Annotated in this window: 49 protein-coding genes and 1 pseudogene (1 of these 50 cut by a window edge); 29 read left to right on the top strand and 21 right to left on the bottom strand. The window is 74.0% G+C overall.

All coding sequences use genetic code 11. From position 1 onward, the window contains the following. Window positions 1-17 precede the first annotated feature (17 nt). Genes ACZ6NC_RS11815 through ACZ6NC_RS11825 form a run of 3 tightly spaced genes read left to right on the top strand, consistent with a single transcriptional unit; the run spans window position 18 to window position 2,962 of the window. Window positions 18-1,070 carry an ABC transporter substrate-binding protein gene (locus ACZ6NC_RS11815; RefSeq protein WP_465731740.1) on the top strand — a complete coding sequence of 351 codons (1,053 nt, stop codon included), beginning with the start codon at window positions 18-20 and terminating at the stop codon, window positions 1,068-1,070. A gap of 3 nt (window positions 1,071-1,073) precedes the next feature. Then, complete coding sequence (locus ACZ6NC_RS11820; RefSeq protein ID WP_465731502.1) at window positions 1,074-2,156, top strand: FecCD family ABC transporter permease; 1,083 nt, start codon at window positions 1,074-1,076, stop codon at window positions 2,154-2,156. Next, window positions 2,153-2,962 carry an ABC transporter ATP-binding protein gene (locus ACZ6NC_RS11825; RefSeq protein WP_465731504.1) on the top strand — a complete coding sequence of 270 codons (810 nt, stop codon included), beginning with the start codon at window positions 2,153-2,155 and terminating at the stop codon, window positions 2,960-2,962. Before ACZ6NC_RS11820 ends, ACZ6NC_RS11825 begins: the two co-directional genes overlap by 4 nt. Here ACZ6NC_RS11825 and ACZ6NC_RS11830 read toward each other — a convergent pair. The 3 genes from ACZ6NC_RS11830 to ACZ6NC_RS11840 all read right to left on the bottom strand — a co-directional run bounded on the left by ACZ6NC_RS11830 (window position 2,947) and on the right by ACZ6NC_RS11840 (window position 6,931). Continuing rightward, on the bottom strand, window positions 2,947-4,062 hold the full coding sequence (locus ACZ6NC_RS11830) for an L-tyrosine/L-tryptophan isonitrile synthase family protein (protein ID WP_465731506.1): 1,116 nt from the start codon (window positions 4,060-4,062) through the stop codon (window positions 2,947-2,949). The genes ACZ6NC_RS11825 and ACZ6NC_RS11830 overlap by 16 nt on opposite strands. Before the next feature lie 104 nt (window positions 4,063-4,166). After that, on the bottom strand, window positions 4,167-5,504 hold the full coding sequence (locus ACZ6NC_RS11835; protein WP_465731508.1) for a cytochrome P450 family protein: 1,338 nt from the start codon (window positions 5,502-5,504) through the stop codon (window positions 4,167-4,169). Window positions 5,505-5,548: 44 nt separating this feature from the next. Further along, on the bottom strand, window positions 5,549-6,931 hold the full coding sequence (locus tag ACZ6NC_RS11840) for an MFS transporter (protein ID WP_465731510.1): 1,383 nt from the start codon (window positions 6,929-6,931) through the stop codon (window positions 5,549-5,551). A gap of 287 nt (window positions 6,932-7,218) precedes the next feature. Between ACZ6NC_RS11840 and ACZ6NC_RS11845 the strand changes: the two are divergent. Then, a pseudogene (locus ACZ6NC_RS11845) lies at window positions 7,219-7,893 on the top strand (NADPH-dependent F420 reductase); the annotation flags it as partial. Window positions 7,894-8,070: 177 nt separating this feature from the next. Here ACZ6NC_RS11845 and ACZ6NC_RS11850 read toward each other — a convergent pair. Next, on the bottom strand, window positions 8,071-8,661 hold the full coding sequence (locus ACZ6NC_RS11850; protein WP_465731512.1) for a sigma-70 family RNA polymerase sigma factor: 591 nt from the start codon (window positions 8,659-8,661) through the stop codon (window positions 8,071-8,073). A gap of 142 nt (window positions 8,662-8,803) precedes the next feature. Here ACZ6NC_RS11850 and ACZ6NC_RS11855 point away from each other — a divergent pair, with 142 nt between their 5' ends. Next, window positions 8,804-9,085 (top strand): zf-HC2 domain-containing protein, encoded by a 282-nt coding sequence (locus ACZ6NC_RS11855; RefSeq protein ID WP_465731514.1) that lies wholly within the window; start codon window positions 8,804-8,806, stop codon window positions 9,083-9,085. A 289-nt stretch (window positions 9,086-9,374) separates the two neighbouring features. Here ACZ6NC_RS11855 and ACZ6NC_RS11860 read toward each other — a convergent pair whose 3' ends face one another. Continuing rightward, window positions 9,375-10,280, bottom strand: a complete 906-nt coding sequence (locus ACZ6NC_RS11860; RefSeq protein WP_465731516.1) for a hypothetical protein — start codon at window positions 10,278-10,280, stop codon at window positions 9,375-9,377. A gap of 370 nt (window positions 10,281-10,650) precedes the next feature. Between ACZ6NC_RS11860 and ACZ6NC_RS11865 the strand changes: the two genes are divergently transcribed. Further along, window positions 10,651-11,931 (top strand): ATP-binding protein, encoded by a 1,281-nt coding sequence (locus ACZ6NC_RS11865; RefSeq protein WP_465731518.1) that lies wholly within the window; start codon window positions 10,651-10,653, stop codon window positions 11,929-11,931. Between the two features lie 190 nt (window positions 11,932-12,121). After that, on the top strand, window positions 12,122-13,384 hold the full coding sequence (locus ACZ6NC_RS11870) for a cytochrome P450 (protein ID WP_465731520.1): 1,263 nt from the start codon (window positions 12,122-12,124) through the stop codon (window positions 13,382-13,384). Window positions 13,385-13,399: 15 nt separating this feature from the next. On the opposite strand, the gene ACZ6NC_RS11875 is transcribed toward ACZ6NC_RS11870, so the two are convergent. Beyond that, window positions 13,400-14,143 (bottom strand): N-acyl homoserine lactonase family protein, encoded by a 744-nt coding sequence (locus ACZ6NC_RS11875; RefSeq protein ID WP_465731522.1) that lies wholly within the window; start codon window positions 14,141-14,143, stop codon window positions 13,400-13,402. Window positions 14,144-14,199: 56 nt separating this feature from the next. After that, window positions 14,200-14,658, bottom strand: coding sequence for an Lrp/AsnC family transcriptional regulator (locus tag ACZ6NC_RS11880; protein ID WP_465731524.1), 459 nt, complete (start codon window positions 14,656-14,658; stop codon window positions 14,200-14,202). Between the two features lie 118 nt (window positions 14,659-14,776). Between ACZ6NC_RS11880 and ACZ6NC_RS11885 the strand changes: the two genes are divergently transcribed. The 3 genes from ACZ6NC_RS11885 (at window position 14,777) to ACZ6NC_RS11895 (ending at window position 17,574) form a co-directional block, all read left to right on the top strand. Next, window positions 14,777-15,403, top strand: coding sequence for a LysE family translocator (locus ACZ6NC_RS11885; protein ID WP_465731526.1), 627 nt, complete (start codon window positions 14,777-14,779; stop codon window positions 15,401-15,403). 21 nt (window positions 15,404-15,424) lie between these two features. Beyond that, on the top strand, window positions 15,425-16,852 hold the full coding sequence (locus tag ACZ6NC_RS11890; RefSeq protein WP_465731528.1) for a CoA transferase: 1,428 nt from the start codon (window positions 15,425-15,427) through the stop codon (window positions 16,850-16,852). Window positions 16,853-16,938: 86 nt separating this feature from the next. Continuing rightward, window positions 16,939-17,574, top strand: a complete 636-nt coding sequence (locus tag ACZ6NC_RS11895) for a DUF6461 domain-containing protein (protein ID WP_465731530.1) — start codon at window positions 16,939-16,941, stop codon at window positions 17,572-17,574. Between the two features lie 67 nt (window positions 17,575-17,641). Here ACZ6NC_RS11895 and ACZ6NC_RS11900 read toward each other — a convergent pair whose 3' ends face one another. Next, the gene (locus ACZ6NC_RS11900) at window positions 17,642-18,241 is read right to left on the bottom strand and encodes an HdeD family acid-resistance protein (protein ID WP_465731532.1); all 600 of its coding nucleotides are present in this window, start codon (window positions 18,239-18,241) and stop codon (window positions 17,642-17,644) included. A gap of 264 nt (window positions 18,242-18,505) precedes the next feature. On the opposite strand from ACZ6NC_RS11900, the gene ACZ6NC_RS11905 reads away from it, so the two are divergent. Continuing rightward, complete coding sequence (locus ACZ6NC_RS11905; protein ID WP_465731534.1) at window positions 18,506-20,398, top strand: NAD-binding protein; 1,893 nt, start codon at window positions 18,506-18,508, stop codon at window positions 20,396-20,398. A gap of 150 nt (window positions 20,399-20,548) precedes the next feature. On the opposite strand, the gene ACZ6NC_RS11910 is transcribed toward ACZ6NC_RS11905, so the two are convergent. The 7 genes from ACZ6NC_RS11910 to ACZ6NC_RS11940 form a co-directional block, all read right to left on the bottom strand. Continuing rightward, entirely contained in the window at window positions 20,549-21,337 is a 789-nt protein-coding gene (locus ACZ6NC_RS11910) for an enoyl-CoA hydratase (RefSeq protein ID WP_465731536.1), read from the bottom strand. Between the two features lie 163 nt (window positions 21,338-21,500). Beyond that, window positions 21,501-22,550 (bottom strand): enoyl-CoA hydratase/isomerase family protein, encoded by a 1,050-nt coding sequence (locus ACZ6NC_RS11915; protein ID WP_465731538.1) that lies wholly within the window; start codon window positions 22,548-22,550, stop codon window positions 21,501-21,503. Between the two features lie 128 nt (window positions 22,551-22,678). Continuing rightward, window positions 22,679-23,899 (bottom strand): fumarylacetoacetase, encoded by a 1,221-nt coding sequence (fahA, locus tag ACZ6NC_RS11920; RefSeq protein WP_465731540.1) that lies wholly within the window; start codon window positions 23,897-23,899, stop codon window positions 22,679-22,681. After that, window positions 23,896-24,780, bottom strand: a complete 885-nt coding sequence (locus tag ACZ6NC_RS11925) for a hypothetical protein (protein ID WP_465731542.1) — start codon at window positions 24,778-24,780, stop codon at window positions 23,896-23,898. The genes fahA and ACZ6NC_RS11925 overlap by 4 nt, the downstream gene beginning before the upstream one ends. Next, window positions 24,777-25,976 carry a cupin domain-containing protein gene (locus ACZ6NC_RS11930; RefSeq protein ID WP_465731544.1) on the bottom strand — a complete coding sequence of 400 codons (1,200 nt, stop codon included), beginning with the start codon at window positions 25,974-25,976 and terminating at the stop codon, window positions 24,777-24,779. Before ACZ6NC_RS11930 ends, ACZ6NC_RS11925 begins: the two co-directional genes overlap by 4 nt. Window positions 25,977-26,056: 80 nt before the next feature. Then, window positions 26,057-27,271 carry a 4-hydroxyphenylpyruvate dioxygenase gene (hppD, locus tag ACZ6NC_RS11935; RefSeq protein ID WP_465544536.1) on the bottom strand — a complete coding sequence of 405 codons (1,215 nt, stop codon included), beginning with the start codon at window positions 27,269-27,271 and terminating at the stop codon, window positions 26,057-26,059. Window positions 27,272-27,565: 294 nt separating this feature from the next. Beyond that, window positions 27,566-28,894 (bottom strand): alpha/beta family hydrolase, encoded by a 1,329-nt coding sequence (locus ACZ6NC_RS11940; RefSeq protein WP_465731546.1) that lies wholly within the window; start codon window positions 28,892-28,894, stop codon window positions 27,566-27,568. Window positions 28,895-29,264: 370 nt separating this feature from the next. Between ACZ6NC_RS11940 and ACZ6NC_RS11945 the strand changes: the two genes are divergently transcribed. The 9 genes from ACZ6NC_RS11945 to ACZ6NC_RS11985 all read left to right on the top strand — a co-directional run bounded on the left by ACZ6NC_RS11945 (window position 29,265) and on the right by ACZ6NC_RS11985 (window position 36,448). Next, the gene (locus tag ACZ6NC_RS11945; protein ID WP_465731548.1) at window positions 29,265-30,569 is read left to right on the top strand and encodes a sedoheptulose 7-phosphate cyclase; all 1,305 of its coding nucleotides are present in this window, start codon (window positions 29,265-29,267) and stop codon (window positions 30,567-30,569) included. Beyond that, window positions 30,562-31,269, top strand: coding sequence for a cupin domain-containing protein (locus tag ACZ6NC_RS11950; protein ID WP_465731551.1), 708 nt, complete (start codon window positions 30,562-30,564; stop codon window positions 31,267-31,269). The genes ACZ6NC_RS11945 and ACZ6NC_RS11950 overlap by 8 nt, the downstream gene beginning before the upstream one ends. Continuing rightward, window positions 31,266-31,676 (top strand): hypothetical protein, encoded by a 411-nt coding sequence (locus ACZ6NC_RS11955; RefSeq protein ID WP_465731553.1) that lies wholly within the window; start codon window positions 31,266-31,268, stop codon window positions 31,674-31,676. Before ACZ6NC_RS11950 ends, ACZ6NC_RS11955 begins: the two co-directional genes overlap by 4 nt. Window positions 31,677-31,881: 205 nt before the next feature. Then, a complete protein-coding gene (locus ACZ6NC_RS11960; RefSeq protein ID WP_465731555.1) occupies window positions 31,882-32,985 on the top strand; it encodes a 3-dehydroquinate synthase family protein in 1,104 nt (367 codons plus the stop codon). Between the two features lie 135 nt (window positions 32,986-33,120). Beyond that, the gene (locus ACZ6NC_RS11965) at window positions 33,121-33,675 is read left to right on the top strand and encodes a hypothetical protein (RefSeq protein ID WP_465731557.1); all 555 of its coding nucleotides are present in this window, start codon (window positions 33,121-33,123) and stop codon (window positions 33,673-33,675) included. Beyond that, window positions 33,672-34,082 (top strand): hypothetical protein, encoded by a 411-nt coding sequence (locus ACZ6NC_RS11970; protein WP_465731559.1) that lies wholly within the window; start codon window positions 33,672-33,674, stop codon window positions 34,080-34,082. Before ACZ6NC_RS11965 ends, ACZ6NC_RS11970 begins: the two co-directional genes overlap by 4 nt. 118 nt (window positions 34,083-34,200) lie before the next feature. Then, entirely contained in the window at window positions 34,201-34,953 is a 753-nt protein-coding gene (locus ACZ6NC_RS11975) for a cupin domain-containing protein (protein WP_465731561.1), read from the top strand. Further along, complete coding sequence (locus ACZ6NC_RS11980; protein ID WP_465731563.1) at window positions 34,950-35,843, top strand: SDR family oxidoreductase; 894 nt, start codon at window positions 34,950-34,952, stop codon at window positions 35,841-35,843. The genes ACZ6NC_RS11975 and ACZ6NC_RS11980 overlap by 4 nt, the downstream gene beginning before the upstream one ends. After that, window positions 35,840-36,448 carry a VOC family protein gene (locus tag ACZ6NC_RS11985; RefSeq protein WP_465731565.1) on the top strand — a complete coding sequence of 203 codons (609 nt, stop codon included), beginning with the start codon at window positions 35,840-35,842 and terminating at the stop codon, window positions 36,446-36,448. The genes ACZ6NC_RS11980 and ACZ6NC_RS11985 overlap by 4 nt, the downstream gene beginning before the upstream one ends. 513 nt (window positions 36,449-36,961) lie before the next feature. Here ACZ6NC_RS11985 and ACZ6NC_RS11990 read toward each other — a convergent pair. Beyond that, a complete protein-coding gene (locus tag ACZ6NC_RS11990; RefSeq protein ID WP_465731567.1) occupies window positions 36,962-39,187 on the bottom strand; it encodes a sensor histidine kinase in 2,226 nt (741 codons plus the stop codon). Between the two features lie 426 nt (window positions 39,188-39,613). Between ACZ6NC_RS11990 and ACZ6NC_RS11995 the strand changes: the two genes are divergently transcribed. The 3 genes from ACZ6NC_RS11995 to ACZ6NC_RS12005 all read left to right on the top strand — a co-directional run bounded on the left by ACZ6NC_RS11995 (window position 39,614) and on the right by ACZ6NC_RS12005 (window position 44,318). After that, window positions 39,614-40,246: a response regulator gene (locus tag ACZ6NC_RS11995; protein ID WP_465731742.1), complete on the top strand. Its 633-nt coding sequence runs from the start codon at window positions 39,614-39,616 to the stop codon at window positions 40,244-40,246. Window positions 40,247-40,438: 192 nt separating this feature from the next. Beyond that, window positions 40,439-42,688 carry a sensor histidine kinase gene (locus ACZ6NC_RS12000; RefSeq protein ID WP_465731569.1) on the top strand — a complete coding sequence of 750 codons (2,250 nt, stop codon included), beginning with the start codon at window positions 40,439-40,441 and terminating at the stop codon, window positions 42,686-42,688. Window positions 42,689-43,031: 343 nt separating this feature from the next. Next, window positions 43,032-44,318 (top strand): M28 family metallopeptidase, encoded by a 1,287-nt coding sequence (locus tag ACZ6NC_RS12005; RefSeq protein WP_465731744.1) that lies wholly within the window; start codon window positions 43,032-43,034, stop codon window positions 44,316-44,318. A 171-nt stretch (window positions 44,319-44,489) separates the two neighbouring features. On the opposite strand, the gene ACZ6NC_RS12010 is transcribed toward ACZ6NC_RS12005, so the two are convergent. Both ACZ6NC_RS12010 and ACZ6NC_RS12015 read right to left on the bottom strand, forming a co-directional pair. After that, window positions 44,490-46,190 carry an acyl-CoA dehydrogenase family protein gene (locus ACZ6NC_RS12010; protein WP_465731571.1) on the bottom strand — a complete coding sequence of 567 codons (1,701 nt, stop codon included), beginning with the start codon at window positions 46,188-46,190 and terminating at the stop codon, window positions 44,490-44,492. An 89-nt stretch (window positions 46,191-46,279) separates the two neighbouring features. Continuing rightward, the gene (locus tag ACZ6NC_RS12015; RefSeq protein WP_465731573.1) at window positions 46,280-46,888 is read right to left on the bottom strand and encodes a PadR family transcriptional regulator; all 609 of its coding nucleotides are present in this window, start codon (window positions 46,886-46,888) and stop codon (window positions 46,280-46,282) included. Between the two features lie 194 nt (window positions 46,889-47,082). Here ACZ6NC_RS12015 and ACZ6NC_RS12020 point away from each other — a divergent pair, with 194 nt between their 5' ends. Next, window positions 47,083-47,553, top strand: coding sequence for an SPW repeat protein (locus ACZ6NC_RS12020; RefSeq protein WP_465731575.1), 471 nt, complete (start codon window positions 47,083-47,085; stop codon window positions 47,551-47,553). A gap of 130 nt (window positions 47,554-47,683) precedes the next feature. On the opposite strand, the gene ACZ6NC_RS12025 is transcribed toward ACZ6NC_RS12020, so the two are convergent. Beyond that, entirely contained in the window at window positions 47,684-49,078 is a 1,395-nt protein-coding gene (locus tag ACZ6NC_RS12025) for a class II fumarate hydratase (RefSeq protein ID WP_465731577.1), read from the bottom strand. Window positions 49,079-49,496: 418 nt separating this feature from the next. Between ACZ6NC_RS12025 and ACZ6NC_RS12030 the strand changes: the two genes are divergently transcribed. Further along, window positions 49,497-51,455 carry a cholesterol oxidase substrate-binding domain-containing protein gene (locus ACZ6NC_RS12030; RefSeq protein ID WP_465731579.1) on the top strand — a complete coding sequence of 653 codons (1,959 nt, stop codon included), beginning with the start codon at window positions 49,497-49,499 and terminating at the stop codon, window positions 51,453-51,455. A 24-nt stretch (window positions 51,456-51,479) separates the two neighbouring features. On the opposite strand, the gene ACZ6NC_RS12035 is transcribed toward ACZ6NC_RS12030, so the two are convergent. After that, on the bottom strand, window positions 51,480-52,133 hold the full coding sequence (locus tag ACZ6NC_RS12035) for a helix-turn-helix domain-containing protein (RefSeq protein ID WP_465731581.1): 654 nt from the start codon (window positions 52,131-52,133) through the stop codon (window positions 51,480-51,482). A 69-nt stretch (window positions 52,134-52,202) separates the two neighbouring features. Between ACZ6NC_RS12035 and ACZ6NC_RS12040 the strand changes: the two genes are divergently transcribed. Both ACZ6NC_RS12040 and ACZ6NC_RS12045 read left to right on the top strand, forming a co-directional pair. Further along, a complete protein-coding gene (locus ACZ6NC_RS12040; RefSeq protein WP_465731583.1) occupies window positions 52,203-52,934 on the top strand; it encodes an AzlC family ABC transporter permease in 732 nt (243 codons plus the stop codon). Then, entirely contained in the window at window positions 52,934-53,242 is a 309-nt protein-coding gene (locus tag ACZ6NC_RS12045) for an AzlD domain-containing protein (protein WP_465731585.1), read from the top strand. Before ACZ6NC_RS12040 ends, ACZ6NC_RS12045 begins: the two co-directional genes overlap by 1 nt. A gap of 141 nt (window positions 53,243-53,383) precedes the next feature. Here the strand turns inward: ACZ6NC_RS12045 and ACZ6NC_RS12050 are convergent, their stop codons facing one another. Then, window positions 53,384-53,707, bottom strand: coding sequence for a hypothetical protein (locus ACZ6NC_RS12050; protein ID WP_465731587.1), 324 nt, complete (start codon window positions 53,705-53,707; stop codon window positions 53,384-53,386). A 385-nt stretch (window positions 53,708-54,092) separates the two neighbouring features. On the opposite strand from ACZ6NC_RS12050, the gene ACZ6NC_RS12055 reads away from it, so the two are divergent. Both ACZ6NC_RS12055 and ACZ6NC_RS12060 read left to right on the top strand, forming a co-directional pair. Then, window positions 54,093-55,283 (top strand): acyl-CoA dehydrogenase family protein, encoded by a 1,191-nt coding sequence (locus tag ACZ6NC_RS12055; RefSeq protein WP_465731589.1) that lies wholly within the window; start codon window positions 54,093-54,095, stop codon window positions 55,281-55,283. Window positions 55,284-55,671: 388 nt separating this feature from the next. Continuing rightward, window positions 55,672-56,043: the beginning of an alkaline phosphatase family protein gene (locus tag ACZ6NC_RS12060; RefSeq protein ID WP_465731591.1), read on the top strand. It continues 507 nt past the right edge of the window; 372 of the gene's 879 nt are visible here — the first part of the coding sequence; the start codon lies at window positions 55,672-55,674; the stop codon falls past the right edge of the window.

A 56,043-nucleotide genomic window follows, 5' to 3' on the forward strand; every position in this document is an offset into this window, starting at 1 on the left:
TCGCGCCCCTTGTTGCCTTGTCCACCACGCCTTGCGGACGTGGCGGGGGGGAAACCCTCACAACCGAAAGCGGTGACGGCGTCGGCCCCCCCCCCCCCCCCGCCGGTGCGTTCCCGGTGAAGGTGGCCGACTGCGCCGGCAAGGAGACCACCGTCAAGCAGGCACCGAAGAAGATCGTCACCAGCAACGCCGCCGGCCTGGAGATGATGCTCCAGCTCGGCGCCGGCGACCGGGTGATCGGCACCGGCTTCCCGCCCGGCAAGGGCAGCCTGCCGGCGCCGATCGCCGAACAGGGCGCCAAGGTGCCGGTGCTGGGCGAGATGGGCATCGCCAAGGAGAAGCTGCTCGGCTCCGGCGCCGACCTCTATGTCGACGCGTTCGGGTCGATGCCGATGATGGGCGGTGCGGGCGCGGGGCCGAGCGAGGAGGAGTTCGCCGCGGCGGGCATCCAGCACGTCTTCCTCCTCTCCACCGCCTGTTCCGGCACCCCCAAGGCCGCCAAGGGGCCGCGCACCGACCTCGCCGAGGTGGAGAACGACATCCGCCGGCTCGGCGCGGTCACCGGTACGGGAGCCAAGGCCGAGGAACTCGTCGCCGGGATGGAGAAGAAGGTCGGCGAGGTGCGCACCGCGACCGCCGCCGTCCCCGCGGACCAGCGGCCGGGCTACTTCTTCTTCGACTTCGACGCCGGCACCAAGCAGCCGGTCGCCGCCTGCGGCCGTCAGGTCGCCAACGCGGTGATCACCCTGGCCGGCGCGCGCAACGTGTTCGGCGACTGCGACGCCGACTTCAAGCCGGTCTCCTGGGAGGACGTGGTCGCCAAGAACCCGGACTGGATCCAGCTCGCCGTCCGCACCCGCGGCACCGAGGAGGAGAACCGCAAGGCCTTCGACGAGGCCGAGGCGTTCCTGAAGAGCTTCCCCGCCACCCAGGGCCTGAAGGCCGTCAAGGACGGGAAGTTCCTGCGGATCGGCTCCGAGGTCACCACCATCGCCGGGGTCCGCAACGCCGACACCGTCCGGCAGATCGCCGCCACCGTCCACCCGGACCTCGTCAAGAACGGCCAGTAGACCGTGGCATCGGCCACCACCGCCGCCGCCGGGCGGACCCGCACGCGCACCCTGCGCGCCGGGCCGCTCGCGGCCGTGCTCACCCTCGCCCTGGTCGCCGCGCTGACCGCCGCCGTCTCGCTCGGATCGGTGGACATCCCGCCCGGCGAAGTCTGGTCGGTGGTCGCCCGCCGGCTCACCGGCAGCGCACCCGAGCCCGGCACCCGGGACCTCATCGTCTGGCAACTACGCGTCCCGCGCGCCCTGCTGGCGGCGATGGTCGGGGCCGGGCTCGGCCTCGTCGGCACCGCCGTCCAGGCACTCGTCCGCAACCCGCTCGCCGACCCCTACCTGCTCGGGATCTCCTCCGGCGCCTCGCTCGGCGCCGTCGCCGTGATCGTCCTCGGCAGCGGGCTCGGCCTCGAAATGGCCTTCGGCAGCGCCGTCGGGCTGACCATCTCGCTCGCCGCCTTCCTCGGCGCGCTCGCCGCCTTCTCCCTGGTCTGGCTGCTGGCCCGGCGCGGCGGCGGCTTCTCCCCGCTGCGCCTGGTACTCGCCGGCATCGGCATCGGCCAGTTCCTCACAGGCTTCACCAGCTACCTCGTCCTGCAGACCAGCGACGAACAGCAGACCAGGGGCGTGCTGTTCTGGCTGATGGGCAGCCTCAGCGGCGCCGTCTGGGGCCAACTCGCCGTCCCCGCCGTTGCCGTGGCCCTCGGGCTGGGCCTGCTCCAGGCCCGCGCCCGGGGGCTCAACGCGCTCCTGATGGGCGACGAGACGGCGGCCGGGCTCGGCGTCGACGTCACCCGGCTGCGCCGCGAGATCTTCGTCGTCACCAGTGTGCTGACCGGCGTCCTGGTCGCCGTCTCCGGCGCGATCGGCTTCGTCGGCCTCATGGTGCCGCACGTCTGCCGGCTGCTGGTCGGCGGCGACCACCGCCGGCTGCTGCCGCTCTCCGCCCTGACCGGGGCGGTGCTGCTGGTGGTGGTCGACACCATCGCCCGCACCGCGCTGGACACCCAGGAACTGCCGATCGGCGTGGTCACCGCCCTGCTCGGCGCGCCCACCCTGCTCTACCTGCTGGACCGACGACTGGAGCGGAATTGAGGATCGCGGTCGAGGATCTGAGTGTCACCCTGTCCGGGCGGACCGTGGTGGCCGGCGTCCACCTGGTCGCCAAGGAGGGTGAGATCGCCGGGCTGGTCGGGCCGAACGGCAGTGGCAAGTCCAGCCTGCTGCGCACCGTCTACCGGCACCTGAAGCCGAGTGCCGGACGGGTCCTGCTGGCCGGCCGGGAGCTGGCGGAGCTGAGCCCGGCGCAGTCCGCCCGGCACATCGCGGCACTGCCCCAGGAGCGCGGCGGGGACTTCGAGCTGACCGTCCGCGAGGTGGTGGCGATGGGCCGCACCCCGTACAAGCGGGCGTTCGCGGCGGACGACGCCGAGGACGACCGGATCGTCGCCGGGGCGCTGGAGCGGGTCGGCATGACGGACGCGGGCGAGCGGCGGTTCGCCCAGCTCTCCGGCGGCGAGCGCCAACGCGTCCTGCTGGCCAGGGCGTTGGCCCAGGAACCGGACGTCCTGGTGTTGGACGAACCGACCAACCACCTGGACGTCCGGCACCAGGTCGAACTCCTGGCGCTGCTCCGGGAGCAGCGCCGCACCACGCTGGTCGCGCTGCACGACCTCAACGCGGCGGCTTCGGTCTGCGACCGGCTGCACGTGCTGCACCGCGGCGCCCTGGTGGCGTCCGGGGCGCCGCGGGACGTACTGACCGCCGAGCTGCTCGCCGAGGTGTTCGGCGTGCGGGCGGCGGTGGTCGAACATCCGCTCACCGGTGACCCGTTGATCGCGTTCGACCACCGCACACCCGCATCCTCGGCCGGAGTGATGCAGCGTCAGGAGATCTCGTAGTGGCTGGGGCGGCCGTTGCGCTCGACCAGGCGGCCGACCTTCGCGGCCTCCTCGCTGCGCATCAGCTCCCAGCGGCCGTCGGCCCGGTGGAGCACCGAGGAGTGCCACGGCGTCATCCAAGCGTCGGCGGCCTCCAGCAGCCGGATGCCGAACTTCAGCACGCCCGCCTTCTGCGGGTGGATGGAGAGCCGGAAGGAGCGCGGGTGCTGCTCGGCGATCAGGTCGCCCCAGGCGCGGCTGCGCTGGATGACGCCGTAGGCGCGCCGGCGGCATTCGCGCTGGAGGGCGGACTTGGTGCCCTCGAAGCCGAAGGTGTCCTCGGTGAGGAAGCGGGTGATGCCGCGGTAGAGCTTCAGCGTCTCCTCGTCGGTCATCACCTGCTCGCGCAGCTCCTCCTTGGTGGGCGCGTATCGGGCGTGCACCCGGGCGCGCTTCTCGTCGAAGGGCAGGTCGCCGAGGACGGCGCGCAGGTCGAAGGTGGCGAGGTGGCTCAGGCCCTCGCGTTCGATCATGGCGGTCAGCTCGTCGGAGTACTGGTCGATGTGGTCGTCGGGGACGTGGATCAGGTCGCCGAAGATGTGGCCGTCGGAGCAGATCAGGATCTGCGCGCCGGGCTCGTAGAGCTTGCCGATCTCCTCGCAGAGACCGTTGAGGAAGGTGAGCGAGAGGCGCTCGCCCTCGTCGGGCAGGTGGCCGAGCACCTTGGCGAGGTTGGGCGACTTGCAGGGGAAGCCGGGCAGGGTGAACAGGATCGGGTCGCCGGTGGAGAGGAAGTCCGCCAACTGCTCCAGCTGGAGCGGGAAGTCGGCGGGCGTGGCGTGCACGCCGGGGTCGGAGGCCCGGCGGTGCGGCAGCAGCAGGTCGAGGATCCCGGCGGATATCCGGGCGACCTCCTGCGGGTCCGTGACGGCGCCGGGCGCAGTGGCGGCGGCCGGCGTGACGACGGCGGACGGGGACGGGGACGGGGACGCGGACTGGCTGGTGGTGGTCGGGCCGGACGCGGTCCGGCCGTTGGCGCTCCGGTCGGCCGCGCTCTGGTCGGCCGTGGCCTGGTCGGCCGTGGTCTGGGAATCGGTGGCAACGGTGCCGGCGGGCGGCATGGTGGTCCTCCACGGAACGGTGTACGGGCTTCAGGGCAGGCGTAGCCACGCCCCGGCATCGGCCGCCGGGACGCTGAGGGGGTGCCGGGGAGTCGTGGGGCCGGTCAGACCCGCTTGTCGTAGGCGACCGGCAGCCTGTTCACCCCCCGGGCGAGGACGGCGGGCACCCAGGTGAGCGAGTCGATCTCCTCGCCGGGCCCGGCGGAGGGCCGCAGCCCGGGCAGCCGGGTGAGCAGGGTGGCGAGGGCGACCTGGAGTTCGACCCGGGCCAGGGCGGCGCCGGGGCAGTAGTGGATGCCGTGGCCGAACGCCAGGTGGGCGTTGGGGGCGCGGTCGAAGTCGAGGACGTCGGCGTCCGGGAACTGCTCGTCGTCGCGGTTGGCCGCGCAGAGCGAGACGATCACGGAGTCGCCGGCTGGAACGGCCGTCCCGTGCAGGTCGCTGTCCTCGGCGAAGAAGCGCCAGGTGGTGAGCTCGAACGCGGCGTCGTGGCGCAGCAGTTCCTCCACCGCGCGGGTGAGCAGGCCCGGGTCGGCCGCGATGCCGTCGCGCAGCCGGGCGAGCTGGTCGGGGCGGCGCAGCAGGGTGATCAGCATGGTGGTGATCTGGTTGGTCACCGGCTCCTGGCCGGCCACCAGCAGCTGGAACACCATCGAGTCGAGCTCCTCGGGGCTCAACTCGCCCGCGTCGCAGGCGGCGACGAGCCGGCCGAGCAGGTCGACGTCGGGCCCGGCCGGGTCGTAGTGGGCGCGCTTGTGCGCCACCACGTCGGCGATGTAGGTCTGCAGGCCGCGCAGCCGGCCCTCGTAGGCCGGTCGGCCCGGGTCCAGCGGGCCGACCGGCTGGACGACCTTGCCCCAATCCCGATCAAAGCGGACGGCCAACTCCTGTGGCAGGCCGATCGCTTCGGAGAGCACCCGGAACGGGAAGTGGGCCGCGAAACCGGCCACCAGGTCCGCGCCGCCGGTCTCCGGCAGCTCGTCGACCAGGGCGTCGGCCAGCTCCTTGAGGCGCGGGCGCAGGGCCTCCGCCCGGCGCGGGGTGAAGGCGTCCAGCACCAGCCGGCGCATCCGGGTGTGCTTCGGCGGGTCCTGGTGCAGCAGGTGGACCTGGAGCTGCGAGTGCTGCGGCTCCGGCATGATCGAGGCGAGCTTGCGCCAACCCTCGTTGCCCAGCTTGTGGTTCTTGCCGAGCCGGGGGTCGTTGAGGGTCTCGTGCGCGGCCTTGTAGCCGGTCACCAGCCAGGCGGCGATGCCGCTCGGGAACTTCACCCGGTGGACCGGGCCGGCCTCGCGCATCCGCCGGTAGAGCGGATAGGGGTCGCTCTTGTACTCCGGCCCGTACAGCGGTACCGGGTCGGGGAGTTCGTCGTATCCGAACGGGCAGCGCGGCGTGTCGTCGGCCGGCCTTCCCGCGCTCGGATCGTGGACGGTGTCGGTCATGCGTGTGTTCCTCCGGTCGGGGCGTGGTGCGCGCGGGCGGGTCGTCAGGTGCCCGCGCGGTTGGTGCCGTGGTGCAGGGAGAGGAGGGCCACGGCCTGGACGGCGGCCAGCGTGGCGAGGACGAGCCCGGCCCGGATGCCCGCGGTGGCGGAGTCGCCGAACAGCGTGGCGGCGGTGGCGAGGGCGGGTCCGAGGGCGAAGCCGAGGCTGCGGGCCAGCTGGACGGCCGAGCCGGCGGTGGCCAGCTGCTGCGGCTTCGCGGCGGTCATCACCAGGGCCTGGACCGGGCCGCCGTTGAGGCCCATGCCGGTCCCGGCGAGCGCGAGCCGCCACCCGATGTCGAACGGCGACCAGTCGGTGTCCAGCGGGACGAGCAGCAGCATGCCGAGCGCGGTGACGGTCGCACCCGTCAGCGCGGTCGGCCGGGCGCCCCAGCGGTCGGCGAGCCGTCCGCCGAAGCGGCCGGCCAGCACCATGCCGAGCGGGAAGGCCAGCATGGTCAGGGCGGTGGTGGTGGCGCTGATCCCGTCGTCCCGGCGCAGGTGCTGGGCGAGCAGGTAGTGGGTGGCGGCGAACCCGGCGGCCAGCGAGAGCACCGAGCCGTTGACGGCGGCGGTGCCGGACTCCCGCAGCACGGCGGCGACCGGCCGGCCGCCGGGGCGGCGCAGCCAGAGGACGACCAGCGGCGCGGCGGGCAGCGCGAGCAGCAGCCAGACCGGAGCGTCGGGCGCGAGGGTGAGCCCGAGCAGCACGGCGGCCACCGCGGAGCCGATCAGCGCGGCGTCGCCGAGCGAGCCCCGGTCGGGCAGCCGCAGCGTGCCGCCGCGCGGCGCGTTGCGGTGCGCGATCACCAGGGCGGCCAGGCAGATCGGCAGCTTGACCAGGAAGATGGCCCGCCAGCCGACGTGGTCGAGCAGCAGGCCGCCGACCACCGGTCCGGTGACGGCGCCGAGCGGGCCGAGGGTGGCGGGCACGCTCATCGCCCGCCCGCGCAGCTCCGGCCGGACGGCCGTGGCGGCCAGCACCGGCATCAGCACGAACAGCACCGCGCCGAACGCGCCCTGCGCCAGCCGTGCGGCCACCAGCCAACTCGCCCACGGCGCAACGGCGGCGAGCACACTGCAGAGCGCGAAGCAGCTGACCGCCAGCAGCAGGGCGGAGCGGGTGCCGACCTGGTCGAGCCAGCGCCCGGCGGGCAGCAGCAAGGCCACCAGCGGGAGCTGGTAGCCGAGCACGGCCCACTGCGCGGTGGTCGAGGAGACGTGCAGGCCGTCCGCGATGTCGGTGAGGGCCAGGTTGACCACGTTCATGTCGAGCATCGCCACGAACGAGAGCAGTCCCGCGGCCACGACCAGGATCCACCGGTCCTCCGGCTGGGCCTGGTCCCTGGTCAGCCCACCGGTGGCCAGTGGCTGTTGCGCGGACATGGCGCTCCTCCGATTCCCCGTGCCGTTCCGGACACCGCCTCGGCGGCGGCGTCCGGTACAGCAGTCGGAGGCAGGAGGGGTCCAGTTCCGAACACTTGAAGGAATTTTCCCGGTTGGCCGGAATGCCGCGGTCATGGCCGATCCCGACCGGGCGGGGTCGACCCGGCCGCCGGGAACGAAGGAGTGCTCCGCTCCGGACACGGCCGTGGTCCGGAAATAGCCGCGCCCGGCCCGGGGTTGCAGCGAGGCACGACACGGCGTGACGCAGGCCCGACCCCCGGCAGGGGCCCGAAAGGACAGGCATGAAGATCGGCATCATCGGCGCGGGCAACATCGGCGGCAACCTCACCCGGCGCCTCACCGCACTCGGCCACGAGGTCTCGGTGGCCAACTCGCGCGGCCCGCAGACCCTCACCGCACTCGCCGAGGAGACCGGCGCCACCCCGGTCACGGTCGCCGAGGCGGCCCGCGGCGCGCTGGTCGTGGTGGTCACCGTGCCGCTGAAGAACGTGCCGGACCTCCCGTCCGGGCTGTTCGACGAGGCCGCGGAGGGCTTCGCCGTGATCGACACCGGCAACTACTACCCGAAGCGCGACGGCCGGATCGGGGGCATCGAGGACGACGGCCTGACCGAGAGCCGCTGGACGGAGCAGCACCTCGGCCACCCGGTCGTGAAGGCCTTCAACGGCACCTACGCCCAGGACCTCCTGGACAAGCCCCGCCCCGCGGGCGACCCGGAGCGGATCGCCCTGCCGGTCGCCGCGGACGACGAGGCGGCCAAGCGGGTCGTCCGTGCCCTGATCGACGAGCTGGGCTTCGACACCGTCGACACCGGCGGCATCGACGAGTCCTGGCGCCAGCAGCCGGAGACCCCTGTCTACGGCCTGCGGGCCGGGGTGGAGGAGGTGGCCAAGGCTCTGGCCGCGGCCTCGCCGGAGCGGCCGGAGTCCTTCCGGGCGTAGCCGCACGCGGGCACACCGGTCGTGCCGGCCCGGGCGGCGTGCCCGCAGGGGTGACGCCAGCCTGGGCGACGGCAGGGGCTGGGACGGCAGCGGCCTGGGTGACGGCGGCAGGGGTTGCGGCGGCCGGGGCGGCGGTGCGGTGGCACCACCACCCCGGCGCGGTTGCGCGTGACGCCGTCAGCAGGCCGCTGCCAGCTCGGCGGCCGGCCCCGGAGGGGGAGCCTCGCCGCGCTCGGCGGCGCGGAGCCGGGCTATCAGCTCCTCGCGGGCCCGGGCGACCCGGGAGCGGACGGTGCCGACCGGGCAACCGGCCACCTCGGCGGCCTCGGCGTAGCTCAGCCCGACCACCTGGGTGAGCACGAACGCCTCCCGGCGCTGCGCCGGCACCCGGTCGAGGAGGTCCCCGAGCGCGACCCCGTCCTCGAACCCGGCGGCGGGCGGCGTGCCCTGCCGCTCGGCGGCTTCCTGCCAGTCCGGCAGGGCGGCGCAGCGTGGCCGGGCGGCGGCTGTGCGGTAGCGGTCGATGACGGTCCGTCGGGCGATGGACAGCAGCCACGTCCGGGCCGAGGAGCGGCCGGCGAACCCGGGCAGGCTGCGCAGGGCGCGCAGGAAGGTCTCCTGGGCGAGGTCGTCGGCCGACTGCACGTCGGTGAGGTGGGCGACGAACCGCCACACGTCCCGCTGGGTGGCCCGGACGAAGGCCTCGACATCGGCGGCCCGGCCCTCCCGGGCGGCCAGGGCCAGCGCGGTCAGCTGCTCGTCATCCACGGCGGCCTCCCGTGGGGCGTTCCGTGTGGCCTCCCGTGGGGGCGTTCCCGCCGGTACCTGGGATGCCGCTGGCGCCTGGGGCGCCTGGGGCGCGACCCACCCGGCCGGTCCGGTGTGCCGGGTGATGCGGGACGATGGTCAGATGAGATGCGTCCAGTTCCGTACCGCTCTTTCCGCCCGCCTCGACGGTGAGCCGGCCGGTCTGCCGGACCGGCGGCTGGACAAGCACGTCGCCCGCTGCGAGGCCTGCCGGGAGTGGCTGGAGCGGGCGGAGCGCCTGCGGGGCGCGGCGCCGGGGGCCGGGGCCGAGGGCCCGTCGGCGGACTGGTCGGCGAAGCTCCTCGCGAGCCTCGGCGAGGCGGGCAGCGGCGGCAGGAACGGCGTCGGTACGGACGGGCCCGGTCCGGCCGACCGTCCCCGGTAGGGCGACGGCGGGCCGATCAAGGAGGACGGTGGCGCCGGACGAGGCCGGTGCGCCGTCGTAGTCAGGCATGGAAGGTCCTGAGGGGAGGGCTGGGAGCGGCCGCCGCGGGCGGCACGCTCGGCGTCGGTGGGGCCGGCCGGTACGCCGCGGCACCCCGGGTGGGGTGGCGGCGGCAGACGCGGGCCCGGGCCCTGGCGGCGTGGCCGGTCGGCCACGGCACGGCGCAGGGCGACCTGCCCACCGCGCAGCGGACGCCGGGAGCGGCGTCGGGTGTCGGACGGTGGGCGCGTCAGCAGGCGGGGGCGGCGCACGGCGGACCGCGCCGGACCAGGGCGTGCGAGAGCAGCACCAGCCGCGGTGGGCGGACCCGGTGGGCGGCGGGTCCGGGCGCGGCCGGCGGCTGGAAGCCGCGCGGCCGGCACCACAGGGCGAGCAGCGGGGCGAGCAGCACACCCGCCAGTACCGCGCCCAGCGCGCCGAGCAGCTCGAACAGCCGGGCCAGCGCCGTCTCGCCGCGCCAGAGCAGCAGCGCGCAGGCGAGCGCGGCGAGCACATGGGCGGCGATCATCCCGACCGACATGCCGTGCGCCGCCATGTCGTGCCCGGACATCCCCGAGCCGCCGGACGCCCCCGACATCCCTGACATCCCTGACATGCCTGACATGCCCGAGCTGCCGGACATCCCCGGCATGCCGGCCATCCCCGCCATGCTCTGGTCGGCCGCCCCGGCGGACGCGGACCCGCCGTGTGCGCCCAGGTGGTGAGCCCCGCCCGGCGGCAGGAGGTCCCCGGAGGGCGGGACGTCGGGGTCGATCCCGGCCATCCGGGCCAGGTCGGCCGGCGAGAGCCCGGCGGGCGCCCGCTCCGGGTTGCAGAGCAGCAGGGCCGCCCAGTCCGTCGAGCCGAGCCGCGCCAGCCCGCTGCCGGAGGCGAGTGCCCCGGCCTGTTCGAAGGTCAGGTGCAGCGCGGTCTGCGCCGCCACCATCCAGGCGCTGATCAGCCCCAGCCCGCGGCGGCCGCCGGCGAGCAGCCAGGTGAACCCGAGGGTGACCGCGAACGCGCCCGCGAGCACCGGCGCGGAGACCCCGGAGCCGGCCATGGCGACGTGCGCCGTGGCGGCCAGCGCCACGCAGAGCGCAGCGAAGACCACGGCGCGCAGCGAGCGGATCCGGTCGGTCATCACGATGACACTCATCGTCGCACCCGCCTCGCCCGGCCCGTACCGCCCCCTCGGGTATTGGCCGGTTCCGCCCCGTGAGAGCATGCCCGGCCGCGCCCGCCCCGGGCAGCCGTCCCGCCGGGCCGCGTCGGCCGCAGCTCCGGGGCAGCCGCCGCCGTACCGGTCCGGAACCCGCCTCGGGCCCCGCGCCGCGCCCGCCCAGGGCCGGTGCCGCTCCGCGCCCCGTGCGGTAGAGGCGGTTCGTACGGTTGCCGGGGCGCGGCTTGTCCGTTCCGGCGCGGGACCGCCGTCCGCGCCCGCCCGTACCGTTCGGGCACCGCGCGGCGCAGCGCCGGCGGTCGGACGACCGGCCCGGGGCCGGTGAGGACGGAGAGGCGGGCCGGCCGTGCACTGGCTGATTCATGACTATCGCGAGGACGACCTCGCGGCGGTGGTCCACTTGATCGACACCACGGCCGGGCTCGGCCAGGAGTCGGTGTTCTCCCTCGCGGAGTGCATCGGCGCGCTGACCTCCCGCCAGCCCGCCGTGGTCGCCGTCCACCAGGGCGAGCCGATCGGCGCCGCGCTCGCCACCGTGGCGGGGGAGCGCGCCTGGGTGATGCGGATCGCGATCGCCCCGGCCTGGCGAGGCCGCGGGCTGGCCAGTGCGCTGCTGCGCGAGCTGGAGCGGCGGCTGGTGGCCTGCCGGGTGCGCCGCATCGCGTACGTGCTGCCGGAGGAGGAGCTGCTCGGCGAGGGCCTGCACAACGCCGGCTACACCCGCCGCCCGGCGGCCGCCTACTTCGAGAAGGACGAGCCGCCGGCCGGTGCGGCCAGCGGGCTGCTGGACGAACTGGGCGGCCGGCTGCTGCCCGGCGACCTCTGGGCCAAGGTGGCCGGCATGGAGACGGAGAAGAACCTGATCGAGCGCCGGGTGGTGCTGCCGCTCGCCGAACCGGAGCGGGCGGCCCGGCACGGCGTGCGCCCGCCGCGGGCGATCGCCCTGTTCGGGCCGCCCGGCACCGGCAAGACCACCTTCGCCCGGGCGATCGCCTCCCGGCTCGGCTGGCCGTTCGTCGAGCTGCTGCCGTCCCGGCTGGCCGACGAGGGCAACCTGGCGGCCGCGCTGCGCGACGCCTTCGCCCGGATCGGCCGGCTGGAGCGGGCGCTGGTCTTCATCGACGAGGTGGAGGAGATCGCCCCGGTCCGCACCGAGGGCGCGCAGGGCGGCATGCACGGCGTCACCAACGAGCTGCTCAAGCTCATCCCCGGCTTCCGCGAGGGCGAGGAGCGGCTGCTGGTCTGTGCCACCAACTCGATCCGCTCGCTGGACCCGGCCTTCCTGCGCCCCGGCCGCTTCGACTACCTGATCCCGATCGGCACCCCCGACGCGGCCGCCCGTGCCGCGATCTGGTCCCGGTACGCGGCGGGTCGGGCGGACGTGGACCTGGACGCGCTGGTCGGCGCGAGCGAGCTGTTCACCCCGGCCGACATCGAGCACGCCGCCCGGGTGGCCGCCCAGGCCGCCTTCGAGCGGGACCTCACCACGCCGGACGGCGTTGCCGCCGGCGTCGAGGGTGCGAGCACCGCCGACTACCTGGCGGCCATCGCCCAGGCCCGGCCGACCGTCACCCCGCCGATGATCGAGGAGTTCGGCGCGGACATCACGTCCCACGCCCGGGTGTGACAGCCGTTCCCGAACCCGGCCACTCCCGAGACCCGGCCGTTCCCGAACCCGGCCACCCCTGAAAAGCCGGTAATCATACGGTAATTACGGTTTGACACCATCCCTGTCGGTGCTGACTAAATGTGGGCTTCAACGGCACGTGGACGTCCGGAGCCTTCCCGGTGGGCACCGACAGGACAGGAGGCCCGGCATGGGCACAGCGACCGCACCCGAAACCCCCACGGCCGACCTCGCCGACCCCCGCTTCTGGCAGCTGTCCGCCCCCGACCGCGCCGCCGCCTTCGCCGAACTGCGCCGCCTGCCCGGCCCGGTCTACTTCGGCGAGCGGGCGGCCGGCCGGTCCGGCGGCCGGGGCTTCCACGCCCTCGTCCGGCACGCCGACGTCGTCGAGGCCAGCCGCACCCCCGCCGTCTTCCTCAGCGGCCCCGGCGTCACCACCCCCGAACCCGCCCGCTGGGTCCGGCTGCTCTTCGGCGACTCGATGGTCAACCTGGACGACCCCCGCCACGCCCAGCTGCGCCGGATCGTCGCCCGCGCCTTCACCCCGCGCCTGATCGCCCGGGTCGAGGACGACATCCGCGAGGTGGCCGCCCGCCTGGTCGACCGGGTGGAGCGCGACCGGCCCGAGGACTTCGTCACCTCGGTCGCCGCCGAACTCCCCTTCCAGGTGATCTGCAACATGATGGGCATCCCCGAGGAGCCCCGCCGCGCCATCCTCGACCAGGTCAACCACGCCTCCGAGCACACCGGCGTGGCCCGCCCGCTGCGCAGCCGGCTCCGGATGCCCGGGCGCGGACTGCGCGCGCTCGCCCGGATGCAGGGCATGGTCGCCGACCTCGGCCGCGAACGCCGCCGCCGCCCCACCGACGACCTCGTCTCCGCCCTGGTCACCGCCGATGTCGACGGCCGCCGGCTGACCGGGCGCGAGCTCGGTGCCTTCTTCTCCCTGCTGCTGGTGGCCGGCGTCGAGACCACCCGCAACGCGCTCGCCCACGGCCTGCACCTGCTCACCGCCCACCCCGGGCAGCGCACCCTGCTGCTCGGCGACCCCGACCGCCACCTCGGCGGCGCGGTGGACGAGATCGTCCGCCACGCCACCCCGATCATCCAGTTCCGCCGCACCCTGGCCGTCGACCACCGCCTCGGCGGCCCCGACGGCACCCTGCTGCGCGCGGGGGAGAAGGCGGTGCTCTTCTTCGGCTCCGCCAACCGCGACGAGGCCGTCTTCGCCGACCCGGACGCCTTCGACATCACCCGCTCCCCCAACCCCCACCTCGGCTTCGGTGGCGGCGGCCCGCACTACTGCCTGGGTGCGTACCTCGCCCGGCAGGAGATGAAGGTGCTCTTCCGCGAGCTGTTCACCCGCCTGCCCGAGGTCCGCTCGGTCGGCGAGCCGGAGCTGATCCCGTCCAACTTCGACAACCGGGTGCGCGCACTGCGGTTCGCGTTCTAGGGGCGCGCCCCACGGCTACCCGGCCGGCTCCCAGACCGCGTTGTCGTGCGCGAACAGCACCCGGCTCGGCGCGAACTGCGCCAGCCGGTCCACCCAGGCCCGGTAGCCGGGCAGCGGCGGCGCGACGCCCTCGCCGACGGCCCGCCGGGCCAGCACCGCCGAGCCGTACTCGGAGGCGAAGTCGTACGCCTGGCCGGCCAGGACCACCGGGCCGCCGTCCGGCCGCTCCACCACCAGCGACTGGTGCCCGGCGGTGTGCCCGGGTGTCGGCACCACCCGCACACCCGGCCAGACCTCCGCCTCGCCGTCCAGCTCGCGGTAGGCCACGCCCGGGAAGTCCACCAGCGCGTCGAAGGTGTAGTCGCCGTGCCGGGCCGTTGCCAGCTCTACCGCCTGTACCAGCACCGGGGTGCCCGCCAGCAGCGGGTTGCCGCCGCAGTGGTCGAAGTGGAGGTGGCAGTTGACGACGAGGTCGATGTCGGCGAGCGCGACCCCGGCCGCCGCCAGCGCCGCCGGCAGCGGCCGCCGGACCGGGCGGTAGTGGGCCTCCGTCTCCGGGTCGGCGGTCGCCGGATCGCCGCCGCCCATCCCGGTGTCGAAGAGCAGCAGCCCCTCCGGCCGACGCACCAGGTAGGCGAACACCGGCTCGACGCGTGGTTCGGGGCCGCCCGCGGTGGGCCCGCCCGCGTTCGGGCCGCCCGTCTCGGACGCGGGACGGACGAAGTAGCCGAGGTCGAGACGGCGGATCGTGCTCTGCATGGCGTGGCCTCCCCTGGCCGGTCCGGGGGCTGCGGCCGGCCCCCGCCGTTCGCACCCTATCCGCCGGTCGGGATGCCCCGGTCGGCCTTTACCTGCTTCATCGTCAGATGCGAGTTCACCTGCGCGATCCCGGGCAGCCCCGAGAGCACGTCCGTGATGAACCGCTCGTACGCCGTGATGTCCGCCACCGCGATCCGCAGCAGGTAGTCCGGCTCGCCGAACAGCCGGTGCGCCTCCACGACCTCCGGCAGCTCCGCCACCAGGCGCTCGAACTCCGCCACCGTCGCCCGGTCCTCGTGCCGCATCGTGATCGTCACGAAGGGCTGGAAGCCACGCCCCACCGCCGCGCCGTCCAGCAGCGCCCGGTAGCCGCGGATCACGCCGTCCTGCTCCAGCTGCCGCACCCGGCGCAGGCACGGGGAGGGGGTGAGGTCCACCCGGGCGGCCAGCTCCGCGTTGGTGAGCCGGCCGTCCTGCTGGAGCTCGTGGAGGATTCTGCGGTCGATGCGGTCCATGGCGCAATATTCTGCCAAAGAGCGGCCCTGACCAGCGCGAAGTGGCCATCGTGTGCCAGCCCGTTCCGGCTACCTTCAGTGATCGGAAACCCCGCGACGAACACGACAGGTCACCGCCATGGACACCCACGCCCTCCTCCTCTTCCTGGGGGTCGACCTGCTGCTGGTCTGCACGCCCGGCCCCGACTGGCTCTACATCGCCGCCCGCGGCCTCGGCCAGGGCCGCCGCGCCGCGTTCACCGCCGTCACCGGCGTCTGCGCCGGCTACGCCGTGCACACCCTGCTCTCCAGCGCCGGCCTCGCCGCCGCCCTGCGCGCCGTCCCCGCCGCCCTGCCCGTCCTGCGCCTCACCGGCGCCGCCTACCTGATCTTCCTCGCCGTCACCATGCTGCTTGCGCTGCGCCGGGGCGGCTCGGCCGTCCTCGCCGAGTCCCGCCCGCAGCCCACCGCCACCGTGCTGCGCCAGAGCATGCTCACCGCCCTGCTCAACCCCAAGGGCCTGCTGCTCTACCTCTCCCTGGTGCCGCAGTTCGTCGACCCCGTCGCCGCCCTGCCGGTCGGCGGCCAGGTGCTCGCCCTCGGCTCGCTCAACGTGCTGGCCTGCGCCGTCGTGTACAGCCTGGTCGCGCACGCCAGCGGACGCCTGGGCGGCCGGTTCGGCTCCACCCCGCAGGCCGCCCGCCGGATGACCGTCGTCTCCGCGGTGCTGCTGGTGCTGGTGGCGGGCGTCACGGCGAGCGCCTGAGAACGGGAGCAGAATGCGGGCATGACAGAGCGTCCGATGCCCCCGGTTGACCAGCCCGCTCCGTACGACGCGCCGACCGCGCACGCCTGGGCCGCCCTCGGCGGTCCGCCCGGGCTGCCGGAGCGGGTCTCCTTCCACGGCCCCGACCGGGTCCTGCCCGCCCGGCTCCCCGTCCGCCAGCTGGCCCGGGCCACCGTCGCCGCCTGCTCGCTGGCCGCCGCGGAGCTGTCCGCGCTGCGGGGCGGTGGCGCCGTCCAGGAGGTGAGGATCGACCAGGGGGCCGTCGCGACCGCCTTCGTCAGCGAGCGCCATCTCCAGATCGACGGCCGTACCCCGGTCAGCTTCGCGCCGCTCTCCGGTTTCTGGCAGGCCGCCGACGGCTGGGTCCGCACCCACGCCAACTACCCGCACCACCGCGACCGGCTGCTCACCGCCCTCGGACTGCCCGCCGACACCGGGCCCGAGCAGCTCGCCAAGACGCTGCACGACCACCCGGCCGCCTGGATCCAGGACCGCGCCTACGTGGCGGGGGCGCTCGCTGTCGCCGTCGCGCCGCCCGGTGACACCACGCACCCCCTGGTCGAGATCCGGGTGGCCGACGGGGCCGCCGCCCGCCCGCTGGCTGCCGCGCCGCTGCCCGCCGCCGGCGTCCGCGTCCTCGACCTCACCCGGGTGATCGCCGGCCCCGTCGCCACCCGCACCCTCGCCCTCCTCGGCGCCGACGTCCTGCGCGTCGACTCGCCCCGGCTACCCGAGGCCGAGGACGCCCACGCCGACACCGGCTTCGGCAAGCGCTCCACCCGCCTCGACCTCGCCGACCCGGTCGACCGTGCCGCCTTCGAAGAGCTGCTCGCCACCGCCGACGCCGTCGTCACCGGCTACCGCCCCGGCGCCCTGGACGCCTACGGCCTCGGCCCCGACGCCCTGCTCGAACGCCGGCCCGGCCTGATCGTCGCCCAGCTCAACGCCTGGGGCTGGACCGGCCCCTGGGCCGGGCGCCGCGGCTTCGACAGCCTGGTCCAGGCCGGCGTCGGCATCGCGGCCGTGGAGGCGGGGGACGGTGCCGGCGCCGGGGCTGGTGCAGGTACCGGGGTGACCGGTGCCGGCGGGCGCCCCGGCGTGCTGCCCGCGCAGGCCCTCGACCACGGCACCGGCTACCTGATCGCCGCCGGCGTCCTGCGTGCCCTCACCGACCAGCGCACCGGCCGGCCCGGCGGCCGCCACCTGCGCTACTCGCTGGCCGGCACCGCCTCCTGGCTCCAGCACGGCATCACGCCCGCCCCGCCGCTGAACGACCTGCCCTACGAGCCCGAGCGATGGCTCGCCGAGACCGACTCGCCCTACGGCCGGCTGCGCCACGCCCTCCCGCCGGTCTCCTACCCGGGCGCACCCACCGACTGGACCCGCCCGCCGGGGCGCTGGGGGACGGACGCGGCGGCCTGGCGCTGACGGGCCGGCCCGACGCCGACGGCCGGAGTGGTGCTGAAGCTGTCCCAGGTGTCCGGGTGTCGGAGGAATCTGGGAGCATCCCTGGCATGCCTGCACACGCAACCGATTTCACCTGGTTCGAAGACCGCTACCCCGACCTCGCCGAGGCCTACTGCCTGACGCAGGTCCAGGGGATCTCCGCCGACGAACTGCTGCGCCGGTTCGACGCCGCCCCGGGCCGTCGGGTCACCGGCCTGGCGGCGGTCGTGGGGGCCTGGGAGGAGTTCGACGACGGCGAGGACGAGCACGCCCCGGACGACGACGAGGAGCTGATGCTCGTCGCCGTCACCGAACTCGACGGCTGGGCCGTCGCGGTCGAGGTCAACGGCTACCTGGGCTCGCTGTGGGACCAGCTGCCGAGGTTCGCCGAGGGCACCCGCCTGGTCTCGCACTTCCGCAACTGCAACGCGGTGGACAGCTTCCACTGGCAGGAGGGGGCGGTGAACCGGCTGCATTTCGAGCCGCTCTTCCCCACCCAGCGCGACGGCGAGGACGCCGAGGCCCCGGGGGTGGCGGAGCTGCTCGCGCACTGCGGCTTCGACCTCACCGACGCCGAACACGTCGGGCCCAGGCTGCACACCGAGGCGGCGTTCGCACTCGCCGAGCGGCTGACGGACGTCCGCCTCACCCCGGAGCGCCTGGACACGGCGGGCTTCCTGCTCGGCTACGCCCCGCGGCCGTAAGCGGGCGTAGGCGGGCCTAAGCGGCCGGATGAGATGTGGGCGGCCGGGGCGCTCGCCGGCTCCGGGGTCAGACGCCGGACGGGATCTGCTTGGCCCGGGAGCGGACTTGGAAGGCCGTCACGATCTCGATCAGGCCCAGGATCAGCAGCCAGCACCCGGCCAGGACGGTCAGCGCGGTGATCGACCCGACCGGCCAGACCATCAGTAGCACGCCCGCCAGCGTGTTGGCCACGCCGGCGAAGGCCTGCCAGCCGCGGGCGGGCATGGCGTCGTCCGAGATCGCGGCGGCCAGCTGGGTGATGCCCCGGAACAGCCAGCCGATGCCGATCCAGATCGCCAGCAGCAGCACCGACTGCGCCGCGCTGCGGAAGCAGAGCAGGCCGAGCAGGACGCAGATCGCGCCGCTGATGAACGCCAGCACCCGCATCGCGGTACTGGCGTGCGTGCCGAAGGCGGCGACCAGCTGCACGATCCCGATGATCAGCAGGTAGAGGCCGAACAGCACGCCCACCACCAGGAGGGTCTGCTCAGGCCAGGCGAAGACGACGATCCCGAGGGCGAGCGAGGCGAGCCCGGCGATCAGCAGCACCTGCCAGGCGGCCTTGGCGAGCAGCGCGAGCGGGCCCTGGATCGGGGAACCATTGGGGGTGATGATCGGGGAGACCACGGTGGCGTACTCCTGACGGCTGGTGACGGGTGTGGGCCGGTGTGGGCCTGCACGGGCCTCTGTGGGCCCGCGTGGGCCTGTGACGGGCGGGCGCTCCTCATGATCGTCACGGGACGGGCGGGCCGCCCGCCGGATGCGCCCGTTCGAGTGATGGGCCGGGCCCGGGGGAGAGCCTGCGGAGAGCCGGCCCGGGCGGTAACTGATCTCCCCTCGGCCACCCCGGGGACACCTTCCGCTCACGCGCAGTCGATATCATCCGTCGGTATGACTTCTTTAGGGTGGGGGACCCTTCCGGTCGAGCCGGTCAGCCAGCACTACATCGTCTGCGGCGGCAACGCGCTCGCCCACCGCCTGATCGTCGAACTCGTCGAACACTACGAGGTCCCGGTGGTGGTGCTGGTCCCGGACCGCACGCGCGAGCACGCGCCGCAGATCGAGCAGCTGCCCGGGGTCGCCGCCGTGGTCGAGTACAGCAGCGTCACCGAGGAGGCGCTGCGCGCCGTCCGGGTCGAGACCGCGCGGGGGATCGCCCTGGTCGACGGCACCGACCAGGAGAACATCCACACCGCGCTGAGCGCCCAGGAGTACAACCCCGGCATCCGCATCGTGCTGCGGATGTTCAACCAGCGGCTCGGCGAGAACATCGAACGGCTGCTGAAGAACGGCGCCGCGCTCTCCGGCTCCGCCACCGCCGCGCCCGCCTTCGCGGCAGCTGCCCTCGCCCGCCCCAACTCCGTCCAGGTCGGCGACCGCTTCCTGCACATCGCCTACGACGACGACATCGACTCCGGCCGGATCTGCATCGTCGCCGACCAGATCGACCGGCAGGACCTCACCCGGATCCGGCTGCTGCCCGAGCAGGAGGGCGACTCGGCTCCCTTCGTCCGGCTGGCCGCCGAGTTCGGCGACGACGGACCGGTCCGGCGAGGCAGCCCCAGGGGCAGCCTCGGCGGAGGCGGAAGCGTAGGCGGGGGAGAAAGCGGGGAGCACGGCGGAGGCGGGGAGGAACACGGGGGAGTTCCTGCGCAACGGGAGCCGGAGCCCGAGGAGACCGGCAGCGTGGCCGCGCTGCAGGCCCTGCCCAGCGAACCGCCGGTCCGGATCTCCTGGGCGCGCCGGCTGCGCTGGCGCCTGCTCGACACCCTGCGCTACTTCACCAGCGCCCGGCTCCGGCTGGTGCTGATCACCGCGCTCGCCGCGGTGCTGATGGCCTTCGGCCTGCTCTGGTACCTCAACCGGGACTTCGGCTGGTCGCTCTACGTCTCGCTGCTCGACCTGGCCGGCGCGGCCCAGCCCGACCAGCCCGCCGACGCGGCCTCGGGGGCCGGCACCGGCGGCGTCTGGCAGCGGGTCGCCCAGGTGGTGATCACGTTCTGCGGCATCACCTTCGCGCCCGTCGCCACCGCCATCATGGTCGAGGTGCTCGGCTCCGGCCGGCGCGGCCAGCCCCGCAACCCCGGCGCCGGCACCCGGGACCACGTCATCGTGGCCGGCCTGGGCAACGTCGGCACCCGCGTCGTCGCCCAACTGCACGGCCTGGGCGTGCCGGTCGTGGGGCTGGAACGCGATCCGCAGGCACGTGGCATCTCGGCGGTCCGCGCGCTCGGCGTGCCGGTGGTCGTCGACGACGGCCCGTTGGCGGAACAGCTGCGCCGGGCCCGGCTCAAGCACAGCCGGGCGGTGGTCGCGGTCAGCGGGGACGACGCCACCAACCTGGAGGCGGCGCTGGAGGCACGTGCCGGGCGGCCGGACGTCCGGGTGGTCGTCCGGCTCTTCGACGACAACTTCGCGCGGCACGTCTACGCCACGCTGGACAACGCCGCCTCCCGCTCGACCTCCTATCTGGCCGCCCCCGCCTTCGCCGCCGCCCTGATGGGGCGCGAGGTGCTGGGGACCCTGTCGGTCTTCCGGCACGTGCTGCTCATCGCCGAACTGCGGGCCGAGGACGGCAGCGGCCTGATCGGCATGAACCGGCACGACCTGGAGGATCCGGGCGGCGTCCGCGTGGTCGCCGTCCGCCTGGCCCGAAGCCCGCACACCTACCAGTGGAACTACCCCGACCGCACCCGCGTCCTGGCCCCGGGCGATCGGATCGTGGTGGCCGCGACCCGCAGCGGCCTGGCCCGGCTCAACACGGCGCTGGTGAGCGAGGAGTGACGGGTGCGGGCTGCGACGGGTGGCAGCTGACTGCTGGCGGTTGACAACGTTCGGCAGACGGATGGCGGCTGACAGATGATGAAATCTGTCAGCCGCCATCCGTTACCCGCTATCCGTCGGTCGCCGGCTGCCGACTGCCGGCCGTCCCGGTCAGCGGTGGGTGAAGGAGGCGGGCCGCTTCTCGGCGAAGGCGGCCATGCCCTCCTTCTGGTCGGCCGTCGCGAACGCCGCGTGGAACAGACGCCGCTCGAAGCGGACACCCTCGGCGAGGGTGGTCTCGAAGGCGCGGTTCACGCTCTCCTTCAGCATCATCGCCGCCGGGGTCGACATCTCGGCGACCTTCTCGGCGGTGGCCAGCGCCTCGGCCAGCAGCTGGTCGGCCGGGACGATCCGGGACACCAGGCCGGCCCGCTCGGCCTCCTCGGCACCCATCATCCGGCCGGTCAGGCAGAGCTCCATCGCCTTCGCCTTGCCGACCGCCCGGGTCAGCCGCTGCGAGCCGCCGATGCCCGGGATGACGCCGAGCTTGATCTCCGGCTGCCCGAACTTCGCGGTGTCCGCGGCGAGCAGGATGTCGCAGAGCATCGCCAGCTCACAGCCGCCGCCCAGCGCGAAGCCGGCCACCGCCGCCACCACCGGCTTGCGCAGCTCGCCGAGCCGGTCCCACGGGCCCAGCCAGTCGTCCAGGTAGACGTCGGGGAACCGGTTGCCCTGCATCTCCTTGATGTCGGCGCCGGCCGCGAAGGCCTTCTCCGAGCCGGTGATCACCAGCGCGCCGATCTCCGGGTCCCGGTCGAAGGCGGTGGCGGCCGCGACGACCTCGTTCATCAGCCGGGTGTTCAGCGCGTTGAGCGCCTCCGGCCGGTTGAGCGTGATCAGCCCGACCCGGCCCTTGCGCTCGACCAGGATCGTCTCGTAGGTCTCGGTGGTCTCGGTCATCGCCGTTGACTCCCATGTCCGCTGCTCGGCACCGCTCAAGGTGCGCCCTGACCGCCCAACAATCTCCGAAGCTGCCCTGCTCGCGCCAGTCTTGCCATGCGAGACGGTCGTCACGGATCGCGCTGTTCGGCGACGCGACCGGCCCCGGTCCGGCCCCGCCTGGTCAGGCCAGGCCCAGCTCGTCGTCCGCACGCGGGGCGAAGTGGCGGGCGACCTCCGCCGCCGACACCCCGGCGAGGTCGGCGGGCGACCAGCGCGGGTTGCGGTCCTTGTCCACCACCTGCGCCCGGATGCCCTCGACCAGATCGTGCCCGGCCAGGGCCGCACAGGAGATCCGGTACTCCTGGTCCAGCACCGCCTCCAGAGACGGCAGCGTCCGGGCCCGGCGCAGCGCGGCCAGGGTGACCTTGACGGCCGTCGGCGAGTTCCCGAGCACCTGCTCGGCCGCTTCCTTGGCCTCCGGGAGCCCCGTGTCCAGCAGCCGCGCCACGATCTCCTCGACGGTGCCGGCGGCGTAGCAGGCGTCGATCCACTCCCGCTGCGCCGCGAGCGCGGCGGGCGGCGCCGCCTCGGCATGAGCGGCGACGGCGGCGGTGACGGACGCGGCCGGGTCCGCCGCGGCCGTCAGCTCCGCGAGCAGCGCGGGGACCGCCGCCGAGGGTACGAAGTGGTCCGCGAAGCCGCAGAGCAGCGCGTCCCCGGGCCCCATCGAGGCGGAGGTGAGCCCGAGATGCGTGCCCAACTCGCCCGGGGCGCGGGCCAGGAGCCGGCTGCCGCCGACGTCCGGCACCAGGCCGATCCGGGTCTCCGGCATCGCCACGGTGGACCGTTCGGTGACGATCCGCACCGCGCCGTGGGCGGAGAGGCCGACGCCGCCGCCCATGGTGATGCCGTCCATCACCGCCAGGTACGGCTTCGGGTAGCGGGCGATCAGGGCGTTCAGCCGGTACTCGTCCCGGAAGAACGCCCGCGAACCGGCCCCGCCCGCCTTGGCGTCATCGTGGATCGCCCGGATGTCCGCCCCCGCGCAGAGCCCGCGCTCGCCGGCCCCGGTCAGCACCACGACGCGCACGGCGTCGTCCGCCGCCCACCCCTCCAGCGCCGCGTGGACGGCCGTGATCATGCCGTGCGTCAGCGAGTTGAGCGCCCGCGGCCGGTCGAGCACGATCCGCCCGACGCCGCCGTCCCGGTGGACCTGCACCTCTGCACTCATCGGGCCCGCTCCCGTTCCTCGTCGCCGTATTCGAAGATCCTTGCCGCCCACGGTACTAGTAGGGCTTGTCTGACAGGCAGGCGAAGGGCGGCACCGGACTCCCGGTGCCGCCCTTCACGTGCGGGCCGTTACGGCACGACCCGGCCGGTCACCTCGCCGAAGCCGATCACCGTGCCGTCCCGGCCGGGGGCGGTGGCGGTGATGGTGACCTCGTCGCCGTCCTCCAGGAAGGCGCGCGTGGTGCCGTCGGGGAGCTTGAGCGGCTCCTCGCCGTTCCAGGTGAGTTCGATCAGCGCGCCCCGGGTCTCGGGCCCGGGGCCGCTGACGGTGCCCGAGGCGAAGAGGTCGCCGGTGCGCAGCGAGGCGCCGTTCACCGTCATGTGGGTGAGCTGCTGCGCCGCCGTCCAGTACATCGAGGCGAACGGCGGGCGGGAGACCGCGTGCCCGTTCAGGCGGATCTCCAACCCGAGGTCCAGGCCCCAGGGTTCGCCGCCGCGGTCGTCCAGGTAGGGGAGCGGCTCGACGTCCCGGGCCGGCGGGGCGACCCGCGCGTACTCCAGGGCGTCCAGCGGGACGATCCACGGCGAGACCGAGGTGGCGAAGGACTTGCCGAGGAACGGGCCGAGGGGCACGTACTCCCAGGCCTGGATGTCCCGCGCCGACCAGTCGTTGACCAGGCAGACGCCGAACACGTGCTCGCGGAATTCGTCCAGGGTGACGGGCGTGCCGAGCGTGGACGGGGTGCCGACCACGAAGCCGACCTCCGCCTCGATGTCCAGCCGGCGGGTCGGGCCGAAGGACGGCACCGCGTCGGCGGGCGCCTTGCGCTGGCCGTGCGGGCGGACCACCGGGGTGCCGGAGACCACGACCGTGCCGGCCCGGCCGTGGTAACCGATCGGCAGGTGCTTCCAGTTGGGGGTGAGCGGGTCCGAGCCCGGGCGGAAGATCCGGCCCAGGTTGGTGGCGTGGTGCTCGGAGGCGTAGAAGTCGACGTAGTCGGCGACCTCGAACGGCAGGTGCAGCTCCACCTCGGCCACCGGCAGCAGCAGCGGCGAGAGCGCGTCCCGGAACGACTCGTCGGTGAGCCAGTTCGTCAGCGACGCGCGGACCTCCGACCAGACCGAACGGCCCGCTCCCAGCAGCGGGTTGAGAGTGTCGGCGTCCAGCAGGACGGACGGCGCCCCGGCGGCGCGGGCGGCGGCCCCGGCATCGAGGACGAACTCCCCGATGCGCACGCCGATCCGCCGGCGGCCGGGCCGGTCGGCCGCCGTGAAGACGCCGTACGGCAGGTTGTGCACGCCGAACGGCGAGTCCTGGGCACTGGCGAGCCAGCTGCGGGGCGTGGTCAACGGTCCTCCTGGGGCGTGGGGCTGGGGCCGGTCCCGGGCGACAGCAGGCCGAGGGCGGCCAGGTCGTCCAGGGGCTCGGCGATGCTGCAGGTGCCGAACGCGGTGAACGAGTTCCGGATCACCGTAACCTGATGGTCGGTCAGCTCGTGGACGGCCTTGGCCAGCACCTCGCCCGAGCGCTCCGCCAGCACCTCGGCCGCAGCCGTCCGGTCGGTCTCCAGCGCGGCCAGCAGGACGTTCAGGAAGCCGTGGTGCTCGAAGCCGGTGACCGGATCGGTGTGCCGGACGGCGTTGTGCAGCCCGGCCGTGCATTTGTACGGCAGGCCGCGCTGCGCGCAGCCGGTGAGGAAGCCGGCCAGCTCGTCCTCGTCGGGGAAGGCGCCGGCCACCACCCCGCCGGTGCGGAACTTCGCCCGGTACGGGCTGTCGACCAGCACGTCCAGCACCTCGCCCAGGGCGTCGCCGCGCAGCAGTTCGCGCGGCAGCTCGACGGCGGCCGGCACGTCCGGCGGCAGCAGCAGGTCGAGCGCGGCCACCGCCTCGTGGGCGTCCCGGGTGGCCAGCTCGACGCCGGCCAGCTCGAACGGCGCGGCGGCGGCGAGCGCCGGGCCGAGCTCGGCACTGCCCCCCGGCAGTACGAGCCCGACCCGGAGAGCGTCGCCCGCGCCGGCCGGGGCCGCCGCGGCGAGCTCGCCCAGCCGGCCCGCCCCGCAGAGGAGCGGTCCGACCGCCTCGGCGTACCACGCGGAGCGGTGCGCGCGGTGCGCCGGTACCGCCTCGGCGACCGGCAGGTTCCCCGGCGGGAACACCGCCGCGTCGTCGAAGAGGCCCTGGAAGAGCAGGGGGACGGCGCCTGTGGAGCCGGTGGGAGCGCCGCTCATCGCTGCGGCCCCCGACCCGCCCACGTCCAGGCGTAGTTGGAGTCCTCGCTCGCCCGGCCGCCCTCGCCCAGCTCCAGCGGGCGGAAGGTGTCCACCATGACGGCGAGCTCGTCGAAGAACTCCACGCCGATGCTGCGCTCGTACGCGCCCGGCTGCGGGCCGTGGGTGTGGCCGCCCGGGTGCAGCGAGATCGAACCCTGGCCGATCCCCGAGCCCTTGCGGGCCGCGTAGTCTCCGCCGCAGTAGAACATGACCTCGTCGCTGTCCACGTTGGAGTGGTAGTACGGGACGGGGATCGAGAGCGGGTGGTAGTCCACCTTGCGGGGCACGAAGTTGCAGATCACGAAGCCGCTGCCCTCGAACACCTGGTGCGCGGGCGGCGGTTGGTGGATCCGGCCGGTGATCGGCTCGTAGTCCCGGATGTTGAGCACGTACGGGTAGAGGCAGCCGTCCCAGCCGACCACGTCGAACGGGTGGTGCGGCACCGTGTACCGGGTGCCCGAGATCCCGTTCGGTCCCCGGTGCTTGACCAGCACGTCGACGTCCGTGCCCTCGACCAGCAGCGGACCGGACGGGCCGCGAAGGTCCCGCTCGCAGTACGGCGCGTGCTCCAGCAGCTGGCCGTACTTGGAGAGGAAGCGCTTCACCGGGGTGATGTGGCTGTTCGCCTCGATGCAGTACGCGCGCAGCGGCTCGTCGCCGGACGGCACCCAGCGGTGGGTGGTCGCCCGGGGGATGACCACGTAGTCGCCCTGGCCGACCTCCAGCGTGCCGAACACCGTCTCGACCGTGCCCGCGCCGGACTCCACGTACACGCACTCGTCACCGAGCCCGTTGCGGTACAGCTCGCTCGGGGCCCCGGCGGCGACGTACGAGATCCGCACGTCGCCGTTGCCGAGGACGAGGCGGCGGCTGCCGACGACGTCCGCGGACTTCCAGTCCTGGCCCGCGAAGAGCTCGTGCAGCTTGAGGTGGCGGGGGAGCAGGGGATGGTTGGCCACCGTCGACTGGTCCGGCAGCTCCCACGGCACCGCGTCCACGACGGCCGAGGGGATGCCCTGGTGATAGAGCAGCGAGGAGTCCGAGGAGAACCCCTCCTCGCCCATCAACTCCTCGTAGTACAGCCCGCCCTCGGGTGTGCGGTGCTGGGTGTGCCGCTTGGGCGGGATGCTGCCCAGCTGCCGGTAGTACGCCATCGTCCTGCTCCTCCTGGCCCGTCCGTCGGTTCCCTGCCGATCACCGGGGTGAGGTGATCGGCTCTGATCAGGGGTGGTGATCAGAGGTTGCCGCGACGGTCCTGCTCGCGCTCCAGGGATTCGAAGAGCGCCTTGAAGTTGCCCTTCCCGAAGCCGAGCGAGCCATGCCGCTCGATGAACTCGAAGAACACGGTCGGCCGGTCGCCCTGCGGCTTGGTGAAGATCTGCAGCAGGTAGCCGTCCTCGTCGCGGTCGACCAGGATGCCGCGCTTCTTCAGCTCCTCGACCTCGACCCGCACCTTGCCGATCCGGGCGCGCAGCTCCGGGTCGTCGTAGTACGAGTCGGGGGTGGAGAGGAACTCCACACCGTTGGCACGCAGCTGGTCGACGGTGGAGAGGATGTCGTTGGTGGCGAGCGCCAGGTGCTGGCAGCCGGGGCCGCCGTAGAACTCCAGGTACTCGTCGATCTGCGACTTCTTCTTGGCGATGGCCGGCTCGTTGAGCGGGAACTTCACCCGGTGGTTGCCGCTGGCCACCACCTTGGACATCAGGGCCGAGTACTCGGTGGCGATGTCGTCGCCGACGAACTCCGCCATGTTCACGAAGCCCATCACCCGGTTGTAGAACGAGACCCACTCGTCCATCTTGCCGAGCTCGACGTTGCCGACCGCGTGGTCCAGCGCCTGGAACAGCCGCTTCGGGTGCCCGGCCGGGCGGGTCACCCTGGTCTGGGCGGCCACGAAGCCCGGCAGGTAGGGGCCGTGGTAGCGGGAGCGGTCGATCAGGGTGTGCCGGGTCTCGCCGTAGGTGGCGATCGCGGCGCGGCGCACGGTGCCGTGCTCGTCGGAGACGTCGTTCGGCTCCTCCAGCACCCTGGCGCCCTGGGCGCGGGCGTGGGCGATGCACTTGTCGACGTCCGGCACCTCCAGCGCCAGGTCGACGACGCCGTCGCCGTGCCGGCGGTGGTGGTCCAGCAGCGGGCTGTCCGGGGCGACACCGCCCTTGATGACGAAGCGGCACGAGCCCGAGCGGAGGACGAAGGCCTTGCGGTCGCGGCGGCCGGTCTCCGGACCGGAGTAGGCGACCAGCTCCATGCCGAACACGGCCTGGTAGAACTGCGCCGTCTGGGTGGCGTTGCCCACCACGAACACGATGGCGTCCTGTGCGATGACAGGGAACGGGTCCGTGGCGGGGTCGTGCTCGACGAGTCCGACGAGGCGGCGCAGCTGCTCGGCGTCGAGACCGGCCTCGCGTTCCTCGGGGGTCAGCTCAAGGGCGTGGGACTGCGGGGTCATCGGTCGTTCCTCCACATTGAGGCCTCGGCATTGAGGCATCCGCTTGAGGCGGCCGCGCCGCATAGGGTGGGCGGGGCGGCTGAGCGGAGAGCTTGCTCCTGTCGGAGTGGTTGGGCAACAGGTCGGGATTTCACTGTTCAATGTGTACAAGCTGATCAGGAAATCCTGGGTTCGGCTGGGCAAAATGTGCTGCTGATCGGGGTGGCGGCGGGAGGTCTGCGGACACCGCCGGTCGGCAGGCCGCCCGGGACAGCGGTCCCGGCCCGGCCTGCCAGGTCAGGCGGGTCGGACCGGTCAGGCCGGCTGACCTGGTGAGCCGGGCGGCAGGTGGCGCAGGAACCAGTCGCGGGCCAGCTCGGCGACCCGGTCCAGCGTGCCCGGTTCCTCGAACAGATGGCCCGCGTGCGGCACCACCGCCAGTTCACTCTCGCAGCGCAGCCGGGACCGCGCCTGCCGGTTCAGATCGATCACCGTGCCGTCCCGGGCGCCCACCACCAGCAGCGTCGGCGCGGTGACCGCGGCCAGCCGCCCGGGGCCGGCGAGGTCCGGCCGCCCGCCCCGGGAGACCACGGCGCGTACGTTGTCGCCCAGCCGGGCCGCCGTCCAGAGCGCGGCGGCGGCGCCGGTGCTGGCGCCGAAGAGGCCGAGCGGGAGGTTCTGCGTCTCCTCCTGGCCGGCCAAGCGCTCGGCGACGGCGGTCAGCCGGGCGCCGAGCAGGTCGACGTCGAAGACCTTCCGTCGGTCCGGCTCCTCGGCCTCCGTGAGCAGGTCGAACAGCAGCGTCGCCAGGCCCGCCCGGTTGAGGTACGCGGCGACGTGGCGGTTGCGCGGGCTGTGCCGGCTGCTGCCGCTGCCGTGCGCGAACACCACCACGCCCACCGCCCGTGCCGGGACGGTCAGCCGGCCCGCCAGCAGGACGCCGGCGGCCGGCACGGTCAGCTCCCGGTCCACCTCGACGGGCGCCGGCGGGTGGCCGCCACGTGCCTCGGCGAGCAGGCGCAGAACCTCGTCGTCCCCGGTCTGCGAGAAGTCGGCGTAGAACTCGCCGATCGCGAAGAACGGCGACGGCGTTCCGACGCAGACCAGCTCGTCGGCCACCTCCGAGAGCCGGTCGGTCCACTCCCTGGGCGCCACCGGGACGGCCAGCACCACCCGGGCCGCGCCCCTGGCCCGGACGATCCGGCAGGCCGCCCGGGCGGTGGAACCGGTCGCGACACCGTCGTCGACCACGACCACGGTGCGCCCGCGCAGGTCGGCGGGCGGGCGGTCGCCCCGGTAGCGGCGGGCACGGCGCTCCAGCTCGGCGCGCTCCGCCTGCTCCACCCGGGCGAGCTGCTCGGCGGTGACCCCGGCGACGCGCATCACCTGGTCGTTGAGCACCCGGATGCCGTCCTCGCCGATCGCGCCCATGCCCAGCTCCGGCTGGTAGGGCACGCCCAGCTTGCGGATCACGCAGATGTCGAGCGGGGCGCCGAGCGCCGCCGCCACCTCGGCGGCCACCGGCACGCCGCCGCGCGGGAGGGCGACGACGACTGTGCCGGGGCCGCGCAGGTGGCCCAGAAGTGCGGCCAGCCGGCGGCCCGCGTCGGTGCGGTCGGTGAAGTGGGTACCGGTGACGTGCATGGCGCGGCCTCCGAGTTCCACCGTACGTCGGCGGGACGGAGGTGGGGCGGGGACGGGTCGGCGGGGACGGGTCGGCGGGGACGGATCCGGGGACGGATCCGGGGGCGGGGGCGGGCTCCGGTGGGCTTCCGGTGCGGGCGTGTCCTGTGCTCCGCCCGGGACGCGGATGGGCCCGGTCACCCGTGCGTCCGGGACAGCGGGCACCGGAACGTGGGGTCAGACCGGCCGTCCGGTGGGCGTTGCGCCCGGCCGGCCGGCCGCGTCCCAACCGGCTGCGGCCGAACGGACACACGTGAAGCCCGGACCGGACGTTCCGGAAGTCCGGGCCGGACGCCCCTGAAGCAGAAGCCCGAGCAGAAGGAGTCACGCCGTGACCTTCCCCCGCCCGCACCACCCGCCCGGCGACCCCGCCGCTGCGCACGGCCACGGCCAGGTCCACGCCCTCGGCCACGTCCACGGGCGGGTCCTGCCGCACGGACTGCACGCCACCGGCGATCCGGTCACCGGCTGGACGGTGGCCACCGCGCTGCCCGTTCGCTACCAGGTCCGCTTCGTGCCCGGTGTGCTGGATCCTGGCAATCCCGCCCTGGCCCGGGTCGGTGGAGCCCCCGGGCGCCGGCTGGTCGTCGTGGAGGCCCGGGTGCACGAGCTCTACGGCCGCCACCTCCACCGCTACCTGGTCGCCCAGGGGGTCGAGCACGAGACGCTGGTCCTGCTCGCGCACGAGCAGGTGAAGACCATGGATTCGGTGTTCCGGGTCGCCGACCGGATGGACTCCTTCGGCATCTCCCGGCGCGGCGAGCCGGTGATCGCGATCGGCGGCGGCGTGCTGACCGACGTCGTCGGCCTCGCCTGCAGCCTCTACCGGCGCTCGACGCCGTTCGTCCGGGTGCCCACCACGCTGATCGGCCTCGTGGACGCGGGCGTCGGCGCCAAGACGGGCGTCAACCACGGCCGGCACAAGAACCGGCTCGGTACCTACCACCCCGCCGTCGACACTCTGCTCGACCCGGCCTTCCTCGCCACCCTCGACCGCCGGCACCTCGGGAACGGGCTCGCCGAGATCCTCAAGGTGGCCCTGATCAAGGACCGGCACCTCTTCGAGCTGCTCGAACGGCACGGCCGCGACCTCCTGGACGAACGGTTCCAGGGCAGCCCGCGCGCCGGCGCCCAGGTGCTCACCCGGGCCGTGCGCGGGATGCTCCAGGAGCTGCAGCCCAACCTCTGGGAACACCGGCTGGACCGCCTGATGGACTACGGTCACTCGTTCAGCCCGACGGTCGAGATGCGCGCGCTGCCCGAACTGCTGCACGGCGAGGCGGTCTGCATCGACATGGCGCTCACCACGGTCGTCGCCCAGCGGCGTGGACTGCTCGACGCGGAGCAGGCCGAGCGGATCCTGCGGCTGATGCGCCGGCTCGAACTGCCGGTCTGGCACCCGCTGATCGAACCGGTCACACTCGCGGAGGCGCTCGCCGACACCGTCCGCCACCGCGACGGCCGGCAGCGGCTGCCGCTGCCGGCCGGGATCGGGTCGGGCGTGTTCGTCGACGACCTGGCGGATCGTGAGCTGGCCGACGCTGCACGGTGGTTGAGGGAGTGGTCGACCGCCGCCCGGGGCCCTGAGGGGCGGGCGGAGCAGGCGGAGCCGGAGGGGCGTGGGGTCCGTGCGTAGCGCGGTCGTGGTCGCGGACACCGGCACCCCGGCGGACGTCCACGGCGTGCACGGCGCGGCCGGGGTCACGCAGTGGACCTGCCTGGCCCGCCGCGCCGGGCTCGCCGGGGCCTGGGAGGCCGTGGAGTGGGCGCGCGTCCCGCCCGGCGGGGTCAGCGGGGAACACCTGCACACCCGCACCCGGGAGGTCTACGTCCTGCTCGTGGGGGACGGCGAGGTCACGCTCGACGGCCGCCCGTACGCCGTCGGCGCCGGGGACGCGGTGCTGACGGCGGTCGGCACCCGACACGGCCTGCGCAACCTCGGGGCGGGGGTGCTGGAGTGGCTGGTCATCGAACTCCCGGCGGAGTGGGACGACGCCGCTCCCGTCGGCAGCACGGTGATCCGGGACCTGCGGCGCACCGGCCCGGTGGACCCGTCCGCCGTCCTCGGCGGTCCGCTGCGCCTGCTGCAGTTCGCCGGCCTGGCTCCGCAGGGGCGGGCCGGCCACACCGCCGACGGGGTCGAGCACACGCTCTTCGTCACGGCGGGGAGTGGCCGGGCCGCGGCCGGGGACGTGCGGGTACCGCTGCGGCCCGGGGCGGCCCTCACCCTGCCGCTCGGCAGCGCGGTGGACCTGGCGGCCGGCCCGGACGGGTTGGAGTACGTCCACGCGGAGCTCGTGGTGGAGGGGACGGCGGCAGGGGGTGGTTCGCGGTGATCGTCACCAGCTCCGCCGGACCGCAGCTGCTGCTCGGTCCCGGCCACCAGCGCATCCGGACCCGCTGCCTCGCCCGCCGGGGCATGCTGCACAGCGAGTGCGAGTCCGTCGAACACGTCCGCCTCGGCCCGGGTGCCTGCTACGACCTTGCCGGGCGCGACGGCACCGAGGCCGCCTGGTACGTGCTGCGGGGGACGGCCGAGCTGATCGACTGCCCGGAGCAGCCGCAGCGGCCTCTGGGGAGGGGCGCACTGCTGCTCGCCCCGCGGGGGCGGGACGTGCACCTGCACGGCGGGCCGCTCGGGGTGGAGCTGCTCTGCGTCACCGTCCTGCCGGCGGAGGCGAGCCGGGCGTTGCCGCCGCGGCGGCCGGAGGTGGGGGCTCCGGCGGGAGCGGCTGACAGCTGACGGCTCGCAACCGACGGATCACGGATCACAGGTTTCATTCTCTGTCATCTGTGATCCGTCAGTCGGTTGCCGGTCCCTGCCCTCCCGGCCGGTCCCGGATGCTCCCGGCCCGGGACGGGACCGGTCGGGACGGGAACGGCGGCTCAGGCGCCCGGGGCGTCGGGCGGCCCATGGTCGAGGTCGGAGACCCAGTGGGAGGAGGACCATGATGGGCCGCACCGCCGAACTCGACCGCCGCATCCAGGCCGGACCCGCGAACTTCGCCCTCCTGGTGCGCTGCGGCGAACCGTCCTGGACGGAACTCGCCGACCGCCTGGCCGACTTCGAGGCCGATCGCTTCCTGCTGGTGACCGACGGTGCTGCTCCCGCCGACCATCTCGCCCACGTCCGGGCCATCGCCGAGGCGCAGGCTCCGTGCACCGTCCTCGCATGGTCCGATCGGCCGTCGGCGCGGCCGGCCCCCGACAGCCGGACCGTGGTGATCGCGATCGGTGGCGAACGGGCCTGCGGCGTCCCGGCCGACGTCCGTCTGCCGACCACGCTCGCGGCAGCGTGCGGCGCCGCGCTCGCGCTGCCGCGCCCGCCTCCGGGCGGGAACAGCGCTCCCCGAACCGCGCCCGCGCTGGTCTGGATCCGCAGCGATGTGCTGGCCGGACGTCCCGCTCCGGAGACCCGGGCCGGCATGGTCGAGGTGATCCGCCACGTCCTCGCCGTCTGCCCGGCGCAGTACGAGGCGCTCGCCAAGGTGCTGAACCCGGAGGGCCGTTACTCGCCGCAGGCGATTGCCGCCTGCCTCGCCCTCTGCGCCGACGCCCGTGCCGCGCTGGTCTGCTTCGACCCGTTCGAGACCGGACCGGCCCTCGCGCTCGGCTACGGGCGGAGCCTCGGCGCGGCCGTACACGGCATCACGGAGGCCGCCGCCGGTGCGACGCTCGCGCCCGGCGACGCCGAGGCCCTGGGACTGCTCCTCGCCGCCCACATCGCCGTCCACCGCGGGCTGCTGGACGGTGCCGGGGCATGGGCCCACCGCGAACTGCTCGCCCGCAACGGTTCGGCGACGACCCTGCCCGCTCTCCCCGTCCGGTCCGCCGGGACCGGCGCCCGCACCCCGGCCGCCGCACTCGCCACCGCCGCCGAGCCCGGTCTGCTGCTGCTCGCGGGCCTGGGGCACCCGTACTGCGCGCGCGGCCGCCTGCTCACCGCGGTCGGCGCCACCGAGCTCCGGGCGGCCGTCGAGGGCCTGGGCCAGAGCGCCGTTCCGCGCAGCCGTGTCCCCGCCCCGCAGCCGCTGGCCGTCGCCACCGGATGACCGGCGGGCGGGGCTCGGGAGGCATGCGGGAGCAGGACGGGACCGGCTCCCCGTGCGGCCGGGACGACGGGCGCCACACCGTGGAGAACAGAGGCGGACCAGCACGGACCGCCGGAGACCAGAAGGAGTCCCGTCATGACGGGCACCGTCATCACCGACCTCCGCCGGCGCGGGGCCGTCGACCCGAGCCGGGTCCTGACCGGCCCGCTGCGCGCGGTCGGCCTGCAGTGGCTCGACCCGGGCCGCTGCACCGAGGTCGCCGCCGAAGGCGTCGAGCACGCCCTCTACGTCACCGCGGGCTCTGGCACGGCCACCGCCCCGGACGCCGATGCGCAGGCGGGCCCCGATGCCGGAATCCCGCTGGTCGAGGGGACGGCGCTGACCCTGCCGCTCGGCTCCGGGACGGTCCTCACCGCCGGTACGGCGGGCCTGGAGTACTTCCACGCCGTCCTCGCCGTCACCGGACGCCCGGCCGGCCCCGAGGCCCTCGCGGGCTCGGCCGGCCATGAGGCCCCCGCAAGCCCGGACGCCCCGGCGAGCCCGGAAGCCCACACCGCCCCCGACCGTCCCGGGACTCCCGACCGTCCCGACGACCCCGATCATCCTGACCACCCCGATCACTCCGGCCGCCCTGACCACCCTGACCACCCTGACCACCCTGAGCGCCCGAAAGGAGGCGAGCCCAGGTGATCGTCACCACTGCCTCGGCCGCCGCCGCCGTCATCCTCGGCCCGCACGGCGAGCGGATCCGGCTGCGCTGCCTGGCCCGCCGCTCGATGCTCACCAGCGCCTGCGAGTCCTTCGACCACCTGCGGCTGAGCCCCGGCGCCCACCACGTGCTGCCGGGGCAGGCCGAAGCCGAAACCGTGCTCTACGTGCTGCGCGGCTCCCTCCTCGTCGGCCAATCCACCGAAGAGCCGGACCACTTGGCGGTCGACGGTGATCTGCTGCTGGCCCGCCGGGCAACGCCGCTGCACCTCGACGCCGGACCGCTCGGCGCCGAACTGCTCACCCTCACCCTCGCCGCACCCCGCCGCGCCACGGCGGCCAGGCAAGCCCTGGCCCGCCGCCGGGCCGAACGACGGACCCGCCCGTGAACGCCCTCCTCCTCGACTTCGGCCGCCACCGGGGCGCCGCCGCTCATCGGAGGGGACCGGCCGCTCACCCGGGCGGGCCCGCCGCCGGCCGACACCCCACCGCCCAAGGAGGAATGACGTGATCCTCGTCCCCGCAGCCGTCCCCCGGACAGCCCCCGCGTACCGGCGGCTGATCGACCCCCACCACCTGCCCTCCGCCCACGGCGGGCTGACCGTCGAGACCCTCCCGCCCGGTGTCCGGGTCGAGCAACACCCCTCCAGGGTGGCCGAATCGGTGACCGTGGTGCTCTCCGGTCGGATCCGCTCGGCCGGCCGGATCCTCGGACCCGGCGAAGGCCTCTACCACCCGCCGGGCAGTGCCTGCGGACTCATCGCACTGCCCGGCACACCGGCCGCCGTCCTGACCGTCCGGCCACGCCCGCCGGCCGGGCAGCGGCCCGCGCTGTGCCCGGTGGCGGTGCCGCTCGCCCCGTTCCGATCCGCCAGCACGCCTGACGGAACGGGGAGTCCGGCCATCGGCGGTTCGGCCGGGATGGACGTGCACTGGCTCGCCACCGAGGAGACGGTGGGCGCCCGGCGGGTCACCGTCGCGGCCTCCGAATTCTCCCCCGACGGCAGCCATGACCTGCACCGGCACCCGCACGCGGACGAGTTCTTCCTGGTCCTCTCGGGCGGTGGCCGGCACCTCACCGCCGCCGGTGAGGTCGCGGTCCGCCAAGGCGACCTGGTGTACGTCCCGGCGGGGGAGTGGCACGGGTTCCGGACCGGTCCGGGCCGCCCGACCGCCGCCCTGTACGGCTACCTGGGCGCGCCCAGCCTGGCCCGGGCCGGCTACCAGGTCCGCCCGGCCTCCGAGGGGGTGGTCCGGTGAACACGACCGGGAGCGCGCCCGATCGGGGTGTGCCCCCGGTCGCGGTCGTCACCGGTGCCAGCTCCGGCATCGGCCGGGCCACGGCCATCGCTCTGGCCCGGGCCGGACACGCTGTTGCGATCGGCTACCGGACCGACCACGCCGCCGCCCTCCGGACGGCGGCACTGGCCGGCGGGCGGACCATGCTGCTGCCGCTGGACCTGGCCGACCCCTCGGCCGCCGCCCGAGCCGTCGACGGCGCCGCCGAACACCTCGGCGGCCTCGGCATCCTGGTCAACTGTGCGGGGATCAACCGGCGTTCACCGGCCCTCGCCGAGACCCTGGAGGAGTGGGCGCGAATCCTGACGGTGGACCTCACCGGCCCGTTCGCCTGCGCGCAGGCCGCCGCCCGCCGGATGGTCCGCGAGGGCCGCGGCGGGCGGATCGTCAACGTCACCTCCGTCCACGAGTTCACCCCGATCCTCGGCGGTGCCGCCTACTGCGCGGCCAAGGGCGGGCTGGGCGAGCTGACCAAGGTGCTCGCCCTCGAACTGGCGCCGTACGGGATCACCGTCAACTCCGTCAGCCCGGGTGAGACGGCCACCCGGATGAACGGTGTCCCGGACGACGGTCAAGCGGCCCACCTGACCCGGCCCGCCATCCCGGTGGGCCGGCCCGGCCGCGCCGCCGAGGTGGCCGCCGCGATCGTCCACCTCACCGGCCCGGACGCCGCCTACACCACCGGCATCTCGCTCACCGTCGACGGCGGCCTCAGCCTGACGAGCGCCGTCGCCAACCAGCGCGACGCCGCCCACGAGCCGGCCGCCCACGAGCCGGCCGCCCGTCGGGCGTGCCGCCTGCCGGACCCGACAACCGAGCCGCTCCCCGGCTCCGAGAGGAGGGTGCGATGACCGGCATCCCCGGCGCCCGTGCCGTCCACCACGTCGCGTACACCGTCCCCGACCTCGACCAGGCCGTCCTCTTCTTCACCGACGTCCTCGGCGCGCGGCTGCTCTACCGTCTGGGCCCGGTGTCCGACCCGTCCGGCGGCGACTGGATGACCCGCCAACTCGGCGTCCACCGCGACGCGGTGGCGTACATCGCGATGCTGCGGCTCGGGCCGGTCAGCAACCTGGAGCTGTTCCAGTACACCGCCCCCGGCCAGCGGCGCGAACTGCCCGCCAACAGCGACTGGGGCGGACACCACCTGGCCGTCGCCGTCGAGGACGTCGACCGTGCCGTCGCCTACCTGCGGGCACAGCCCGGCGTGGAGGTGCTGGGCGAGCCGCAGACCATCGCCGACGGCGGCCCGATCGACGGCGACCGCTGGGTCTACTTCCGCACCCCGTGGGGCCTCCAGCTGGAGGTGATCGCGATGCCCGCCGGCATGCCCTACGAACGCACCACCAGTGACCGGCTGTTCGCACCCGACGGCCCCTGGTCGTCCGGCAACGGGGGAGGTGGTGAAACCGGTGCTTCTCCTGCCCTGAACGCCCGGCCTGAACATCTCGCCTGACCTGCGAAAACGCTCGCCGTCCCGATGACCGCTCCCGCCATGGGACCGGAACGGGACGGCTGGCTCATGTGCCCGGGCCGGGCCCCGGCGCACTGTGGTGGAAGAGCGGCCGATCGGCTCGACCACTCGGAAGATCTGGAGCTATTTCCATGACTGCAAACACCGCAACGAAGGCATGGCGTGTGGCGTCCCTGCTGGTGGGCGTCACCGCGGCGGGCGCGGCGATCAAGTGCGCTGTGACCACCTCGTCGAGCACGTCCGACGCGGCATCCCTCAGCACCGAACCGGCCAAGCTGCCGGAAGCTGCGGCCTCCCGCGCGACCCGACAGTGCGGGCCCGGCGACAAGCCCCCCTGCTGACATACCGAATATCCCTTCACACGGGTTGTCCCCGGTACCGGGCCCGGTACCGGGGACAACCCGTGTGAAGGCGCCGGGCCGTGGGCGTCCTGGGGGATCCGCCCCCCGGTCCGCGCCCGGCCGAGCGGTTCCAGCCGGCCGGGCAGCCGGCCGGTCAGGGCGTGGTGGGGTAGCGGGGCAGTACCGCGAGTACTCGGGTGCCGTGGTTCAGCGGCGCGACGGTGAAGCTGCCACCGATCTCTGCGGCCCGGTCGGCCATGGACCGCAGCCCGACGCCGCCACCCACCTCCGCCCCGGCCGACGAAGCCCCACCCACCTCCGCCCCATCCACCTCCGCCCCGCCCGCCGCAGCTTCGACCGTGCCGCCGTCGGCGCCACCCGGCTCGCCGGAACCAGCCGCACCGCCCGCCGGCTCGGACGGCGGTTCTCCGCCCGCGATGCCGATGCCGTCGTCCTGGACGGTGAGGGTCAGCTTCTCGGGGTCCACCGTGACGCAGACCTCGGCGGACCGGGCCCGGGCGTGCCGCAGCACGTTGTTGAGCGCTTCGGCCGCGATGCGGTACACGGCCACCTCGACCGCGGCCGGCAGCTCCGGCAGCGGGTCCGGCCGCACCACGACGTCGACGGACAGGCCCGCGCCGCTGAACGTGGTGCCCAGCTGCCGGACCGCCCGGGTCAGCCCGAACTCGCCGAGCTGCGCGGGCCCCAACCGGTCGGTGATCCGCCGGACCTCCTTGATGGTCATCGCCAGGTCGGCGGAGATGCCGCGCAGGCTGTCGGCGAGCCGGTCCTCCTCGGCGAGCCCGGTGCCGGCGCTGTCGACCCGCAGCCGCAGCCCGGCGAGGGCGGGCCCGAGGCCGTCATGGATGTCCCGCCGCAGCCAGCGCCGTTCCTCCTCGCGCGCGGCGACGATCTGCTCCCGGCTGGCCTGGAGGTCCTCCAGCAACCGGAGGGAGGCAACCGCCGGCGAGGCCTGGTCGGCGAGCGAGCGCAGGATGTCCACGTCACTGCGGTCCAGCTGCTCCTCGCCGGCCCGCAGTCCGACGGTCAGCTCACCGATGACGGTGCCGTTGTGGACGAGCTCGAAGGCCTGCCTGGTCCCGTCCAGCTGCCCGACCGCGGCCAGCCGGCGCGAGCCCGCCCGTGTGCTGACCGTCAGGGCGACGCCGGGCAGTCTCAGCTCCTCGGCGACCGTCGAACAGAGCGCGACCGGCAGCCGCTCCGGGTCGACGACCTGCCGGACGCGTTCTGCGAGCGTCCGCAGCACCTGGTAGGGCTGGGCGCGTTCGCCGTAGTACAGCCGGTCGACCAGCCCGCACGCCCACCGGGCCGCCCGGGGCAGGCCGGAACCCAGCGCGAAGACGAGGACGATCAGCAGCAGGGCGGCGGCGCCGCGCCCGGGCACCAGCCAGCTCGACAGCAGGCCGGCGGACACCACGAACAGCGTGGTCAGCGCGGTGGCGAGCAGGAGCCCGCTGAGGATCCGGCGGGCGGCCCGGTCGAGCTTCCAGCCGCCGTCCTTGATCACCAGAGTGGCGACGGCGACGACCCAGAACGCGCTGGCCGCGGCCCAGAGCACATAGGCGCGCCAGTAGTCCTGCGCCGCCGTCCGGGTGTAGAAGTCCTGCATGGCGGCCCACCACAGATAGGCGGTGAGCATCAGGCCGATGTGCAGGCGGTACTTCCGGGCCGATCTGAAGAGCCGGGCCAGCAGCACGGCTCCCGCGAAGGCGACCAGGGCGTAGAAGACCTGCTGGTCGTACTCGCCCACACGGGCGTAGAGCCACGCCAGGGCCCGGGCCGGCGGTGCGCCCGCCACAGGGTTGGCGCGATCGAACATCTGGTCCTCGCCGATCTCCGACAGGTAGATCGTGATCTGCCAGAGCGCGACCGCGCCGATGTACCAGTACCACCGCCGGTCGGTCAGCCGCCCGGAGGGGAGCCAGAGCGGCAGGACGAAGAACAGCGTCTCGCGGACCGTGTCGCCGACGGCGTCGAGCACGGTCACCGCGCCCACGATCCCGGGGTCGCCGACCTCGACCCAGACGGCCGCGGCCGCCGCGTTCGGGGCGATCGAGGCGAGTGCGTAGATCAGCATCACCCAGCCGAGCGGGCTGCCCGGCCGGTGCGCGTGCAGCAGCATGCCGGCCCCGGCGGTGGGCAGCGCGTAGACCAGCACGAGCAGCTGGTTCCGGGGCACCACCACGGCCGGATCGCCGAGATGGGCGAGAACGTAGCAACTCCACAGGGTGGCGAGGGCCAGGCACAGGCACGTGACGGCGGCGGCCGCCGCGAGCTGTCGCTGCGCACCGGTACGGCGGGCGGCGGGCCGCCGGGCGCGGGCGGGCGTCCGGGGCCGGGGGGAGATCACCGTGATCATGGCACCGCCTCGAAACGGGCTGGGGTGTGGTCCGCCGACGGCCGTTCGCCGGACACTGGTGGCAGTCTCGTCGGCCCGCCGTCCCGGGCGCATGGGGCAACGGTCTCGTCCTGCGCGCACGAGGCCCGGACGGGCGGGCGACACTCCGAGCATGTCACGGAAAGTCACTCGACCATCGCTGGTAGTGTCGGCCAGGTGGACCAACAGCACCCCGCCGCCCAGCCCACTCCGCAGCCGGCCCTCGGCCCCCGGGACGAGCCGCAGGACGTGCCACCGTACGAACCCGCGGAGCAGCCCGCCGACTCGTCCGGCCGGCAGCCCGCCGACGATCGGCCGGACGGGTACGGCGGCGAGCCGGGCGGTGGGCAGGCAGGTGAGCAGCCCCGCGAGCATGCCGGGGAGCCGGACGGCTCGCCCGTCCGGGTCCTGATCGTCGACGACCACCCGCTGTTCCGCGAGGGTCTCAAGGCCGCGCTGCAGAGTGCCGAGGGCATCGCGGTGGTGGCCGAGGCCGAGCGGGTCGGCGCGGTGCCGGACGCGGTCGCCCGGCACCGTCCGGACGTGGTGGTCATGGACCTCTCGCTGCCGGACGGCTCCGGGCTGGAGGCCGCCCGCCGGCTCGCCGCGCAGCCGCCCGCCCCACCGGTGCTGATGCTCACCATGGCCGACGACGACGGCAGCCTGCTGGCCGCGCTCCAGGCGGGAGCGCGCGGCTACCTGGTGAAGGGCGCGGGCCGGGAGGAGGTGCTGCACGCGGTGCGGACGGTCGCGGCGGGTGGCGCGGTGTTCGGCGCGGATGTGGCAGGCCGGATCACCGCGCTGCTGGCGGGGGCGCGGTTGCGCGAGGCGGGGCAGCTGTTCCCCGCGCTGACCGCCCGCGAGGCGGAGGTGCTGGACCTGGTGGCGCGGGGGCTGGACAACCGGCGGATCGCCCGCGAGCTGGTGGTGGCGGAGAAGACGGTCCGCAACCACGTCACCCACATCTTCGAGAAGCTGCACGTGGCGACTCGCGCCGAGGCGGTCGCCCGGGCCCGCGACATGGGCCTCGGCGACAGCTGACCCGGCCGGGACTCCGGTCGACCGGCGGGTAGTCCCCCGGAGGCGCCCGTACGGAGGCTCACACGGAGGCCCACATGAGCGAAACCGGCCGCGGCCACCACGAGCCGATTCACCGCCGCCCGGCCGAGGCAGGCCGGCCTGACCTGGGCCTACTGGACCTGCGGGCTGACGCTGGTCAGCGGCCTCGGCTGGGTGGTGCTGGCCCTGACCCGCCAGGACGCCGCCTGGGCCGAGCCGTTCTTCCTCCACGACGGCGAGACGGTGCTGCTCGGGTTCGCCTTCGCGCTCTCCGGCCTGCTGATCCTCGCCCACCGCGCCGGACCCGACGAACCGGCACCCGCCGCACCCCCGCGCGCCGCCACCGCCGCCGCCGCGCCCACCCCCGAAGCCGCCCGCCGCGCCCCCGGGGAGCCCCGCCGCGCCGGTCGCAGCCTCGGCGTGACCATGCTCGCCGCTGGCCTCGGCGGCTGCTTCTCCCGGTTCTTCCTGCTCGCCGCCGCGTCGGCAGGCGCCGGCCCGGTGCCGGAGGCCGTCGGCGCGGCGATGCTGCTCGCCTCGGTCACCCTGTTCATCTTCCTGGCCCTCGCGCTGCCGCTCTGGCTGCCCGAGGGCCGGCTGCCCGGCGGCTGGGGGCGCCTCTTCGTCGCCGCGATCGCGGTGTGGAGCGCCTGCCACGCCTGCGTGGTGCGGCTCGGCGTTCCACTGCCGTACTTCGGGGACGTCCTGGTGCCCCAGGGGGAGGGCCTGCCACTGGACGAGTGGCGGGTCACCCTCGTCTCCTGGGCGGTCGTCACGGGCAGCCTGACGGTGGCCGCGGTGCGGTGGCGGCGCTCGGCCCGCCCGCACCGGACGGTCGCTCCGGTGCTCGTCCCGTACCTGATCTGGCTGATCACCACCAACCTCGCGCTCCGGATGGGAAATTCGGAGAGCTTCGGCGCGGTCGCCTACTTCACCGGCTCCGCGCTCTGGATGCTCGGCGCCGTCGGCTACGCCTTCACCCGCGACCGCTCCCGCTACCTCGACCGCGCCACCCGCCGGATGCTCAGCGTGCTCGCCCTCACCGCAGTGCTGATCGCGGGCTACCTCGGCCTCGCGCTGCTGCTGCGGCGCGCGCTGCCCCAGGCCAGCACCGCCGGCGCCCAACTTCTCGCGGCCGGCGCGCTCGCCATCGGCGGACTGCTCGGCCCGACCACCCGCTGGGTGCTCCGTGCCGTCGACCGGTTCTACTACGGCGACCGGGCCCGCCCCTACCAGGTGGTGCGCGAGCTCGCCGAACGGCTCAGCCGCGCCGTCAGCCCGGCCGCCGCGCCGCCGCTGCTCTGCGACACCGTGGTCAACGCCCTCGGCCTGCCCGGTGCCCGGGTCGTCCTGCACACCCGCAACGGCCCGCACGAAGTCGCCTCGGTCGGCACCGTCGGATTCGACAGTCAGGTGTTCCCGCTCAGTTACGAGGGCACCGTGATCGGCGACCTCTACGCGCCGCCGAGCGCCGGCCAGCCCGTACTGGACGCCCAGGACCACGAGGTGCTGCGCTTCCTCGCCGACCAGGCCGCCCCCGCCATCGCCTCGCTGCGCATGTACGAGGAACTCCAGGCCGGGCGACGGCAGATCGTGCTGGCCCGGGAGGAGGAGCGCCGGCGGCTGCGGCACGACCTGCACGACGGGCTCGGCCCCACCCTCTCCGGGCTGCGGCTCGGCGTCGACACCGCGCGCGCCGCCGTCCCGGCGGACTCCCCGGCCGCCCGGTCGCTGCACGCCGTGTCGGCCGGGATCGGGCAGGCGATCGTCGAACTGCGCCGGATCACCGAGGGCCTGGCGCCCGCGGCGCTGGCCCGCGACGGGCTGGCGGGCGCGCTGCGCCGGCTGGTCGCCGGGCTGGACGGGGACCACGTCCGGCTCGCCCTGGTGCTCGACCCGGACCCGCCGCCCGCACTGCCGGCCGCCGTCGAGGTGGCGGTGCTGCGGATCAGCGGAGAGGCGCTGAACAACGTGCTGCGCCACTCGGGCGCCACCGAGGCCCGGTTGACGCTGCGGGTCCGCCCGGACGAGGTGGTGGTCGAGGCCCGCGACGACGGCCGCGGCTTCCCGGGGCCGGGCCCGGGCTCTGCCACGGCCACCGCCGTCGCTGTCGGCGCCGGCCGGACCGGGCCGGCGCTCGGTTCGGCGGGCGGTGCGCGGTCCGGTGCGCGGTCCGGTGCGAGGCCCGATGAAGCGCCCGATGCAGCGCCCGACGACGCGTCCGGGGTGAGGGCCGACCATCGGGCGGGTTCCGGTCTCGGCCTGCGCTCGATGGCCGAGCGGGCCGAGGAGTTGGGCGGTGGCTTCACCGCCGTCAACCACGATGGTGGTGCAGTCGTCCGGGCGGTGCTGCCGCGTACGCCGGCCGCGTCCGAGGCGGGTGCTCCGAGCGCGGACGCGGGCCGTGCGACGGAGTTCAGCTGACGGATGACGGTTGACGGATCTCACGGTCTGTCAGCTGTTGTCCGTCATTCGGCTGCCGTCAACTGTCCCGCCGTCACCCCGGCCCCCTTGACGGAACCGAGGGTTGCCTTAATCATCATGGTCGCGTCAACTTCGCGGGCGTACCCCTCACTCTGCTCTGCTCGACCTTGCTCTGCCCGCCGACCGGACCCCAACTCCGGCCGGCCCCTGACTCCACCCGTCGCCCGCGAGGTTCCGCACTTCCGTTCTGCCCCACCAGAAACCGGAGCCTCCCTTGACCGAGCGCGCCTCGCGGCGATCCCGCCTGCGCCGATCCGCCCTGTCGACCGGGGCGGTCGTCACACTGACCGCCGCCCTGTTCGCCCCCGCCGCCGTCGCGGCCCCCACGGCGGCCCTCTCCGCACCGGCCACCATCACGGCAACTGCCGCCGCCCCCGACATCCCGGTCGCCAACGTCAAGGCGCACCTGGCCCAACTCCAGTCGATAGCCACCGCCAACGGCGGCAACCGCGCCCACGGGCGGGCCGGCTACAAGGCCTCGATCGACTACGTGAAGGGCAAGTTGGACGCGGCGGGCTTCACCACCACGCTGCAGACCTTCAGTTACAACGGCTCGACCGGCTACAACCTGGTCGCCGACTGGCCGGGCGGGGACACCTCGCACGTCGTGATGGCCGGCGCCCACCTGGACTCCGTCACCGGAGGCCCGGGCATCAACGACAACGGCTCCGGCTCGGCCGGCATCCTGGAGACCGCGCTGGCCGTCTCCCGGGCCGGGCTCAAGCCCGCCAAGCACCTGCGCTTCGGCTGGTGGGGCGCCGAGGAGTACGGCATGGTCGGCTCCAAGAACTACGTCAACAGCCTTCCCTCCGCCGAGCGTTCGAAGATCGACACCTACCTGAACTTCGACATGATCGGCTCGCCCAACCCGGGCTACTTCACCTACCGGTACGACACCGCGCTGGACGCGCTGTTCCGCGACTACTTCGCGGGCCTCGGCATCAGCACCGAACAGGACTTCGAGGGCGACGGCCGCTCCGACCACGCCCCGTTCCAGGACGCGGGCATCCGGGTCGGCGGCCTCTTCAGCGGCGCCGACTACACCAAGACCAGTGCCCAGGCGGCCAAGTGGGGCGGGACGGCGGGCCAGCCGTTCGACCGCTGCTACCACTCCTCCTGCGACACCAGCGCCAACATCGACGACACCGCGCTGGACCGGATGAGCGACGCCATCGCATACGCGGTCTGGACGCTCGCGGCCGGCGACACCACGCCGCCCACCGGCACCGTCTTCGAGAACACCGCCGACGTGCAGATCCCCGACTACGGCTCCGCGGTGACCTCCGACCTCGCGGTGACCGGGCGGACCGGCAACGCGCCCGCCGCCCTCCAGGTCGGCGTCGACATCAAGCACACCTGGCGCGGCGACCTGGTGGTCGACCTGGTCGCGCCGAACGGCACCACCTTCCGGCTGAAGAACTCCAGCGGCAACGACTCCGCGCCCAACGTCCAGACCACCTACACGGTCAACGCCTCCGCGGTGCCCGCCAACGGCACCTGGAAGCTGAAGGTCCAGGACGTGGCTCGGCAGGACTCCGGCTACATCGACAGCTGGAAGCTCACCTTCTGAGGCCGGTCGCCGCAGGAAGGGAAAGCGGCTGCGCGAGGTGAAAGGGGGTGCCGGCCGCCGCCGGCACCCCCCGCTCGCTGGGCCGCTGGGCCGCCCCGGCCGTGGCAGCCACGACGGCCGCCACGACACCACGGCCACACCTACGGCCACACTGCTACGGCCCTGTGGCCGCTACGGCCGCATCTCGTAGGCGCCGGAGAGCGCCTCGACCCGGGCCCACACCTTCGCCGCCCGCTCGCCGTCCGCGACCGGGCGGCGGACGTGCGCCAGCGCCCAGACGGCCTGCGCCTCGGTCGCGGACGCCTTGCCGTGCAGCTCGGTGGCGTGCGCGGAGAAGTCCCGCACCAGGGCGTCGAAGATCTGGTCCAGGACGTCCGCCTCCAGCCCGGTCAACTCGGCCTGCTCCAGCACCAGCTGGCCGTAGACGATCAGCGCGAACAGCTGGCCGATCTCCAGCAGGAAGTCCAGGTCCGCCTGCTGCTCCGCGCTCGGCGCGTGCTTGACCAGGAACTCGCAGAAGCCGTCGGCCTGTTCGCGGAAACGGGCGACGTTCGGGACGTGCGCGTGCGTGTCGTACGCGGTGCGCCAGTCGTGGAAGCGGATCGCGCCGAGGCCGCGGGCCGGACCCTGCCGGAACAGGAACTCGTCGTCGGCCGCGTCCAGCCGGCTCGGCACCGGCGCGTACTCGGCCGGGTTGAACAGGTAGTTGGCCATGAACTTGAGGATCAGCGCCAGGTTGACGTGGACGGTGCCCTCCAGCTTCGGCAGGCCGCGGATGTCCTTCGCCGCCTTGTCGAAGTAGGTGTCCGCCTCGAAGCCCTTGGCCGCGATGACGTCCCACATCAGGTCGATGACCTTCTCGCCCTCGGTGGTGACCTTCATCTTGGTCATCGGGTTGAAGAGCAGGTAGCGACGGTCCTCGGGCGAAGCGGTGCGGAAGTAGTCCACCGCGCGGTCGGAGAACAGCTTCATCGCCACCAGGCGGGCGTAGGCGTCGGTCAACTCCCGCCGCACGTGCGGGAAGTCGGTGACCTTCTTGCCGTAGAGCACCCGGTTGTGGGCGTGCGTGACGGCCTCGTACATCGCGTGCTCGCAGATGCCGACGGAGGCCGTGCAGAGGTTGAACTTGCCGACGTTGACGGTGTTCAGCGCGGCGTCGAAGGCGGCCTTGCCGGTGTGCAGCACGTCCTCGGCGCGCACCGGGTAGTCCTCCAGCCGGAACTCGCTGACGTACATCTGGGCGTTCACGACGTTCTTGACCAGGTGGTACGCCTCGTGGCGGCTGTCGGCGGCGAAGAAGACGTAGCCCTCCGGGCCCTCGACGTCCGAGCGGCGGCCGAACACCGAGACCAGGCCGGCGACGTTGCCGTTGCCGATGTAGTACTTGGGGCCGGTGGCGGTGAAGCCGCCCTCGCCGTCCGGGGTGAGGATCATGTCCGTCGAGTAGATGTCGGCGCCGTGGCTGCGCTCGGAGAGCCCGAACGCCATCACGTGACCCTCCGCCAGCAGCTGGGCGGCGCGGGCGCGGACGGCCTCGTTCTCGCTCTGCCAGACCGGGCCGAGGCCGAGGATGGTGACCTGCCAGGTGTACCAGTAGCCGAGGCCGTAGAAGCCGAGGATCTCGTTCAGCTCGGCGATCCGGGCGGTGTCCCAGCGCTTGGCCGGGTCGGCCGAGGACGGGGTCAGGAACTCCGCGAACAGGCCTTCCTTCGCGGCGAATTCGAGGAAGTCGGCGTACCACGTGCGGTCGATGTAGGTGTCGATCAGCGCCTTCTTGCCGCGGGACTCGAACCAGTCCACGGTCGCGCGCAGCAGTCGGCGGGTCGGCTCGTCGAACTGCGCGGGGTCGTACGTACGCGGGTTGAAGAGCATCACGGGCTCCCGGGGGTCGAGGGATTCGAGGGGTGTGAGGGTGGTGCAGGGGTGCAGGGGTGCCCTGGGGCACGAGGGCGGCCCGGGGCCTACGGCCGGTGGCCGCCGGAGTCGCCGGAGCCGCCAGGACCGGCGTGGTCGGCGTGCCCGACGTGGTCGGCGGCGAGGCGGTGCAGGGTGGCGAGCACGTCGTCCAGCCAGGCGAGGGTCATCCGCTCGTACTCGATGCCGCCGCGCAGCACCACGTGCTGGAGCTGCTGCTGGGGGTCGAGTGCGGCGGGGGACGGGAAGTCGCGCTGCTCGCCGTGCAGATAGCGGGCGAGCAGGGCGGCGTGGCCCTCGCGATGGCGTTCCACCTCGGCGATCAGCGCGGCCGGGTCGTCGAAGGCCGCGGCGCGGATCTTGACCGCCAGCTCGTGCCGGACGGTCTCCGGTTCGACCGGCTCGCGCAGCCAGCCGGCCAGGGCCGTGCGGCCCGGTCGGGCGGCCGAGTACACCTTCTTGTCCGGCCGGCCGTCCTGGGCGACCTCCTCGGCCGAGATCCAGCCGTCCGCCTCCATCCGCCGCAGCACCCGGTAGATCTGCTGATGCGTGGCGGTCCAGAAGCGGCCGATGGAGCGGTCGAACCGCCGGGCCAGCTCGTAGCCCGAGCCGGGCTGCTCCAGCAGCGAGACGAGGATCGCGTGCTCCAGTGCCATGACCGGCATCCTGCTATGCAACGAGTTGCATACACAAGGGTGCCCCGCCCGGGTGAGACGCAGCTCACCGCTTCGTCGGCACGGCGGAAGCGGGCAGGGTAGCTTCCAGGGCAAAAAGGTGCAAAACGGTAGATCGGCGCCAGAATGGTACTGGGCTAGCGCCCTCCATGTTCCAGACCTAGGAGGTGGTATCGGTGTCTACCCAGATTCCGATGGGCATGGAGCACCATCCGGACATCGTCGAACTTCGGGAGCACTACGAGCGGCTCACGCTGACCCCGCAGGCCCAGGGCGTCGAGGCCCTGGCCGTTCTCGCCGGTCTTTTCCTGGCGGCCTCGCCATGGATCGTCGGCTTCACCGCCTTCAGCACGCTGACCGTCACCTGTCTGATCGTCGGCCTGGCGTACTGCCTGCTGATGGCCGGATACGGCTCGGCATACGAGCGCACCCACGCACGGGCATGGGCTGCGACCCTGCTCGGCGCGTGGACGATCATCTCTCCCTGGGTGGTATCCGGTGAGGTGGACCGTGGCAAGAACATCGTCACCTGCATGATCGCGGGCGGCGTGATGTTCCTGCTGGGGCTCGCCGCGATCTCGATGGCCACCATGACGTCGAACGGAGCGTCGATGAGGCGCGGCCGGGCAGGCCGGGCCAGGAGCTGACCTCACGGGCAGCCCGAACCGGGGCGCGGAACGGCGAGGCCGCCGTCCGCGCCCCGGCGCGTGTGCCACCGGCGGGACCGCGGGGCCGCGACCCCATGGCCCCGCGCCCCTGCGCTCCCAGGGCGTCGGACTACGGCCGGGTCATCCGCAGTACGTCCAGCGCCTCGTCCAGCTGCTCCCGGGTGAGCAGCCCCTGCTCCAGGTAGCCCCGCTCCAGCACCACCTGACGGATCGTCTTCCGCTCGGCCAGCGCCTGCTTGGCGACCTTGGCGGCCTCCTCGTAGCCGATGTACCGGTTGAGCGGGGTGACCACCGACGGCGAGGACTCCGCGTACTCGCGGGCCCGTTCGGCGTTGGCGGTGATGCCGTCCACCGTCCGGTCGGCCAGCAGCCGGGCGCTGTTGGCGAGCAGCCGGACCGACTCCAGCACATTGCGCGCGATCACCGGGAGCATCACGTTCAGCTCGAAGTTGCCGCTCGCGCCGGCCATCGTGACGGTCGCGTCATTGCCGATCACCTGCGCCGAGACCATCAGCACCACCTCGGGCAGGACCGGGTTCACCTTGCCGGGCATGATCGACGAACCCGGCTGGAGGTCGGGCAGGTTGATCTCGCCGAGGCCGGTGCGCGGGCCCGAGCCCATCCAGCGCAGATCGTTGGCGATCTTGGTGAAGCCGACCGCGACGGTGCGCAGCTGGCCGCTCAGCTCGACCAGGCCGTCCCGCGCGCCCTGCGCCTCGAAGTGGTCGCGGGCCTCCGTCAGCGGCAGGTCGGTCGCCCGCGCCACCTCCTCGATCACGGCCGCGGCGAACCCGGGCGGGGTGTTGATGCCGGTGCCCACCGCCGTGCCGCCGAGCGGCAGTTCGGCGACCCGGGGGAGCGTCGCCAGCAGCCGCTCCCGCCCGTGCCGGACCTGCGCCGCGTACCCGGCGAACTCCTGGCCCAGCGTGACCGGGGTGGCGTCCATCAGGTGCGTCCGGCCGGACTTCACCACCTGAGCGAACTCCGCCGCCTTGCGCTCCAGCGCCTCCGCGAGGTGCTCCAGCGCGGGGATCAGGTCGTGGGTGACGGCGGCGGTGGCCGCGATGTGGATCGAGGACGGAAACACGTCGTTGGAGGACTGGCTCGCGTTGACGTGGTCGTTCGGGTGGACGGGCCGGCCCAGCCGCTCCGAGGCCAGCGTCGCGATCACCTCGTTGGTGTTCATGTTGGACGAGGTACCGGAGCCGGTCTGGAACACGTCCACCGGGAACTCGGCGTCCCAGCGGCCCTCCGCGACCTCCTCGGCGGCGGCCGCGATCGCCTCCGCCCGCTCCTCGTCCAGCACCCCGAGCCGGGCGTTCACCCGGGCGGCGGCCGCCTTGATCCGGGCCAGCGCCGCGATGTGGGCGCGCTCCAGCCGCTGGCCGGACACCGGGAAGTTCTCCACCGCCCGTTGCGTCTGCGCCTGCCACTTCGCCGCGGCCGGCACCCGGACCTCGCCCATCGAGTCGTGCTCGGTCCGGTACTCCTGCTCGTCGCCCATCGCGCGCTGCACCTCCTGGCCGGCCCCGGGGGGCGGCCTTGGTCTCGGTCGTGCTGTCGGTACCGGTATCGGTACCGGATTCGGTCTCCGATCACGACAGCCGCGCGCAGGCCCCGGGTATTTCCGCCCTCCGGACGCCGAGCGCGGCCGGCTGCTCGGCGTGCTCGGGGAACGCGGCGTCCGGCACAGATCGCCAGGCCCAGCCGCCGGCCGTCCAGTTCCAGCAGGGGCCCGCTGGGGAACCGGGCAAGCTTCATTCGAAAGGGTGAAGATCGCACCCTTGCGCCCCGTCGGGGACCGCCCGGCCCGTCCGGCTTTCGTACGCTCGTACGCGGATCGGGGGAAACGATCACGACGGCGATCGCGTGCGGCGTGCGGCGCACGACGCGCGGCAGCGGTCGCCACGCAGGGGGCGGGCATGACGGCACCAGGGCACACCGGCGACCGGCACGGCAACTCGCACGGCGACGAGAACGGCGAGCACGGGGACGAGCGTGGCAACGAGCCCAGTGGCAGCGAGCCCGGCAACGAGCGTGGCAGCAGCCGCCGCGGGCCTCGCCGGCGGACCACCGGCCTGAGCAGGCGTGAACTGCTCGGCGCCTCGGCCGCGCTCGGCGGGGCCGCCTGGCTGCTGCGCGGCACGATCGGCCCGGACCACGCACAGGCCGTCACCCCGGCGCCGCCCGGCCTGCCCGCCGGTACCGAGCTGTACCAGCGGGTCTACCAGAACTGGTCCGGCGAGGTCCGCACCGACCAGCTCTGGACCTGCGCCCCGCATACCCCCGAGGAGGTGCCGCCGCTCGCCGACTGGGCCCGCGCCAACGGCTGGCGGCTGCGCGCCCAGGGCCACCGGCACACCTGGGCCCCGCTCACCGTCGCCGACGGCACCCCCGAGGGCGCCCGCGTCCTGCTGCTGGACACCACCCGTCACCTCACCGCGATCACCGCCGACTCGCCGGACACCGTCCGGGTCCAGACCGGCGCCACCATGGAGGACCTGCTCGCCCACCTGGCCGGCCGCGGCCTCGGCGTCGCCAACTGCCCCGCGCCCGGCGAGCTGACCGTCGGCGGGGTGCTCGCCATCGGCGGCCACGGCACCGCCGCCCCGGCCGCCGGTGAGACCCGCCCGGACGGCCAGGGCTACGGCTCGCTGAGCAATCAGGTCACCCGGCTGACCGCAGTCGTCCACGACCCCGGCTCCGGCCGCTACACCCTGCGCACCTTCGACCGCGCCGAGGCCGACAGCGCCGCGTTCCTGGTCCACCTCGGCCGGGCCTTCGTCACCGAGGTCGTGCTCCGGGCCGGCGCCGACCGGCCACTGCGCTGCGTCAGCCGGCTGGACATCCCGGCGAGTGAACTCTTCGCCCGCCCGGGCGGCTCCGGCCTTCTCGGCCGCCGCCCGCGAACCTTCGCCGACTTCGTCGAGCGCGACGGCCGCGCCGAGGCGATCTGGTTCGCCTACACCGACCGTCCCTGGCTGAAGACCTGGAGCGTCGCCCCGGAGCGCCCGTTCGGCTCCCGCGCCGTCGACGAGCCGTACAACTACCCTTTCTCCGACAACATCCCGGAACCGGTTGCCCGCCTCGCCGGCCAACTCGTCAGCGGAGCCTGGGGATCTGCGCCGCTTTTCGGCCAACTCCAGTACCTGATCGCCAAGATGGGGCTCACCGGAGACCTCACCGACGTGCTGCTCTCCGGCGGACTGCTCCGCGACCTGCTCACCGGCGAGGTACTCACCCACCTGCTCGCCGGCGGCCTGCGCTCGGACCTCTGGGGCCCCTCCCGTACCCTGATGCAGTACGTCCGCCCCACCACCCTGCGGGTCACCGCCAACGGCTACGCCGTCCTCACCCGACGCGCCGACCTCCAGTGGGTGCTCGCCGAATTCGCCGACCACTACCGGAAGTTGCTCGCCGAGTACCAGGCTCGCGGCGAGTTCCCGGTGAACGGCGCGGTCGAGATCCGGGTCACCGGGCTGGACGGCCCCACCTCCTGCGGCGTGCCCGGCGCCCGGCCGCCGCTGCTCTCCGCGCTGCGCCCGCGCCCCGACCGCCCCGAGTGGGACACCGCCGTCTGGCTCGACGTCCTCGCCTTCCCCGGTACGCCCGGGCTGCACCGGTTCGCCCGCGACCTCGAACAGTTCCTGCTGCGCACCTTCGACGGCACCCGGGCCGGCCTGCGCGTCGAGTGGTCCAAGGGCTGGGCCTACACCGCGGACGCCGCCTGGGCCGACCCGGACGTGCTCGGCCGGGTCATCCCCGCCAGTCACCGCGACGGCGGCGGCCCCGGCTGGGACGAGGCGATCGCCGTACTGGACCGCCATGACCCGCACCGGGTGTTCGGAAACCCGTTCCTGGACGGGCTGTTGACGAACTGACAGACAGTCGGTCCGCCGTCCGGGTCAGACGTGCTCCATCACGATCACGGCCAGCGTGCCCGGCTCCAGCGCGCGGAAGACGTGCGGGGCGTCGCCCGGGTAGCTCACGTAGTCGCCCGGGCCCAGCTCCACCGGCGCCTCCGACGGGCCGGCCAGCGCGCGCCCCGCGCCGATCAGGACGTGCTCGACCGTGCCCGGCATGTGCGGGTCGGAGGCGCGGGTCTCGCCCGGCTGCGCCTCGATCCGGTAGATGTCGCGGCGGGCGTTCGGCGGGCAGGAGGCCAGCAGGGTGGCGGCGTAGTCGGCCCGCTCGGAGTGGGTGACCGGCCCCTCGCCGGCCCGGATCACCCGCACCACCGGCCGTGGCGGGTCGACCAGCCGGCTGAACGGCACGTCCAGCGCGACGCCGAGCGCCCAGAGCGTCTCCACGCTGGGGTTGCCGGCGCCGGACTCCAGCTGGGAGAGCGTGGACTTGGCGATCCCGGCCCGCCGGGCCAGCTCGGCCATCGACAGCCCGACGCGCTCGCGCTCGCGCCGGATCGAGGCGGAGATCAGGCCGATCAGCTCCGAGCCGGACGTGGTCGGCCCGCCGTTGTCGCTCCGGCCGGTGCCCGTCGCACCGGTGCCGCTTGCACCGCTGCCGCCGCCATTGCCACGTCCGCCGCTGTCCACACTCATCCGCGTTCGCTCCACAGGTCCATGCGTTCGCCTTGACGAACGACAGCCGTCGGGTTCACTCTACTGGACATGCGTTCGCTTCTCCGAACACTCGACCGTTCCACGCTGCGCGACATCGCCCTGGTCTGCGTCGCCGACGCCCTGGTCGGTGCCTCCTTCGGTGCCATCAGTGTCTCCGGCGGCCTGCCGCTCTGGGTGCCGATCGCCATGTCCGTACTGGTCTTCGCCGGCGGCTCCCAGTTCGCGGCCGTCGGCGTGGTCCTCTCCGGCGGCGGCGCGCTCGCCGCCGTCGCCACCGGCCTGGTCCTCAACGCGCGTCTGCTGCCGTTCGGCTTCACCGTCGCCGACGTCCTCGACGGGCCCTGGTGGCGGCGGCTGCTCGGCGCGCAGATGCTGACCGACGAGTCGGTCGCCTTCGCCCTGCTCCAGCCCGACCGGCGCCGCCGCCGGGCCGCGTTCTGGCTCTGCGGGGTCGCCCTGTTCGTGATCTGGAACGCCGCTGTCGTACTCGGCGCCGCCGCCGGCGGCCTCATCGGCGACACCGACGCCCTCGGGCTCGACGCCGCCTTCCCCGCCGTCCTGCTCGCCCTCGTCCTGCCCTCGCTCACCGACCGCCGCACCCGCGCCGCCGCCCTGGCCGGCGCCGCTGCCGCGGTCGCCGCCACCCCGTTCCTGCCGGCCGGACTGCCCGTCCTGCTCGCCCTCCTCGGCCTGGTCTTCGCCGGCCGCGGCCCGGCCCGTCCGGCCGAGGAGCAGCCCGTCGGTCAGGCACCCACGCCGATCGCCGAAGAGGTCCACTGATGTCGCTGCTCGCCATCCTCCTGCTGGCCGCCGGCACCTACGCCTTCCGGATCGCCGGACCCACCCTCGGCCACCGCCTCACCCTCTCCGACCGGCTGCGCCACCTGCTCGCGGTGGCCGCCGCCGTGCTGCTGGTCGCCCTCGTCGCCACCGGTGCCCTCACCCAGGGCCACGGCTTCGCCGGCTGGGCCCGGCCCGCCGGTGTCCTGGCCGCCGGGCTGCTCGCACTGCGCCGCGCACCGTTCCCGGTCGTGGTGGTGGCGGGCGCCGCGACCACGGCGGTGCTCCGGCTCTGCGGGGTCGCCTGACGAGGCCCCGCGGCCGGGCAGTGAACCGCCCGCGTGGCGCACCGCTCCGACCTGGTGCACGGGCCCGACCTGACACACCGTCCTGCCTCGCTGTCGGGCGCGGCAGCCCCCGGCGTCAACTGCCCGGACGGAGGCCGAGGTTCAGCCGGTGGTCGTGTCGTCGGCCAGGCGCTCCTGCTGGATCTCGGGCCGTGTGCTGTCCCAGAGCAGCTCCCAGACCCTGAACACGCAGTGGTAGTCCCGCATGCTGCCCTTGGAGATCAGCAGGTAGGTGTCGCCGTCCCGGAGCAGCGTGCGCCGGCGGCTGTTGAACGGGTGCTGCGGCGTGTACGTCGGCACGAGCCGCTTCAGCTCGGCGAGCGCCTCCTCGCGGGTGCCGACGATCTCGGCGAGCACGTTGGTGCCCCAGATCCGGTCGTTGCCGACGCCCTCGGTCTCCTGGACGACCAGTGCCCAGCGCGTCATGGTCCACCCTCACTTCAGCTGCGAAGCCTGCGAAAGCGGTCATCCTATCGAGGCAGGGGAGGGCGTTCCGGCGGAGAGTGCCGCCGGCGTGAGCGCCTCGAAGAAGACGGTGGTCGGGTCCGGGGCGCCTGCCGGGTCGGTCGCGCGGTCGGGTGTCCACCGACAGCCCGGCCGGCGGTCCCGTCGCGTCCGCCGGGTCCTCCGCGGTCAGCCGCTCGACTGTGGACATCCTCACTCCCTCGCCTCCGGCCGCCCGGAGCCCGGCCTCGTGCGGAATACTCGCCGGTACCCGCCGCGGCCGGCATCCCCCCACCGGCCCCGGAGCGGGAGCGCGACCGGCCCGGACCGGTAGCCGCCGACACTACAAGGACGACAAGGAGCTTCAATGGCGAAGCCGACCCGGATCGACCCGGCCGACCTGCTCGCCGTCGGTGACCTGCTCACCGACGAGGAGCGGCTGATCCGCGACACCGTACGGAAGTTCACCGAGGAGCGGATCCGCCCGCACCTGGGAGACTGGTTCGAGCGCGGTGTCTTCCCGGCCCGCGAGCTCGCCCCCGAACTGGGCGCCCTCGGCGTGCTCGGCATGCACCTCGACGGCTACGGCTGCACCGGCTCCACCGCCGTCGCCTACGGGGTCGCCTGCATGGAGCTGGAGGCCGCCGACTCCGGGCTGCGCAGCTTCGTCTCCGTCCAGGGCTCGCTGGCGATGCGCTCGATCCACGCCTTCGGCTCCGAGGAGCAGAAGCAGCGCTGGCTGCCCGGCATGGCCGCCGGCGAACTCATCGGCTGCTTCGGCCTCACCGAGCCCGACTTCGGCTCCGACCCGGCCAACATGCGCACCCGCGCCCGCCGCAAGGGCGCCGGCGAGGGCGCCGACTGGGTGCTCTCCGGCTCCAAGATGTGGATCACCAACGGCAGTATCTCCGACGTCGCCGTCATCTGGGCACAGACCGAGGACGGCGTCCGCGGCTTCCTGGTCGAGCCCGGCACCCCCGGCTTCACCACCACCGACGTACACGGAAAGCTCTCGCTGCGCGCGTCGGTCACCAGCGAACTGGCCTTCGACGAGGTCGTGCTGCCCGCCGACGCCGTCCTGCCCGGCGTGACCGGCCTGCGCGGACCGCTCTCCTCCCTCAACGAGGCTCGTTACGGCATCCTTTGGGGCACCGTCGGCGCCGCCCGCGACTGCTACACCGCCGCGCTCGACTACGCGAAGAGCCGCGTCCAGTTCGACCGCCCGATCGCAGGCTTCCAGCTCACCCAGCAGAAGCTGGTCGAGATGATGCTGGAGGTGGAGAAGGCCTACCTGGTCGCGCTGCGGATCGGCCGGCTCAAGGACGAGGGCGCGGCCCGCGCGGCCCACATCAGCTTCGGCAAGCTCAACAACGTGCGTGCCGCGCTGGAGATCGCCCGCAGCGCCCGCACGGTGCTCGGGGCGAACGGCATCACCACCGAGTACCCGGTGCTGCGGCACGCCAACAACCTGGAGTCGGTGCTGACTTACGAGGGCACCAGCGAGATCCACACCCTCGTCCTCGGCGAGGCCATCACCGGCGAGTCGGCCTACCGCTGACCGCCGCTCCGCCCCCGTGATCCGGTGGCCGGGCCGACACCGGCCCGGCTACCGTCCCTCCCCCATGACCAGCCGGACCGGCGGTTCGTCCGCGCGGCCGACCGAGGGATGACGGCCGGTGCCTGACGCCTGAACTGACGTCTGACCTGACAGCGAGCAGATCAGCCGACATCTGCAGCGAACAGATGACCGATGAGAGATGGCAGATGGTGAAAGCTGTCATCCGTCATCTGTTCGGCCGCAGTCAGCCGACGCACCCCCCGCCGCCGCCCGGACATCCGCCGTTCCACCCGGCGACACCAACCGGTACCCCGGGCAGTGCAGCATGTCGCGGTCGGCGGCGCCTGCGAGGGTACGGCCGGGCGCGCACCACGAAAGGAACCCCCACATGTCCATACCTCCGCTGCCCCGACCCCGGGTCCTCGTCGTCGGGATCGACGGCGTCCGGTACGACCTGCTGGAGCAGGTCCCGATGCCGAGGCTCGCGGAGGTGGCCGAGGCCGGGTTCCTGGCCCCCGTCATGGTGGCGGAGTCCACGCCCACCATGTCCGGACCCTGCTGGGCCACCATCGTCACCGGCGTCGAGCCCGCCAAGCACGGCGTCTGGGGCAACCACCTGGGCGGCAACCGGCTCGACGTCTTCCCCGACTTCGCCACCCGCCTGGCCCGGCAGGACCGCCGCCGCACCTTCGTCGCCGCCGGCTGGGACCCGCTGATGATCAACGAGTCCGGCGGCCCGCTGTTCCGCGCCCCCGGCCGC

The organism is Kitasatospora sp. NPDC041988 (assembly GCF_055588525.1).

What these genes read in the sequence shown, in the direction of transcription:
- ACZ6NC_RS11830 (WP_465731506.1), bottom strand. Translation starts at nt 4,062, where the DNA reads ATGCCGCCCGCCGGCACCGTTGCCACCGATTCCCAGACCACGGCCGAC.
- ACZ6NC_RS11835 (WP_465731508.1), bottom strand. Translation starts at nt 5,504, where the DNA reads ATGACCGACACCGTCCACGATCCGAGCGCGGGAAGGCCGGCCGACGAC.
- ACZ6NC_RS11840 (WP_465731510.1), bottom strand. Translation starts at nt 6,931, where the DNA reads ATGTCCGCGCAACAGCCACTGGCCACCGGTGGGCTGACCAGGGACCAG.
- ACZ6NC_RS11855 (WP_465731514.1), top strand. Translation starts at nt 8,804, where the DNA reads ATGAGATGCGTCCAGTTCCGTACCGCTCTTTCCGCCCGCCTCGACGGT.
- ACZ6NC_RS11860 (WP_465731516.1), bottom strand. Translation starts at nt 10,280, where the DNA reads ATGAGTGTCATCGTGATGACCGACCGGATCCGCTCGCTGCGCGCCGTG.
- ACZ6NC_RS11870 (WP_465731520.1), top strand. Translation starts at nt 12,122, where the DNA reads ATGGGCACAGCGACCGCACCCGAAACCCCCACGGCCGACCTCGCCGAC.
- ACZ6NC_RS11875 (WP_465731522.1), bottom strand. Translation starts at nt 14,143, where the DNA reads ATGCAGAGCACGATCCGCCGTCTCGACCTCGGCTACTTCGTCCGTCCC.
- ACZ6NC_RS11880 (WP_465731524.1), bottom strand. Translation starts at nt 14,658, where the DNA reads ATGGACCGCATCGACCGCAGAATCCTCCACGAGCTCCAGCAGGACGGC.
- ACZ6NC_RS11885 (WP_465731526.1), top strand. Translation starts at nt 14,777, where the DNA reads ATGGACACCCACGCCCTCCTCCTCTTCCTGGGGGTCGACCTGCTGCTG.
- ACZ6NC_RS11890 (WP_465731528.1), top strand. Translation starts at nt 15,425, where the DNA reads ATGACAGAGCGTCCGATGCCCCCGGTTGACCAGCCCGCTCCGTACGAC.
- ACZ6NC_RS11895 (WP_465731530.1), top strand. Translation starts at nt 16,939, where the DNA reads ATGCCTGCACACGCAACCGATTTCACCTGGTTCGAAGACCGCTACCCC.
- ACZ6NC_RS11905 (WP_465731534.1), top strand. Translation starts at nt 18,506, where the DNA reads ATGACTTCTTTAGGGTGGGGGACCCTTCCGGTCGAGCCGGTCAGCCAG.
- ACZ6NC_RS11910 (WP_465731536.1), bottom strand. Translation starts at nt 21,337, where the DNA reads ATGACCGAGACCACCGAGACCTACGAGACGATCCTGGTCGAGCGCAAG.
- ACZ6NC_RS11915 (WP_465731538.1), bottom strand. Translation starts at nt 22,550, where the DNA reads ATGAGTGCAGAGGTGCAGGTCCACCGGGACGGCGGCGTCGGGCGGATC.
- ACZ6NC_RS11925 (WP_465731542.1), bottom strand. Translation starts at nt 24,780, where the DNA reads ATGAGCGGCGCTCCCACCGGCTCCACAGGCGCCGTCCCCCTGCTCTTC.
- ACZ6NC_RS11930 (WP_465731544.1), bottom strand. Translation starts at nt 25,976, where the DNA reads ATGGCGTACTACCGGCAGCTGGGCAGCATCCCGCCCAAGCGGCACACC.
- hppD (WP_465544536.1), bottom strand. Translation starts at nt 27,271, where the DNA reads ATGACCCCGCAGTCCCACGCCCTTGAGCTGACCCCCGAGGAACGCGAG.
- ACZ6NC_RS11940 (WP_465731546.1), bottom strand. Translation starts at nt 28,894, where the DNA reads ATGCACGTCACCGGTACCCACTTCACCGACCGCACCGACGCGGGCCGC.
- ACZ6NC_RS11960 (WP_465731555.1), top strand. Translation starts at nt 31,882, where the DNA reads ATGATGGGCCGCACCGCCGAACTCGACCGCCGCATCCAGGCCGGACCC.
- ACZ6NC_RS11965 (WP_465731557.1), top strand. Translation starts at nt 33,121, where the DNA reads ATGACGGGCACCGTCATCACCGACCTCCGCCGGCGCGGGGCCGTCGAC.
- ACZ6NC_RS11985 (WP_465731565.1), top strand. Translation starts at nt 35,840, where the DNA reads ATGACCGGCATCCCCGGCGCCCGTGCCGTCCACCACGTCGCGTACACC.
- ACZ6NC_RS11990 (WP_465731567.1), bottom strand. Translation starts at nt 39,187, where the DNA reads ATGATCACGGTGATCTCCCCCCGGCCCCGGACGCCCGCCCGCGCCCGG.
- ACZ6NC_RS12010 (WP_465731571.1), bottom strand. Translation starts at nt 46,190, where the DNA reads ATGCTCTTCAACCCGCGTACGTACGACCCCGCGCAGTTCGACGAGCCG.
- ACZ6NC_RS12015 (WP_465731573.1), bottom strand. Translation starts at nt 46,888, where the DNA reads ATGGCACTGGAGCACGCGATCCTCGTCTCGCTGCTGGAGCAGCCCGGC.
- ACZ6NC_RS12025 (WP_465731577.1), bottom strand. Translation starts at nt 49,078, where the DNA reads ATGGGCGACGAGCAGGAGTACCGGACCGAGCACGACTCGATGGGCGAG.
- ACZ6NC_RS12030 (WP_465731579.1), top strand. Translation starts at nt 49,497, where the DNA reads ATGACGGCACCAGGGCACACCGGCGACCGGCACGGCAACTCGCACGGC.
- ACZ6NC_RS12035 (WP_465731581.1), bottom strand. Translation starts at nt 52,133, where the DNA reads ATGAGTGTGGACAGCGGCGGACGTGGCAATGGCGGCGGCAGCGGTGCA.
- ACZ6NC_RS12040 (WP_465731583.1), top strand. Translation starts at nt 52,203, where the DNA reads ATGCGTTCGCTTCTCCGAACACTCGACCGTTCCACGCTGCGCGACATC.
- ACZ6NC_RS12045 (WP_465731585.1), top strand. Translation starts at nt 52,934, where the DNA reads ATGTCGCTGCTCGCCATCCTCCTGCTGGCCGCCGGCACCTACGCCTTC.
- ACZ6NC_RS12050 (WP_465731587.1), bottom strand. Translation starts at nt 53,707, where the DNA reads ATGACGCGCTGGGCACTGGTCGTCCAGGAGACCGAGGGCGTCGGCAAC.
- ACZ6NC_RS12055 (WP_465731589.1), top strand. Translation starts at nt 54,093, where the DNA reads ATGGCGAAGCCGACCCGGATCGACCCGGCCGACCTGCTCGCCGTCGGT.